Source organism: Mesorhizobium sp. WSM4850, assembly GCF_055811735.1.
In genome coordinates, this window is record NZ_JBVVPV010000045.1 from 1 (window position 1) to 49,968 (window position 49,968).

The window sequence follows — 49,968 nt, forward strand, 5'->3', positions numbered from 1 at the left end:
CAACCGGACCGTTGTCGTTGACCCAGGCACACGCAAGATCATCAAGATCATCGAATGACGTAAGCGACTGGGAGGACCGCCCGCCGTGCCGAAAGGGTGCGGCGGGCTTTTCTCTTTCTGGAGGAACGCGATCTGGGGACAATGGTTCGGGTTGCCAACAAGGCGCCGTATCGCCGGATGAGGACAAGCCCGTGCCTTCGTTGTTGGTCCGATTGCCCCAGCGCTACGACACAGAGAAGACACCTTTAGATAAGACTAAGCCAGCAGGCCATTATTGAGGATGCTCTTATGAACCCGACCGAATTGCAGGCGATTAGCGATACGCTGATGCGGGTAGTGACGCCAGAGATGACACCAAAACAGCTCCTAAAGGCTGCAAAAAAGGAGCATCCGGACGCGTCAAAAAAGGACATCGCTCGCGCTGCGTTCTTCTCGATCATTGCGAACGCTGACCAAGCCATTGGCAAATCGAGGAACTTGCAGGCTTTTGCGTTGGCAGAGCGGACACAACAATCTGATTAAGATTGATGGTCGACATGCGTGGCCCTGTTGGTCAAAATTTAACGCTTGGTACCCGGAGTTCCGAAAGCGACCAGAAGCCGACATTTACTGTTCTGCCTCCTATAACCCTGCGAGGGCATGGGCAGAAGCCGAGACGGCGAAGACTGTCGAGATCAGCTTGGATTGCCAATGCCGCATATCGAAGAGCGCGAACTGTGCAGCCAGGCGAATGGCCCAGAAAGCGGCTCCGAAAAACAGAAGTGGCGGCCAAATTAGCCCCCGGTACCAAAGCCAAAGCAATGTTGCGCCGTAAGACACAAAGGTGAACGTCAGCATGACATTCAGAGTTTGAGTGATTGCTGCGTTTAGGTTGCCCGAACCCTTCAGCCGGGCCGGCCATCCGAAAAGCCGCCAAAATCCTAGATGGAAGGCGGCGAAGGCAAGATCGAGCACAGCAGCGAGCATCAGCATGCGGAAACAATACCGCTAGAAACGTCCGCTCTCCACCCCGACACAGGGACACTCTGGCAATCGCCGGTATGGGTACCAAGCGTTGGATTTTGACCACTAGGTCCCAAACATTCCTGACCCTTGACGGAACCATTCCGTGACCTGCGAGTTGCGGCTCGGGCGGGGTTGGGACATGCAGACATGGCAAAGCGTGACGCAGCGGGCCATAAGACCCTTGCCGATGCCGTTCGCGAATTGATCGGCACCGAAGACAATCGTCGTAACGTACATAAGCTGCTTGGGCTGGAGGTCGAACCAGAACTGCCGCCAACTCTAGCTTCATTGCTTGAGGCGATTGGTAAGGCTGGTCGGGACGAAACCCCCTAGCTGCATGGGTCATCTGGCCGACCTTTAAATTGCCGTGCTGGGAACCAACGGGGCCACAATTCCGCGCCGAACCAAGGCGTGAACGTCATGCCGTCCACCTCGATAAGCAAAACGGAATACGATCCGGATCGTAGGACCCTCTCGGTGTGGTTCGTGGCCAGCGGCAAATGCTACCAGTTTGAGGATGTGCCGCCGGAGACCTTCGCCGAGTTCCGAGCCGCATTCGCCAAGGGCCGCTTCTTCAACGAGCGCATCCGCAATCGATTCCGGTACCGCCTGGTCGGGACCGCCAACAATTCTGGATGACCCCAGCCGTATGCGAAAGCCAACTCACCTATCCATCGAGCTTCAACGGCTCATGGTCGGGGAGATAATGATGCAGCACCTCGCCAAGGTTTCGCTTGTCGAACGTTTGGCCACACACGGGGCAGAACTCGAAATGCTCTGCTTCGTCCTTCGCAGGCGGCCCGTGGCGCTTGCCCTTGATCCGGTTGCGGGGTTGTTGGTTCTATCTCGGCCCACGTTGATCGTCCCGAACTGTGATAGGGACGGCCCGACAGCCGCTGCGGGGTAGGCAACCGACCGTCGGGCCTAACCGGCGGGGGTATGGGCCGTGTCCGCCGGCTGGGACGAATAATATGCCGTTTCATGCATCATTACTAATTTAGTAAAATGGTCACGTTCCGTTCCCCTAGCCGCCAGATCGGACGGACCTAAACTCGAATTCGTGCGTAAACCAGTGAGTGCCGGGCCCGGCCGGCTTGAGTTCATTCCTCCGATGATGCCTACCTTGGTCGCCAAGCCGCCCCAAGGCGACGACTGGATGCATGAAGCCAAATTCGATGGCTACCGCTCCCAAATCATCATCGACGCCGGCGGCGCTCGGATCTTCACCCGCCGCGGCCTAGACTGGACATCGAAGTACCGCGACCTGGTCGAGGCAGCCAAAGGTCTCAACGTACAGAACGCCATCATCGACGGCGAAGTCGTCGTCTTGAATGACGCTGGCCTTTCGGATTTTGCCGCTGCGCAAGGCAATCACGAGGCGCCAGCACGACCTCTATTTCGTCGCGTTCGATCTGCTGCATCTTAACGGCCACGACTTGCGCGACATGGCACTTGAGGATCGGCGGGAAATCCTGGCCGGGCTTATAGGGTCTGACAGCCGCATCCAGTTCAGCGAGACGATGCCAGGCGAAGTCAACGCGATCTATCATCTGATCGACGCGGCCGGCCTGGAGGGGATGGTATCGAAGCGCCGAGACAGCAAATATCGCAGCGGCCCGACCACCAATTGGCTGAAGACAAAATCCTTCACCGAAAGCGAGTTTGAACTTCTCGGCGTCGAACGCGAGAGGGGCAAGCCGGCGTTTGCTCTGATGGCTGAGCCAGGCACCCGGAAATATGTCGGCAGTGCGTTCGTGAGCGTCAACCGCGAGATGCGGGAGCGGTTGTGGAAGCGCGTGCAGGAACATGCCGGGCCACCGCCCAAGGATATGCCAAAGCGGCCGGCAACGCACTGGGTCAAGCCGGGGCATCAAGGCCCGCGTGAAGCATCTAAGGTGCGAGGAGGATCTTCGGCACGCATCGCTGCAGGATTTCCGGGAAGAGGATTGAAGGCCGCGCCAGATTGAGCGAGGCCGGACTCGCGAAATTCGCAATAAAGCGTACAATCCCAACGTCGTCCGTACCGAATAGAGGCATTGCGGACGCTTGGGAGATGGCAGTGCTTCCGCCCAAGAGGCAGGAGGGCTGAGATGGCGAAACCCCAGGCAGGCGCCCAGGTATCGGTTTTTGACTGCGATATCCTGCGCAGCGCCTTCATAAAAACCGTGATCGAAGAGAAGATCCCTGAAGACAAATGGCGGTCGGTTGCCGCGCTTTTGATCAGCGACTTTACCGGGAGCGATGACGTCGATCCTGACTTGCTGGAATGGATCGTGCGCAAGTAGCCAGAGCTACCCAGCCGTTAGTCTTTTGTCGCCTGCCACGCTCGTTGCTATGCCTTTTTGGGTACTAGAAAGCCAAAGGCAAAGTGAGACGCCTCTACCTGGATTTTCGCGAGGTCGCTAGCAGCCACCCGGATTTCATCGGCAGTCACCTCAAAGAATTGGTGTGTTGCATTTTGCCGGTTGACTGAGAGTTTCTGCCAAGCCTTCTTTTCTCCGAGGTATACGCTCCACGGACCATGAACGACACGATTGCGAAACGTGTTGAGTTCGCGCATCTGCTGGACGAGGCGATCGCGCTCGGCAAGGTCATTCGGTTCGGTGGTGTGTTGGTCGATGATCTGACCATACAGAGTGATTTTGTTATTCAAGTTGTTCGCTTTCCGCAGCTTCGGTTGGTCGGCGCCAAGCGCGGACAGCCAACGATCGATATGGAATTCCAGAAATCCAAACTGCATTATCAAGCGCCCTATCGGCTCGTAAAAATCGCTGTCGTAGCGCTCGATCATCTCCGATACGGATTTTGGACGTTCCATTATCGTGCTCACACTGACGAAAAACGCAACGAGCCGATGAAGCGGATACTTCAAGACGCCGCGCCGTTGCCGCACACGATAGCGAGAAGGTCGCAAAGAGTCCGGCCGAAAGAAATGAGGCCCCTGAGCTAATATCAACCCAATGTCAAAGAGTGGGCGTCCCCTATTGCCGACGCCCTCGTTTTCAGGATTATATTCCTCCCCGTTGCGGCGAGCCCTTCAACGGAGATCGCCATGCCCAAAAAGACCCTCGCCGACACCCTGGCCGCCCGCGAAACCATCTATGTCAATTGCGGACACCCGATGTGCTGCAAATCGATGAAGCTGGATATCCAGGCGCTGATTGACAGGCTCGGCCGTGACCACGGCTCGATGCATGACGACCTGGTCGGGCTCTTTATCTGCTCAAATTGCAAGGCTGCCGGTGGTGATCGACGGCAGGTGTTCTTCTACGAAGGCCAGCAGCGGGCGCGCAATCGCGACTGGAAGCCAACTTTCGAACGAGGGGGCTGAAAGTGGCCGGCGCCACTTGGGGGGGCGTTGGGGTAGATTGCCTTGTCGGGCGCCGGCCTAGCGGATTGGCGTCCGCCGCCTTGATACTACCGAGCTTGGGGAGATCCGAGTAATCCCGTGATCGCGGAAGTCATTGTGGAGGAACTCAGTCCAAATGGTCGCGTTATGCTACCTAAGGATTTTTTCCGATGGCTGACGATAGGGACAGAACACCCAGCGGGGCCCCTGACGACTCTGTCGTTCAGCGCTTGGTTAAAGAGGCGAATATAACCGAAGAGCAGGCTCGCGAGCTTATCGCTCTTCTGGGGTCCGACTGGCCGTCACTTATGCGGGAAGCCCGATTTCTAACTCGAAAACGCTAGTCGCCTCGAAAACGCTAGTCGCAGTGAGTTACGGCAATGGACCCGTGGCAAATCGATAACGTGGACGTAGAGAGGTCGCGGTTGCAGGTTGATGCCACGCGGGCCACGATTGCGGAGATGCGATCCGTCATGGAGGAGAGCCGGCGCATTCTCGCTCGATCCCAAAATCTTTTGCGCCGCCTGGTCTTCATTTCCGCAACCTCACACCGGCGCCGCCGCCGTTCTCGGGGATGAACTCGACGCCGGCCCATTCGAGCGCTGCCTGAAGGTCAAGCAGAGTGCGGTCATACGGCGCCCGCTTCCCAGCTTCAAAATTGTCAAGATCGCCGCCCGCCATTCTTCGCGGATGCAATGCGCGGTCAATGCCGATCGACAAGGTGGTTGAGAACTTCATGGAGTTTCTCGAAGCACCGGCAGAGCGTCACTGACGGGCGGCAAACTCTGCCGCTGCTAGCCCGCTGCCTTCAAGGTGGCGGGCTTTTTGTCGCTGAGGAACCATACGCGGCGGCGGCCGTTGAGCCCCCACCCAAAAGGGAGATCATCACAATGGCCGACGACCCAAACGAAGACGCAAAGCCGACGGAGACGCAGCGCGAAGCGCAGGAGGCCTTGGAGAAGCAAGTTGCGCAACTGAAACGCGAGATCAACAAGATCAATCGGACGCTCGCGGAGCACGCTGAAGAGGTGGTCGAGGAAGCTACTGGTTGGTATGAGGGCGCGGCCGATAGCGTGTCTCGGACAACGCAAGCACTTCGCAAAAGGGCGTCTACTGCTTCCGGTGTCGTTCAAGAAAATCCTGGCACGCTATCGTCCGCCTTCATGCTGGGCGCGGCTGTAGGCTTGCTGTTGGGCCTTGTTCTTGTGGCCGGCGACCAGCGCCGGGAGCGCTGGTTCTAACACGCCCAAATGAGCCCAGAGACTCCGCTGCCCTCACGGTGGCGGTATATGGGCGGGATCAAATTCCGAATATTGCAGCTAGATGTCCCCATGCAGGATCAAAGCCGCGCCCGCCGCAATGGATAGGGCAGAAAGCAAACCGCAAGCGATGCTGCCCCAGTTCGTGATGTCCAACGCCCTTTGGAAGGGTGGAGGATCGATCCACTTCTCAGCGTCCATAGCATATCGTATCGTGCCGAGGACGCGTAATTGAACGAGTGCATCGACCAGTTGATCCAAGCGAAGAAACCCTATGCCAGCGCCAGCAGAAGGCCAGCCACGAAGCACCAGACCGGGGCTTTGAGTGCTTCCAGCGTCGCAGGTTGGCTGGCTGGATTGTTCAGCAACGAAAACATGCCGAACAGCGCACCAGAATGGACTAGCACCAGCGACGCGGTCAACCAACGACCTCACTCGGCGGCAACCTGGAAAGTCGCGCGCTGAGACGTTTTGAGATCGTGGTAAACTAATGCAGCCGCGCTATCGCTGTCCATCATCGGCGTTTTAGAGTGCTCAGTTTCGTCATGTAAGAAATCCCGCGTTGATTCCCCGGCGGGATTGTCGCACGGACCTGCCGACAGTCGCAGGAAAAAAATGGGCACCGCAATTGGCACCGGCGAAGGCGCGCTCTCTAGGAACATGGCGGGAACAAATTGGCTGATCCGTGTTGCAATCGTGTTGCATGGACAGAAAGGGACGGGGCGGGACATGCCCGGAATGCAAGGGTTTGCGCGCTACAGGGCAGGAAAACCCATGCAACACGTTTCGGTCGCGATTGTTCTGCATAAGGGGCTGATTTAATTGCGGAAACTGTTGGCTGGGGAACCTGGATTCGAACCAGGACTAACGGAGTCAGAGTCCGTGGGTCTACCGTTAACCTATTCCCCAGCAGGCGCGGCTGTTGAAAACCACGCGGCAGGGCGACGATGGCGCCGCGCGTGCCTTGTAGCCGCCGTCGGAAAATAGTCAAGCCTGCCGAAGGCATTTCAATCGGCACGTTTCATAAGGGCGTGGTTCAAAGCCGCCCCTCAATTCTCCCTTCGCCCGAGCTGCGAGTGCTCGAAATACAGCACGACGCCGAGCGCCATCACCAGCGGGATGATCAGGTAGAACAGCCGGAACACCAGCAGTGCTGCCAGCACGCCGACCGGGTCCATATGCGACAGGCCGGTCAGGAAGACGACCTCGAACACGCCGAGCCCGCCCGGCGCATGCGAGATCTGGGCGACCGAGAACGACATCAGGAAGACGCCGAGCACGACGAGGTATCCGGGATTGCCAGCTTCGGGCAGGGCGAAGAAGATGATCGCCGCCGCCGCCAGCAGCTCGATCGGGCCGATCAGCAATTGCCGCGCGACGATCGGCAGAGCCGGATAATGGACCTGGAACCTTCCGATCTTCAGCGGCCTGAGATGCAGCCAGCTGCCGAAGACATAGGCCGCCACCACGAGCAGCATCGCGAGCCCCGCCGCCTGCGAAAGCCGATGATGCGGCGTGCCGGAAAAACGGTCGACGATCTCCGGTGCGAGCACTAGCACGATGCCTGAAACCAACACCGTCGACAGCACGAAGGTGATCCAGCAGATCGCCACCAGAATGCCGACGTCCTGTCCGGTCAGCCCCCTGGTTCCGTAAGCGCGGTAGCGGATCACCGCGCCTGAAAAAACCGAGCCGCCGATATTGTGCGACAGCGCGTAGGTGGTGAAGGAGCACAGGGTGACGAACAGCCACGACACTTTCTTGCCGATATGCAGGAGCGCGATATGATCGTAGCCGGCCAGCGACGCATAGGCGATGACTGAGCTCAAAGCGGCGAGCACCCAGCCGCGGGCAGGGATGGCGACGATGCCGTCCCAGACGTCGTCGAGCGAGATGCCACGCAGTTCGTGCAGCAGCAGCCATAGCGAGAAGACGACCGCCGCAACGCCGACGACCGGCCAGAAATAACGCCTCCAGTTCATGGCGTGACGATCATGCGTTGCAGCCCCGTTGCCCGTTCGGTTCGCGTCAGGAACTCTGCCCGCGATTTCGAATGTTTCATCCCCGCCATTTCAGAAATGCCTTATCGAAGCCGGCTATTCAACTGCGAAGGCGCGTTGCTGCGGGAGAAGGAAAGGCTGGCGATCCTTCGCGCCCCCCTCTGTCCTGCCGGACATCTCCCCCACAAGGAGGGAGATTGGCAGTTTTGGCGCTCCGCCCGTTTCTGCGACGGTAGGGATTGGCGAAAGCGGCGGTGACGGCCGATCTCCCCCAAGTGGGGGGAGAGGCCAAGTTTTGGCAAAGAGGGCAGGACAGAGGGGGGCGCTGTCCCGCCATCATCGGGACGAGCGGAGCGGCGAGACAATGCCAGCGACAAATTCGACCCCTGCGCTCTTGGTGATCCGGCCCGGCGCTGCTAGTCTGGCGGCAACTTAGAACACGTGAAAGCGCCTGCTGCGTCCGGTCTCCGGTTCGCGCGGCGCGGAAGGAACTGAAGTGGAAGACCACGACACCGGCGCCGGCGCGCCGGAAGTGGGCGTGTCCAGGGCTTCGCCGCCGCCTTCGGGTCAGGCAAGCCCACCCGCCGGCCGGCACAATGGCCGCCCGGTGCAGCCTTGGTCCGGTCACGGACAGGCAGGCGACGCGTCCCAGCATCAGAATGGCCAGAAGGCCAAGACCAGGAAGCGGCGCAAACGCCGGCGCGGCCGCAAGGTTTTTGCGCGCGACGACGCTCGCCTCGCTGCGGCCGGAGTGGCGTCTGCTGCTGTCAGCGCTCCGGCCAGCCGCCCGCCCGCGGCGATCGTCGCGGCCTTGCCGTCGGTTGCGCCAGGCCGGCCGGAGCCGGCTGCTCGCCGCCCGCCGCTGCAGGAACTGCCGGTGTTTGCGGCACTCGATCTCGGCACCAACAATTGCCGGCTGCTGGTGGCGGTGCCGACGCGCCACGGCCAGTTCCGCGTCATCGACGCTTTCTCGCGCATCGTCAGGCTGGGCGAGGGCCTCACCGCCAATGGCCGGCTCGGGCAGCCGGCGATGGACCGTGCGGTCGAGGCGCTGAAGATCTGCGGTGACAAATTGCGCAACCGCAAGATCAGGAAGGCCCGGCTGATCGCCACCGAAGCCTGCCGCACGGCCGCCAACGGCGCCGAGTTCCTCGACCGCGTCGAGCGCGAGGCGGGGTTGAAACTCGAGATCATCGACCGCCAGACCGAGGCGCGGCTGGCGGTGTCGGGCTGCGGCTCGCTGGTCGACCGCGACACGCAAGGCGTCGTCCTGTTCGATATCGGCGGCGGCTCCTCGGAAATCGCGCTGATCGATCTCACCGGCCACCGCTCGCCGAGGCTCGCCAACCACATCGTCTCCTGGACGTCGCTGCCGGTCGGCGTCGTCTCGCTGGCCGAGCGCTTCGGCGGCCGCGCCGTCACCCGTGAGATCTTTGCCGCCATGGTCGAGGATGTGGCTGTGCGCCTGCACGCCTTCGACGGGCGCGACCGGCTGAGCCATGTGCTCGCCAGCCCGAAATTCCACTTGCTCGGCACCTCGGGCACGGTGACGACGCTGGCCGGCGTCCACCTCGACCTGGACCGGTACGACCGCCGCCGCGTCGACGGGCTGTGGATGGATCGCGACAGCGTCGACCGCATGGTCGAAAAACTGGTCGGCTGGGATTTTCAGCAGCGCGTCGCCAATCCTTGCATCGGCGCCGATCGCGCCGATCTGGTGCTGGCCGGCTGCGCCATCCTGGAAGCGATCCGCGCGGTGTGGCCGTCGGAGCGGCTGCGCGTCGCCGACCGCGGCCTGCGCGAGGGCATATTGAGCGAATTGATGGCCGACGACGGTGTCTGGCGCAACAATGGGCGGGGCAGAGCATGATCCCGAAAAGTGGCAGCCGGTTTTCGGAAAAGATCATGCTCAGACCAGAATGCATGATCCCGAACCGCAGAACCGCGTCAGCGAAAAGTGGCAACCGGTTTTCGGAAAATATCATGCTCAAACAAGAAGTCAGGCAATGACCAGGAAACCGGAAAAACCAGGCTCTGCCGGCATTCGCGTGCTGAAGACGCGGATCAAGAAAAAAAGCGGCCTGAAGGAATCGTCGCGCCGCTGGCTGCAGCGCCACATCAACGACCCCTATGTCCAGCGTTCCAAGGCCGACGGCTACCGCTCGCGCGCGGCCTACAAGCTGATCGAGATCGACGACAAGCACCATCTGCTCAAGCCCGGCATGAAAGTCATCGACCTTGGCGCGGCACCCGGCGGCTGGTGCCAGGTCGCCGCCGCGCGCACGAAATCGACGGCCGAACACCCGCATGTCGTCGGCATCGACTATCTGGAAATGGACGCGGTGCCCGGCGCGCCGGTGCTGTTGATGGATTTTCTCGACCCGCAGGCGCCGCAAAAGCTCGCCGAAACGCTCGGCGGCCAACCGGACATCGTTTTGTCCGACATGGCCGCACCCACCACCGGCCATCGCCGGACCGATCACATCCGCACCATGTATCTGTGCGAGGTGGCCGCCGATTTCGCCCTCTCGGTGCTGAAGCCGGGCGGCCATTTCCTCGCCAAGACTTTCCAGGGCGGCGCCGAGAACGAATTGCTCGCCAGGCTCAAGCAGAATTTCCGCTCGGTCCACCACGTCAAACCGCCGGCCTCGCGCGACGAGTCGGTGGAGCTTTATCTGCTGGCGAAGGATTTTAAGGGTTAGCGTCCTTTCCTTCTCCCCTTGTGGGAGAAGGTGGCCGAGCGAAGCTCGGTGGGATGAGGGGTGCTCCAGCTTGACGCAAACTCTCGTATACATCGGCAAAATCACAACGGCGTCAGCCCGAAGCCGATCTGGAACATCAGCGGCAAAAGGAAGGGTACGGCGCCGATGCCGATGCGGAACAGCCCGCCGCCGAGGACCGAGGCGCGGAACACCTGGTTGCGGAACAGTTCGAGCGCCAGCAGCGGATTTTTGGCGCGGCGCGCATGCAGGAGGTAAAGCACGGCAGAAACCAGCCCGACAGCCACGGTGAGGAAGCCGGCAATCGGCGGCAAGGCCGGCAGGCTGACCACCGACAGGCCGAAAACGATGCCCGATGCCGCCAGGCCGCTCAGCACGAAGCCGATGAAATCGAGCGGCGGCGTTGGCGCCGCTTCGGTCTCCGGCAGGAAGCGCGTGGCCAGCCAGATGCCGATCAGCCCGATCGGCACATTGATCAGGAAGATCCAGTGCCAGCTGAAATAGGTGGTGATGAAACCGCCGACCGGCGGCCCGACGAGCGGCCCGACCAATGCCGGAACGGTCAGCCACGACATCGCGGCGACGAGCTCGCTCTTCGGCGTGGCGCGCACCAGCACCAGCCGTCCCACCGGCGTCATCATGGCGCCGCCAATGCCTTGCAGGAAGCGTGAGACGACGAAGGCCGGCAGCGAATTCGACACCGCGCAAGCGACCGATCCGACGATGAACACGGCAATCGCGGCGCGAAACACGGTCTTGGCGCCAAAATGATCGGCCATCCAGCCGCTGATCGGAATGAACACCGCCAGCGACACCAGATAGGCGGTCAGCGCCAGCTTGAGCGCCACCGGGCTGGTCTGGAGGTCGACGGCGATCGCCGGCAGCGACGTTGCGATAACGGTCGAATCCATGTTTTCCATGAAAAGGGCGACCGCCAGGATAAGCGGAATGGTGCGGTTCATGGAGCGCGTCCGGATTCGATTGTTGCCGACCGGGCAAGCCGACAGGCAGGGCGGTTACCACGGGTTGCGTTGGATGTCGCCTTAACTTGCTGTCACATTTGAGCGACCTGGCAGCGGGCATGCCCAGCAAAACTCCGGAGCAGCGCCGTCGGCGAGGCGGCCGCTTCGGCTTTCGCCAATCACCAGCAGTGAATGCCGGTCGCCATCCGTCACCGCGAAAGGCATTAAGCTGAGTTCGCGGCCCTGTCGTGCACAAGCAATCGGCTTTTCAACGGCGACGGGACGTGTTACGAGCCAGCGCCAATCCTGAAAGGGAAGAAGACGAGTCGGCGCTGTCCATCCGGTCCAGCGCTTTTCATGCATTCCGAGGGCTGGCCATGGCAAAGATTATCGAAACGTCCACGGGCGCATTGGCGCTGACCTTTGACGATGTGTTGCTGCAGCCGGGTCATTCCGAGGTCATGCCCGGCGAAACCGATATCGGCACCCGCATTGCCGGCGACATCGACCTCAACGTGCCGATCCTGTCCGCCGCCATGGATACCGTCACCGAGGCGCGTCTTGCCATCGCCATGGCCCAGGCCGGCGGCATCGGCGTCATCCACCGCAATTTCTCGCCTGCCGAACAGGCCGAGCAGGTGCGGCAAGTCAAAAAATTCGAATCCGGCATGGTGGTGAACCCCGTCACCATCGGCCCCGATGCGACGCTCGCCGACGCCCTGGGGCTGATGCGCAACTACAGCATCTCGGGCATTCCGGTGGTCGAGAATGGCGGCGCTGGCGGGCACACGGTCGGACGGCTGGTCGGCATACTGACCAACCGCGACGTGCGCTTCGCTTCCGACCCGGGCCAGAAAGTCTACGAGTTGATGACCCGTGAGAACCTGATCACGGTCAAGGAAAATGTCGATCAGGACGAGGCCAAGCGGCTCCTGCACCAGCACCGCATCGAAAAGCTGGTCGTGGTCGATAGCGGCGGCAATTGCGTCGGATTGATCACCGTCAAGGACATCGAGAAGTCGCAGCTCAACCCGCACGCCACCAAGGACGTGCAGGGGCGCTTGCGCGCGGCGGCCGCCACCAGCGTCGGCGATGACGGTTTTGAGCGCGCCGAGCGGCTCATCGATGCCGGCGTCGACCTTTTGGTGATCGACACCGCGCATGGTCACTCGCAACGCGTGCTCGATGCGGTGACGCGGGCCAAGAAACTGTCCAATTCGGTCCGCATCCTGGCCGGCAACGTCGCCACTTCAGAAGGCACGCTGGCGCTGATCGATGCCGGCGCCGATGCCGTCAAGGTCGGCATCGGGCCGGGTTCCATCTGCACCACCCGCATCGTTGCCGGCGTCGGCATGCCGCAGCTTTCCGCGATCATGTCGGCGGTCGAGACGGCGCAGAAATCGGGCGTCTCGGTCATCGCCGATGGCGGCATCAAATATTCCGGCGATCTCGCCAAGGCGCTCGCCGCCGGCGCCAGTGCCGCCATGATCGGGTCGCTGCTGGCCGGCACCGACGAGAGCCCGGGCGAAGTCTATCTGCATCAGGGCCGCTCGTTCAAAGCCTATCGCGGCATGGGCTCGGTCGGCGCCATGGCGCGTGGCTCCGCCGACCGCTATTTCCAGGCCGAGGTTCGCGACACGCTGAAACTGGTGCCGGAAGGCATCGAAGGCCAGGTGCCTTACAAAGGACCTGTGTCCGGCGTGCTGCACCAGCTTGCCGGCGGCCTGAAAGCCGCTATGGGTTATGTCGGCGGGCGCGACCTTGCCGATTTCCGCGACCGCGCCACGTTTGTACGCATATCCAACGCCGGACTTCGTGAAAGCCACGCCCATGACGTCACGATCACCCGCGAAAGCCCGAATTACCCCGGCGGAGCCTAACCAGTTCGCACGAAGCCTGACGGCAATGATGCTGCGGCTGTCGCGCCACGCTGCCGCGCTCTGTTTTGTCTGCGCGGGGGTTTTCGTCGCCATGACGGCGATGGAGTTCCTCTATTTCCGCCAGCTGAGCGGCGGCCTGCCGTCGCTCGATTTGCGCTTTGCCGGGTTCACCCCGGACGAGGGCATGGCCTGGCTGACGGCACTCGGGCGTCGCGGCAGCGAGATCATCCTGGTCTGGCATTACCTGACCTTCGACCTGCTATTTCCGGCGCTGCTGTCGCTGACATTGGTCAGCCTGATCCTTGCCGCCGGGCGGCGGCTGAAGAACTTCCGGGCTCTGTCGGCCCAGCTTCAGTCGCTGTTCGCGCTTGTCCTGGTGCTGCCCTACACGCTTGCCGATTATGCGCAGAACATCGCGGTGGCCCGCATGCTCTCCGATTTCCTGTCGGCCAATCCGGACTCGCTGTCCTTCGCCTCGGCGCTGATCGTCATCAAATTCGCGCTTCTGGCGATACCCGTGATCGTCATCGCGGTATTTCACCTGGCCGCTCAGAAACAGCGCTGACTGCCCTTCTCCCCTTTGTGGGAGAAGGTGGCCGAGCCCACGGGTCATGCCTTTGGCAAGCCCGAGGACAGGCTCAACTCGGTCGGATGAGACACATCGCCCGGCGCCGGGCGCCATCGTAGATGAAAGGTACGCGGGCGCTTTCTCTGATATATCGGCTTTGAAATCGAGCCCCTGGCCCAAGCCGCTATCCGATTGAAATGAAACAGAGTTTGAAGTTACTTTCATGGCAGGGGTGTTGGAAGGATCGCGGCCATTAAATCTTTAAAATCATTCAATATTTTAACGCGGCGTCTCTTCCAGAACCCCTCATCCGTCTCGGCGCTAACGCGCCGATCCACCTTCTCCGCAAGGGGAGAAGGACGTCGCAGACGCTACAAATCGAACAGCGCGATCTTGCGCTTGTCGAACTTGATGGCGAGCTCGCCGCGCACCAGTTTGAGCGCCGCCTCGCCGAACACGGCGCGTCGCCAGCCTTGCAAGGCCGGCACGTCGGCGTCCTCGCCCTCGGCGGCGATGCGGTCGATGTCGTCGCTCGAGGCCAGCACCTTCGAAGCGACGCCCTCCTTTTCGGCGACGATCCGCAACAGCACTTTCAGCAGTTCCGCGGCGGCATTGGAGCCTTCGGGCGGCTGAAAACTCTTCGGCAGCTTCGGCATCTCTTCCCTGGGCAAGGCAAGCGCGCTGTTGACCGCGCCAAGCAGCGCCGTTGCCGTCGCCGAGCGTTCCCAGCCTTTCGGCGTGGTGCGCAGCTTGCCGAGTGCTGCCGCATCGCGCGGCGCCTGCTGCGCCACCTCATAGATGGCGTCGTCCTTGAGCACCCGGCCGCGCGGCACGTCGCGTTCGCGCGCCTCACGCTCGCGCCATGCCGCCACCGCTTGCACGATCGCCAGTTCCTGCGGCTTGCGCAGCCGCATCTTCAGCCGCTTCCAGGCGTCCTCCGGATGCGGATCGTAGGTTTCGCGGGCGGTCAGCACGTCCATCTCCTCGTTCAGCCAGTGGGCGCGGTTTTCCCGCACCAGCTCGGCGCTGAGGTGCTGGTAGACCTCGATCAGATGGGTGACGTCGGCAAGCGCGTAGTCGAGCTGTTTTTCGGAAAGCGGCCGGTGGCGCCAGTCGGTGAAACGTGAGGACTTGTCGAGCCGGGCGCCGGTGACCTTCTGGACGAGTTGGTCATAGGAGACGCTGTCGCCGAAGCCGCAAACCATCGCCGCCACCTGGGTGTCGAACACAGGATGCGGCACCAGATCGCCGAGATGAACGATGATTTCGATGTCCTGGCGCGCCGCATGGAAGACTTTGACGACCGCCTCGTTGGCCATCAGCCTGAAGAACGGCTTCAGGTCGATATCGGATGACAGCGGGTCGATCAGCGCCGTCACCCCGGGTGCTGCCATCTGGATCAGGCAGAGAATCGGCCAAAAGGTCGTCTCCCGAATGAATTCGGTGTCGACGGTGACGAAATCCGACTTTTCGAACGCGGCGAGAGCGGTCTCGAGTTCTTTTTGGGTGGTGATGACGTGCATCAAATCGCTTTTGGCAAAGTGTAAGGTCTCCTTCAATTTCAGCCGCGCGGGCTTTCGTCAAGCCGCTGTCCGGGTTTCAAGACCTGGCGGGCCGTCATCATTGCCTGGCAGGCCCGTCGGAATCATCGTTGCGCTTGGCCAGCCGGGCGAACACCGTCGATGTGCGCAAAAGTCCGATGAAACGGCTGCGATGGCCGGCCGGCACGCCCGATCGCACCTGCATCCGGTACAGGATGACCACGACGAAGATGGCGTAGACGGTGGCGGTGAACACGAACAGCGCGCTTGGCCCGAAATACTGCATCGCCGTTGAGGCGGCGAACGGCCCGCCAATGGCGCCGAAGGAATAGAACAGCATCAGCGCCGCGTTGATCAGCACGAACTCGCCCTTGTCGGCGCGGTCGTTGGAGTGCGCCGCCGACAGCGAATAGAGCGGCATGGCGAAGCAGCCGAAGATGAAGACGATCACGAAGTTGAGGGACGGATCGCTGCGCGCCCAGAACACCAGCGCCAGCGACGCCAGCAGCGCGCAGCACGTCGTTATCAGCAGCACCGAACGCCGGTCCCAGCGGTCGGACAGATAGCCGAGCGGATACTGGATGATGGCGCCGCCGAATATTCCGACGCTGACGAAGGTGACGACGTCGGTGACCGACATGCCGATCTGTTCGGCATAGACCGGCGACAATGTGCGAAAAGCGCTGTTGGTGACGCCGACGGCAATGCAGCCGAAGCAGCCGAGCGGCGAGATCCGCCAGACGCGGGCGAGATCGAGCTTGACGTCTTCGGGCGGGGTCGGGTTGGAGCGATCGCCAAGCGACACCGGTACCAGCGAGAGCGTGATCATGATCGACATGACGGCGAAGATGGCGAAACCGCTGGCGCCGACGATCGGGATCAGGAACTGTGCGCCGGTGACCGAACCGATGTCGACCATCCGGTAGATGGCCAGCACCCGCGCGCGGTCCTTGTTGGCGGCTCCGGAATTGAGCCAGGCTTCCATGATGGTGAACAGGCCGGCGAAGCAGAAGCCGCCGGCGAGACGCAACGCGCACCACATGACCGGGTCGACGACCAGCACCAAAAGCAATGTCCCGGCCGAAGCGATCGCCGCCAGCGCGGAAAACGCGCGGACATGGCCGACGGCCTTCATGATGTGGGTGACGGCGAGGCAGCCGAGCAGGAACCCGGCGAAATAGAACGTCCCCATCAGGCCGATGGTCGAGGCCGAAAACCCCTCCTGCGCCCCGCGCAATGCGATCAAGGTGCTCTGCAGGCCGTTGCCGCCGAGCAGGATGCCGGCGGCAATAAGGAGCGGGATCAGCGGGCGCATGGAGGACATGAAGGAGGGCCTGTCGTTGGTCCTTCTTGAACCATCGCCCACGCCAATGCCAGCGGCAATTGCCGGCGGTTAGCAGGCCAGCGCCGGCTATCAACGTATCAGTTTGATTTTAGCTGGGAATCTTTCGCGCTGCCGATGGCGCACTCGGGTGGCTTGCCACCCTACCGAAGAATTCTGTTTTTCATCAGCCATTTGACGGAGCGGGGCCACGCGTAATTCGCACCCATGCGCAGGTCGGTAAACCCCTGCGAAACAGGTTGCCCGGTATCAGCGTCGAGGATGCGAATGAACATCGTATGCTCTGTTCGGCTGACGCGCGTTACGACGCCCAGCAAGGCAAGAGACGCGCCGTGCTCTTTGGCGATCTTGCTTTCACAGCCGCCGCAATTGCGCAATCCGTGCGGCGCCACCGCCTGCTCATCCCCGGCTGGCACATCAAGCACTGTAAAGCGCCCTGACTGGGAGAGCATGTCCTTCGCCATTTGTGCCGACTCGGACAGATAGCGCCTATCATGTTCATCCGGCGGAATTATGCCTGCGCCAGCGCTCTTGTCTTCCAATTCGAAAGGAAACACCTCGATGGACATCGGCTTTGTCTGTGCGTGTGCAAATGCGCAGGTGCCGACAAGCAGCATCACCAGGACAGTCAATGTGCGAATGCGCATGGTAGTCCTCCCGCCAATGTGACGGCCATTGTACACGGCTCGGCCACGCTGATCACGATCAGGCGGAGGAAATTCTACACTTTGACTGTGGTGCGGAGTTTTCACACAGCCACGGACGAATGCCGAAGTTCGAATCAAGATGCTGCCCGGGCGACGCCTGCCTTGACAAAGGCGGCCTCTCATGTGCTTTTCGCGCAAATTTTCGGGCCGGGCCATCATGCCTTGGCCGCAATCAGACATCCGGACTTATCCATGACAATGCATCGTTACCGCAGCCATACCTGTGCCCAGTTGAGGAAAAGCGACGTCGGCTCTTCCGTTCGCCTTTCGGGCTGGGTGCATCGCGTACGCGATCATGGCGGCCTGCTGTTCATTGATTTGCGCGACCACTATGGCCTGACGCAGATCGTCGCCGACCCGGATTCGCCGGCTTTCAAGATTGCCGAGACCGTGCGCGGCGAATGGGTCGTCCGCGTCGACGGCGAGGTCAAGGCTCGTCTGGCCGAGACCGCGAACGCCAATTTGCCGACCGGCGAAATCGAGGTTTTCGCGCGCGAGATCGAAGTGCTGTCGGCGGCCAAGGAACTGCCGCTGCCGGTGTTCGGCGAGCCGGACTATCCCGAGGACATCCGTCTCAAATACCGCTTCCTCGATTTGCGCCGCGACACGCTGCACAAGAACATCGTGGCGCGCACGAAGATCATTGCCGAGATGCGCAAGCGCATGGGCGAGGTCGGCTTCACCGAATTCTCGACGCCGATCCTGACCGCTTCGTCGCCCGAAGGCGCGCGTGATTTCCTGGTGCCGTCACGTATCCATCCCGGCACCTTTTACGCGCTGCCGCAGGCGCCGCAGATATACAAGCAATTGATCATGGTGTCGGGCTTCGACCGTTACTTCCAGATAGCGCCTTGCTTCCGCGACGAGGACCCGCGCGCCGACCGGCTGCCGGGCGAATTCTACCAACTCGACCTGGAAATGAGCTTCGTCGAGCAGGACGACATTCTGGCGACCATGGAGCCGGTGATGCGGGGCGTGTTCGAGTCCTTTGCCGCCGGCAAGCCGGTGACGCAGGAGTTTCCGCGCATCGCCTATGACGTCGCCATGCGCAAATACGGCACCGACAAGCCGGACCTGCGCAACCCGATCGAGATGCAGGCGGTCTCCGAACATTTCCGCGAGTCCGGCTTCAAGGTGTTCGCCAACATCCTTGCCAACGACCCGAAGGCCGAGGTCTGGGCCATTCCGGCCAGGACCGGCGGTTCACGCGCTTTCTGCGACCGGATGAATTCCTGGGCGCAAGGCGAAGGCCAGCCGGGCCTCGGCTACATCTTCTGGCGCAAGGAGGGCGAGAAGCTCGAAGGCGCCGGTCCGCTCGCCAAGAACATCGGCGAGGAGCGCACCGAGTCAATCCGCCTCCAACTCGGGCTTGCCGATGGTGACGCCGCCTTCTTCGTCGCCGGCGACCCGAAAAAGTTCGTCTCGTTCGCGGGCGCGGCACGCACCCGCGCCGGCGAGGAGCTGAACCTGGTCGATCGCGACCGTTTCGAACTATGCTGGATCGTCGACTTTCCCTTCTTCGAATGGAACGAAGACGAGAAAAAAATCGATTTCGCCCACAACCCGTTCTCGATGCCGCAGGGCGGCATCGATGCGCTCAACGGTGAGGATCTGCTCGGCATCAAAGCGTTCCAGTATGACATGGTCTGCAATGGTTTCGAGATCGCTAGCGGAGGCATCCGCAACCATCTGCCGGAAACCATGGTCAAGGCATTCGAGACTGTCGGGCTCAATCGCGAGACGGTCGAGGAGCGCTTCGGCGGCCTCTACCGCGCCTTCCAGTACGGCGCACCGCCGCATGGCGGCATGGCGGCCGGCATCGACCGCGTCGTCATGCTGCTGGTCGGTGCCAGGAACCTTCGTGAAGTGACGATGTTCCCGATGAACCAGCAGGCCTATGATCTGTTGATGAGCGCGCCGTCGGAAGCCAGCCCGCAACAGCTTCGCGAATTGTCGCTGCGCGTCGCAGTGACCAAGAAAGAGGGTTAAAAACCTCCCGCAACCGACTCTAAACGCTGTCGTTTTGCGCTGCCCTCATCCGCCTGACGGCACCTTCTCCCCGTATAGTGACGGGGAGAAGGACAGATGGCCGCGACGTTGGCACCCGTCTTGCAACGCTGCCAGTTGGCGAAATCATTTGTGACGGTGTCTTTTTCCCCGTCACTATCCGGGGAGAAATGCCCGGCAGGGCAGTGAGGGGCGGCGCTGACGCTCCGAGGCCCCCGCCCCAATCAGTCTTCGTTCGCCTTGACCGTCACGCCAAGCGTCTTCGTCAGGTCCGCCGGGTTGGACATGGCGCCTGCCATGATCAGCGCGAACGGCACCGCTGCCGGCGGCTCGGCCAGGATCTCAATGCTCTGCGGATCGTCGAGATATTTGCCGACCGCAGCCGACACCTGCGCCGTCAATTCCGGATTGTTGAGCTGCGCCATGCCGAAAGGCACGACCGCCTTGGCCTGGTTGGCGACGTCCTTGCCGGACATGCCTTGCTGCTTGCCGACATAGTCCAGCACCTTGTTGGTCAGAGAATCGTCGTCAAAGCGGATCGAAGCGCTGTTGAACGAAAGCTGCTGCAAAACGCCAAGCATGGCCATGCCTTGCGCCGAATTGTCGGCGCCTTCGGGCTGCGCCGCCATCTTCTTCTGCATCTCCTGTAACGACTTGATGACGTCGAGCGTGTAGCCGCCGAAACCGAAGGTCATGCCGAGCGTTCCGGCATTGTCGACGGAGATGTCGTATTTCGACAGCTCCATCTTGCCGTCCGCAGGCTGCCAGGTGCCCTCCATGGCAAGGTTTCCGGTGATGTTCTGGTAGCCGAGCGCGTTGATCACGTCCTTGGACTTCGGGTCCTCGACCAGCGTCAGGTCGGCATTGAACTTTTCCGTGGTGCCGGAAAACACCATCGCCTTGCCGTCGGCTGGCGGGGTGATTTCGATGGCGAGCCCGTCCATCGAGAAGGCGGTCTTGTCGGCGACCTTGACCGTCATGTTGTCGAGCTCGGCCGATTCATACATCATCATTGAACCGAGCGGGCCTGTGGCGCCGTCGGCCGGAACCGTCATGTCGTGGATGATGAAGGGGCTGAGGTCGAGCGTGACGCCGTTTTCGCTGTGCTGGAATGCCGAAGTCGAGACGGTTTCGATTTCATAACCGCCATTGGCTTCGGTCACGCCTTCGAGCTTGATGTCGCCGATCTTGAGCGCTTCCTTTTCGGCCGCCGGTTTGAGGGCCACGCCCTGCAGCACCATGCTGGAGGCATCGCCCGTCACCCCGGTCCAGGAGATGTCGACGCCCTGCGCGGCGAGAGCCGCCTTCAGCCGTTCGGCGACCGCCGCATCTTGCGCGAGGGCCGCATTCAGCGGCAGCGTCAGCAGCAAGGTCGAAAAAGCGAGTTTGTTGAGTGTCGAGCGTCTGATCGTCATCGCGGTTCCCTGAGAGTGTGCTGAAGATTTTTCAATTTGTTGCGCCGTCACCCTTCCGTGACGAACTGGACGGGAAAAAGGCGTTCCGCCGCACAATGGTGGAAAACCACGGCGAAAGGCAAATCCGATCCATTGTCATAGAAGCGGGATGTAACCGAGTGATGTTGCTGGCATCCGGTTCGTATTGCGCAAGAGGCTGCCCCATTCAGGCGCCTCTTGCCGCGAATCACCCGCTCGGCTAGTCCCAACCTATGGGAAAAAGGCTTTTGCCGCCTGGCGATGGCGGTGGCGACAACATCGAGCCGGTCGATCTGAAGAAAGCGCTGGAAGAGCGCTATCTCGCCTATGCGCTGTCGACCATCATGCACCGGGCGCTGCCGGATGTGCGCGACGGGCTGAAGCCGGTCCATCGCCGCATCATGCATGCCATGCGGTTGCTCAGGCTCAACCCCGACCAGGGCTTCGCCAAATGCGCCCGCATCGTCGGCGAGGTGATGGGCAAGTTCCATCCGCATGGCGACCAGTCGATCTACGACGCGCTGGTGCGGCTGGCGCAGGATTTTTCGATGCGCTATCCCCTGGTCGACGGCCAGGGCAATTTCGGCAATATCGATGGCGATAACGCTGCCGCCATGCGCTACACCGAAGCGCGCATGACCGACGTGGCGACCGAGCTGCTGTCCGGCATCACCGAGAATGCGGTCGACTACCGGCCGACCTACAATGAGGAGGACGAGGAGCCGGTCGTGCTGCCCGGCGCCTTCCCCAACCTGCTCGCCAACGGCTCGTCCGGCATTGCCGTCGGCATGGCGACCTCGATCCCGCCGCACAATGCCGCCGAGCTTTGCGACGCCGCCCTGCATCTGATCGAGCAACCCGATGCGCCGGTGACGACGTTGATGGATTTCGTCCAAGGCCCGGATTTCCCGACCGGCGGCATCATCATCGACAGCCGCGCCTCGATCCTCGAAGCCTACGAGACCGGTCGCGGTGGTTTCCGCGTCAGGGCGAAATGGAGCCAGGAGGACCAGGGCAGGGGCACCTGGAGCATCGTCGTCACCGAAATCCCCTATGGAGTCCAGAAGGCGCGGCTGATCGAAAAGATCGCCGAGCTGCTGATGGCGCGCAAATTGCCGCTGCTCGAGGACATCCGCGACGAGAGCGCCGAAGACGTCCGCGTAGTGCTGGTGCCGAAGAGCCGTTCGGTCGATCCCGGCATCCTGATGGAATCGCTGTTCAAGCTGACCGAGCTCGAAAGCCGCTTTCCGCTCAACATGAACGTCCTGTCGCGCGGCAAGATACCCAACGTGCTGTCGCTGAAAGGCGTGCTCAAGGAATGGCTGGAGCACCGCCGCGAGGTGCTGATCCGCCGCTCCAGGCATCGCCTCGGCGAGATCGAAAGGCGGCTGGAGATCCTCGCCGGCTATCTGATCGCCTATCTCAACATCGACGAGGTGATCAGGATCATCCGCGAGGAGGACGAGCCCAAGCAAGTGATGATGGCGCGCTGGTCGCTCACCGACAATCAGGCCGAAGCCATCCTCAACATGCGGCTGCGTGCCCTGCGCAAGCTCGAGGAATTCGAGATCCGCAAGGAATTCGACGGTCTCACCACCGAGAAGAAGCAGATCGAGGCGCTGCTCGCGTCCGACGCCCGGCAGTGGTCGATGATCAAGTGGGAGGTCTCCAGCATCCGCGAGAAATTCGGACCGGAAACCGCGCTCGGCAAGCGCCGCACCCAGTTCGCCGACGCCCCCGAACATGACCTGACCGACATTGCCCATGCCATGATCGAGCGCGAGCCGGTCACCGTGGTCGTTTCGGAAAAGGGCTGGCTCAGGGCGATGAAAGGTCATCTGACCGACCATTCGTTGCTGACCTTCAAGGAGGGCGACAGCCTCAAGCTCGCCTTCCACGCCCAGACCACCGACAAAGTGCTGGTCTTCACCACCGGCGGCAAGTTCTACACGATCGGCGCCGACCGGCTGCCGGGCGGGCGCGGCCATGGCGAACCGATCCGCATCATCGTCGACATGGACAACGACCAGGACATCGTCACCGCCTTTGTCCATGATCCCAAGCGCAAGCTGCTGTTGGTGTCGCACGACGGTAACGGCTTCATCGTGCCGGAAGAGGAAGTCGTCGCCAACACCCGCAAGGGCAAGCAGGTGATGAATGTCAAGGCGCCCGACGAGGCCCAACGCTGTATGCCGGTCGCCGGTGACCATCTCGCCATCGTCGGCGAGAACCGCAAGATGCTGATCTTCCCGCTCGCCGAAATCCCCGAGATGGGGCGCGGCAAGGGCGTTCGCCTGCAGAAATACAAGGATGGCGGCGTCCTCGACCTCAAGACCTTCACGCTCGCAAGCGGTCTCTCCTGGCAGGATTCTGCCGACCGCACCTTCACCAAATCACGTGAAGAGCTGGTCGAATGGATCGGCGCCCGAGCCTCGGCTGGACGCATGGTGCCGAAGGGATTCCCGAGGACGGGGAAATTCGGGTAGTTGCTAATCTCCCCCCTAGAGGGGGAGATGTCGCCGAAGGCGACAGAGTGGGTCGTCGCGCGTGAAGCTCCAGCCTCCTCTATTAGGGTCGCGTCTGAACGTTCCGACCCCCTCTGGCCTGCCGGCCATCTCCCCCTCAAGGGAGGAGATTAGCAGCTCCATCCAAACATTTGGAATGTCGTCACGATTGCTGCACTATGTCGGTGCATAAGCATCGCTACATTAGGCGCGGACACACGCGTTTGGGAGAAATGGGCATTTGAAAGAAGCCAGGGTTCGGAAACCGGAAGGGCAGCAACGCCTGTTCGGCCTGTCGACGCCGGTCAGATCCGCAGTCATTCCGCCGCTGTCCGCGGCGCGGTGGCTGCTGGTGCTGATCGTTGCCGCCGGGGTCTATTTCTTTCATGGTTTCCTGGTCCCGGTGCTGGCTGCTCTGGTCATCGCCTTTGCCAGCTGGCCGCTCTATCGGCGGTTGCTTGCTGCCGTCGGCGGCAACCGCACGGTCGCCGCGACATTGGCGATCCTGTTCATCCTCGCCTTCCTGGTGGTGCCGATCGCGCTCGCCGGCGCCTACGCCAGCAACGAAGTCCGCGAATGGGTTGGCTGGGCGATCGAGACCAACCGCCATGGTGCGGTGACGCCGCACTGGATCGCCACGCTGCCGGTGGTCGGCGACTGGCTGAACGAGCAGTGGACGCGCAATCTCGGCCATCCCGGCGGCATCGGCGAGCTGATCCAGCTGATCAGCGGCGCCAACATCGGCAGCATCTACCGCGGCGTGCTGGCCGCCGGCGGCAGCGCCTTCGGCCTTCTGCTGGCGCTGCTGTTCATGATGATCGCGCTGTTCTTTGCCTATCGCGACGGCGAGCATTTCGCCGGGCAGGTCGACCGTCTCGGCGAACGCATCCTGCCGACCAGGTGGGAGCGGATTTCACGCGTCGTGCCGGCGACGATTTCCTCGACGGTGACCGGCATGACCATTATCGCCATCGGCGAGGGGGTGGTGCTGGGCGTGGCCTACTGGCTGGCCGGCGTGCCGTCGCCGGTGACGCTCGGCGCCCTGACCGGCATCATGGCGCTGATCCCCGGCGGCGCACCGCTGTCCTTCACGCTTGTTTCGATCTATCTCGCCGCCAGCGGCTCGCCGATGGCCGGTTTGGCGCTGTTCATCTGGGGAAGCGTCGAACTGTTCATCGTCGACAAGACATTGCGGCCGAAGCTGGTCGGCGGCCCGATAAAGCTGCCGTTCCTGCCGACCTTTTTCGGCCTGGTCGGCGGCGTCAAGACGATGGGCTTTCTTGGCCTGTTCATCGGTCCGGTGCTGATGGCGTTGCTGGTCGCGATCTGGCGCGAATGGCTGCGCGAGGTGGAATTGGCCGACGAGCTTGCCCCCGCAGCGCCGGCGGAACTCGAAGGGGCGCCGCCGCAAATCGAAATCGTTGCCGAGAAGAAGTCTCAGGCCGGGTGACGGACTGCAAGGCTGGCGCGGCGTTTTCGCCCCTCACGCAGCTGCCATAGCGAATGGGCGACCAGCGTGACGATCAGGATCGCACCGCCGATCAGGCTGTTGCGCGACGGCATCTCGGCAAAGATCATCCACATCCAGACCGGCGCCAGCACGGTTTCGAGCAGATAGAACATCGCCACTTCCGGTCCCGAAATATATTTCGGTCCGTTGGCGAGGCAGAAGAACGAGATCGGCATGATGACGGCGCCGTTGAAGATGATCCACCACGGCGCGTTCACCTGGAACCCTTCGCCCGAAACCATGAACACCGCGACGGCCAGGGGCAGGATCACGCCGATCAGCGAAGTGAACCCCATGTCCTTGCCGCTGGCGCGCGAGATGGTGATGGCCAGCGCAATGAAGAAAGCCGAGCACAACGCCATGAGATCACCGAACAGGTGGCCGGTGCCGATCGAATCGCCGACGATGATCGCGACGCCGACGATCATGACCAGCATCGCCATCACGGTGACCAGTCGCGGCTGCTCCTTCAGGAACAGCCAGGACAGCAGCGCCGCGAACACGGCGTTGAAGGCCAGGATGAAGACCAGATTGGCGGTCGTGGTGTGATAGATACTGATGACGAAGGTAACCGAGGTCAGGCCGTAGCACAGGGCGACGACGAGCCCTGACCAGCCGGGGATGAGCTGCGGCGCGTTACGGCTCAGCGAGCGCCACACGGCCCAGATGATCAGCGCCGCGACCAGGGTGGTGCCGGTGCGCAGCAGGAGGATCGTCCATGCGCCGCCGTCGGCGAGCCGGATCAATGGAATGTCGATGGTCAGCGTCAGCCCGCCGATGGCGGTGATGAGAAGGCCTTTTTGATGATCGTTGTGGGACGACATGGCAGTTCCCGCAATGAATTTGGAGGCAGGCGCAAAATTGGCCCAGCGTCTGGCGTTTCAGCCACGCAGCCGAAAACCAGAAGCATCCTCCCTTGAAGCAGTTTAAGGATGGTTGGCGAAAGAGCGGATCAGCGCGAAACCGCTTCGTGGTCGTAGCGTTCCCAGCCTTTCGGGCCGAGATGCTCCTGCGGCATGAAGCGCATCTTATAGTTCATCTTGCGCGAGCCGTTGACCCAGTAGCCAAGATAGACATGGGGCAAGCCCATCGCCCTGGCGCGAGCGATGTGGTCGAGGATCATGAAGGTGCCGAGCGAGCGGTCCTCGAAGTCCGGGTTGAAGTAGGAATAGACCATCGACAGGCCATCGGCCATCTTGTCGGTGAGGGCGACTGCGATCAGCTCGCCCTGGCCCTTGCCGGTAATAAAGCTGTCGGGGCCGCGGCGCCGGTATTCGATGACCTTGGTGTCGACATGCGTGTCCTCGACCATCATGGCGTAGTCGAGCACCGTCATGTCGGACATGCCGCCGCGGCGATGGCGGGCATCGAGATAGCTGCGGAAAAGCGAATACTGCTCGGTCGACGGTTGCGCGTCGTGCATCGCGCCGATGAGGTCTGAATTGTGCTGTATCACCCGCTTCATATTGCGGCTGGCAGTGAATTCCTGCGCCAGGATGCGCACCGAAACGCAGGCGCGGCAGGTCTCGCAGGCCGGCCGGTAAGCGATGTTCTGCGATCGCCGGAAGCCGCCTTGCGTCAACAGGTCGTTCATCTCCGATGCCTTGTCGCCGACCAGATGCGTGAACACCTTGCGCTCGAACTGGCCCTCAAGATACGGGCATGGCGACGGCGCGGTCAGGAAGAACTGCGGCGACTGGGTTGGATGCTGCGTCATCGACCCTTGGAAACACTCCTGCGAATCATCATACCTTTGGCGCGCACGGCGAAAAATTCAACAGGATTGTGAAAGCGTGGCTACCGGACGCCTTCACTTTGCACATAAATGCTCGCTGGGGCTGGTGAAAAGCTGTTTCAGCGGTCACTGCGGCTGACCACCGTGCCGAGCAGCAGGTCGTGCAGCGTGCGCTTGCGGTCGGCAAACAGCGACACCAGAAGGACCAGCGGCGTCAGGATGACGTTGCCGGCCCAGAACAGAACCGAATGCACCACCGCCGTCAGCCCGTCGATGCGGGTGCCGTCCAGACGGTCGAGCCGGATCCCCATCATCTTCATGCCCGTCGTGGCCTGGTCGGCGCTGCCGAGCGTGTTCCAGATGTAAAGGATGGCGACGGCCGGCACGAGGATGGAAAACAGCATCCAGCCAAGGCCAAGCGTCAAAATCCCGAGGAAGAACACCAGGATCGCGAACGGAATGGTGAGCAGCGCGACGATGCAATAATCGATGATGAAGGCGAGGACACGCCGCGTGCGCACGCCATCATAGGCCCTGACATCATCGAGCCTGCTGATTTCGCCGTCGAGAACGCGCGCGTTCATGTCATTTCCTCGCAATCAGGCCCGGCATAGGGTGCGGGCCGCCTGGTGTTGAAATGGTGAAGTCCTGCGGCGGAATCAAGATCGAGCCTTTTTTCGGCCCTGCTACCGGAGGCAACGCCGAATGTAGACTGGATCGGTTGAATTTGCAGCACGGATGACGTTAGTTTGCTGCAGCGCAACAAATACGGCAAATGCGCCCAAGGGGCGAGGGACAGGGCCAATATGGACTACGACATGCTGGTCATCGGCAGCGGGCCCTCAGGGCGCCGCGCCGCGGTGCAGTCGGCCAAGCTCGGCAAATCCGTGCTGGTGGCCGACAGGGGCCGGCGCCTTGGCGGCGTGTCCGTGCATACCGGCACCATTCCGTCGAAGACCTTGCGGGAAACCGTGCTCAACCTCTCGGGCTGGCGCGAGCGCGGCTTCTACGGGCGCGGCTACCGGGTCAAGCAGGATATATCGGTCGGTGATCTGATCGAACGCCTGCACAAAACGCTCGATCACGAGGTCGAGGTGCTGCAGCACCAGTTCATGCGCAACACGGTCAAGAGCGCGCGCGCCACAGTCAAGTTTCTCGGTCCCAACAGAGCCAGCCTGACGACGGATACCGGCGACTACAGCGAGGTCGGTTTTGCGCATGCGCTGATCGCGGTCGGCACCCGCCCGCACCGGCCGCGCGACGTGCCCTTCGACAAGATCCGTGTCTTCGACAGCGACGAAATGCTGGAACTCGAGCGCCTGCCGCGGACGCTGACGGTGATCGGCGCCGGCGTCATCGGCGTCGAATACGCGACGATCTTTTCGGCGCTCGACGTGCCGGTGACGCTGGTCGAGCCGCGCGACAGCATCCTCGATTTCGTCGACCGTGAGATCGTCGACGATTTCATCCATCAGATGCGCGACCGCGGCATGACGATCCGGCTCGGCAGTGCGATCAAGGAGATCGCCTCGAAACCAGACTATGCCGAGGTGACGCTTGCCGACGGCCGCAGCATACGCTCGGAGATGGTGCTTTATGCGGCGGGGCGCACCGGCAATGTCGGCGCGCTCGGCCTCGATGTGGTCGGCATCGAGGCCGACTCCCGGGGCCGCATCAAGGTCGACCCGCAGAGCTTCCGGACCAGTGCGCCGAACATCTATGCCGCCGGTGACGTCATCGGCTTTCCGAGCCTCGCCTCGACCTCGATGGAGCAGGGCAGGGTGGCCGCCTGCCATGCCTTCGGCGTGCCGTTGCCACCGCCGCCGGAAACCTTTCCCTACGGCATCTACGCCGTGCCGGAAATCTCGACCGTCGGCCAGTCCGAGGAGCAGGTGCGCGAGGGCGGCGGCGCCTATGAGGTCGGCGTGGCGCGCTTCCGCGAAACGTCGCGCGGCCATATTATGGGCGTCAACACCGGCTTCCTGAAGCTTCTGTTCTCGATCGAAACGCGCCGGCTGCTCGGCGCGCATATCGTCGGCGAGGGCGCAACCGAACTGATCCACATCGGCCAGGCGGTGATCAATCTCGGTGGCACCGTCGATTTTTTCGTAAACAACACCTTCAACTATCCGACGCTGGCCGAAGCCTACAAGATCGCCGGGCTGGATGCCTGGAACCGGATGGGGCGGGGATAGGGCGACGGGCTCATCAATTCGCCAGCGCGATGGCGGCTGCCGGGCCCGCCAGCCACTGCCTGACGATTTCAGCATCCCGGTCGCCGATTTCATGGCCGGAGGCGATGGTGTGGGCCTCGACCGCGGCGCCATGCGATTCGAGCAATGCGACCAACGCCGGGGCGAAGGGCGCGTAGGTCAGGTCATCTGCGCCGGCGATGATCAGCACGCGCGCTTTGGACAGATCGGCCGGGGGCACGTCGTCGAGCACCGGCATCGGGCGCAGCAACGCTGCCCGTTCGATGCGGCCGGAATGCAGCAGCATCACGCTCGAAACCAGATTGGCGCCGTTTGAATAGCCGAGGAAACTCGTCCGGGCGAGATCGAGACCGTGGCGCTTCGCGGCCGTGGTGATGAAGCCGGCGAAAGCGTCCGCCTCGGTGCGGATGCTCTCCTGTTCGAAGCGCGTCGGCGTGATCCGCGCGAACCAGCGGAAACCGTCCTCCTGGGCGATACGGCCGCGCACGGCCACCAGCACGGCGCGCGGTGCGATTTGCCGCGCCAGCGCCACCAGCGTCGTCTCGTCGACGCCGGACCCGTGCAGCAGGAAAAGGCATTCGCCGCTCGCATCCACGGGCCGGTAAAGGCGGTAGAAAAACGGCAGGTCGCGCCGCAAAAAGCCGTCTTCTGGAGGTTTTTCGGCCATATTGCATCCTTTTGATTTCGTGTGGTTTTCATTCATTTGCCGGCTTCAAAACGGAATATTTTCGGGCTCCTTCAAAGTTGATTGAACCGGGCGCATTTCAGTCCGTTTGTTTGCCGATATGCTCCTGCGGGAGGAATCGAAGCGGTGCGTCCGGCGGTCGCATCGATCGCGGCATGAACAACCAGCTTTGAGGCCTTTTATCAATGACCATGCCAATTTCACCGGATCGCGGCACGCGTATCCCGGAGCACGGCAAGCGTGCCGCGGAACGCGATACGCGCATTGATGTGTTCCGCGCTCTCGCTCTGCTGATCATATTCGTCGACCATGTCCCGGGCACGGTTTTCGAAACCCTGACCTACAAGAATTTCGGCTTTTCGGATGCCGCCGAGGCCTTCGTGCTGATCTCCGGCATGTCCGTCGCGCTCGCCTACGGCGCAAAAATCCAGTCCGGAGACCGGCTCCTGGCGACACTGAAATTGTGGCGCCGCGCCGGAGTGCTCTATGTTGCCCACATCGTCACGACGATGGCGGTGCTGGCCATCTTCTGCGCGGCGGCGATGTTCGCGAAGCGGCCGGACATGCTGACGCTGATCAACATCGAACCATTGATCAGGGACCCGCAACATGTGCTGATCGGCATCGTCACGCTTGGCCATCAGCTTGGCTACAACAATATCCTGCCGGTCTATGCGGTGCTGCTGCTGATGGCGCCAACCTTGCTGCTGTTCATCAGCTACCGGCCTTTCACGGCGCTCACCCTGTCCGGAACTCTGTGGCTGGTTGCCGGGATCTACCAGATCGCCCCGCCGAATTACCCTGAGCCCGGCTTCTGGTTCCTCAATCCGCTGTCGTGGCAGTTCCTCTTCAACATCGGCTTGGCGAGCATGCTGCACATCAGGCGCGGCGGCGTCATTCCGGTCAATCGCTGGCTGGTCGGCGCGTCGGCGGCCTATGTCGCGACGGCGTTGGTCTGGGTATACAGCCCGCTATGGGGGCACGTGTCGTGGCTGAACCTGCCGGTGGTGCTGGCCGGCTTCGACAAGACCTTCCTGTCGCTGCCGAGGCTGCTGCACATCCTGGCGGTGAGCTATCTGATCGTGGCGTTTCCTTCTGTCTCCAACCTGTTCCGCACCAGCCGCGACCATCCGATCGCCATATTGGGCAAGCGATCGCTGCCGGTTTTCATCACCGGCACGGTGATTGCCATGGCGGCGCAGGTGATGAAACTGATCAACCCGGGCGGATTTGCCTATGACAGTCTGCTGATCGCCGCCGGCATCGCCATGCAGTTCGCGCTCGCCTATTATCTCGAATGGCTGTCTTCTATTGGCGGCAACAGCAAGCCGGTCGCCAGCCAGGCGCCGCCGATCCATGCGTCCTTCGGCGTGGGCGGCATGGCGGCAGGCGTTAATAGGTAGACGCCAGGCTCAGGCTGCCTTGGGCGGCGGTCCCGAAGATGCCCTGACGACAAGCTCGACGCCAAGCGTCTCGCGCCGCACCGTGCCGTCGAAATCGAGGATCGTTCGCGCCGCCCGGCGGCCGATCTCGGCGATTGGCTGCGCGACCGTGGTCAGCGGAGGATCGCAAAGTGCGGCGTCAGGCACGCCGTCGAAGCCGACGACGGAGACGTCGCCGGGAACCGCAATGCCACGCGCGGCCAACCATTCGATCGCGACCATGGCGATCCGGTCCGACATCGCCAGGATGGCGGTCGGCTGCGCTGCCGAGGCGAAGATCGTTTCGAGGCCGGCCCTTGTGCTGGCTTCGTCGTTTTCGGTCTCGTATACCGGTATCCCGGCGGTATCGACGCCATACCGGGAAAACGCCTCGAAATAGCCGACGAGGCGATCGCGCGTGCCGGTGTAAAGGGCCGTCCGGACCTTCTCCGGCGAGACAAGGCCGGTGCTGCCGTCGGCGAAGGGCAGCGCCAGCACGGCAAAGCGCCGATGGCCAAGCTCGGCGAGATGCTGCGCCGCCAGGCGGGCGCCGGCGACATTGTCGACGCCGATTGCCGAAACGGTGTCGTCGTCGAAGCCGAGCTCAAGCGCGACAAAGGGGAGTTTGCGTTCGCGCGTCAGTTCGACAAGCCGTGAACCGCCCTCGATGCAGAACAGGATGAAGCCGTCGACGAGCGCGCTCTGGATGTTCCAGGCAAGTTTTTCCTGGTTGCCGGCCGATACCAGCGCTATTCCCGCGCCGGTGGCGTCACAGGCCTCGGAAATGCCGGCCATCATCGCGCGGGCAAAGGGATCGTCGAAGAAATAGGACAGCGGCTCGGTCGTGGCAACGCCGATCGCGTTGACCTTGCCGGCGCGCAGCAGCCGACCCTTCGGGTCGGGACCGGCATAGCCCATCGCCTCGGCCGCCGCCTTGACCCGTTCGCGGACTTCCTCGCGCACGATCTCGGGACGGCTGAACACGTTGGAGGCGGTGCCGTGCGAAACCCCGGCGGCCTTGGCGATGTCGGCCAGCCGGATGGGTCTAGTATTGCTTTCGCTGGATGATGCCATTTTTCTGCTCCAGCCTGCTATCTAGCACCTTTGTTGGATCGATTCAAATTTTGCTTGACATCATCGCGGTTCAAGCCCACTTTTGAATCGATCCAATTAAGTATCGTCATTGGATCGATTCAGCAAGGAGCGAGCCATGCACCCCGTCAATTATCTGTTCGAAGACATCTATCGCAACGACTGGAGCATAATTTCGAAGCCGGAGACCCGGACGCGTCGAGGCAGCGCCGGCTGGATCCGCGATCTGCAATTTCTCGTGGAGCGCAAGCGGAGCTGATCGGCAGCGCTTTTTTCATGCCTGTCGATTGGATCGATTCAAACCTCAAGTCGAAGAGGAAACCAAGCCATGCACCCGATCAACCATCTGTTCGAAGAGATCTATCGCAACTATTGGGGCATCTCGCCGGCCATCGACAGGCCGGGAGCGGCGGCGCCTGGCCAAGCCGGCGGCACGCAATCGCGACCTGCCGGTCCGGCCCGAGCGCCGGCAAGAGTGGCCATCGTCTGACTGACCGTCGTTTGGCGGAAGCCGAATCCGGCCGCCTCAGGAGCGCGGGCGCCTCAGCGCCGAGGCCGCAACGGCCAGCCAGCCGGCGATGAGCAAGGTGCCGCCGATCGGCGCCGACATCGAAAAAAGCCGCGAGCCGAGGAAGTCGCGGGCAAGGAGATCGCCGCAGAACAAGACAAGCCCGACGAGAAGAATAAGGCTTGCGGTTCGCATGATCCGGTTTGCGCCAACGAGGCCGACGGCAAGGAAGACCGGTGCATGCATGAGCAGGAAGGTCGCGACCGTGCCGACGAAAGCGCCGCCCAGATGTGCCGCCGCGGCAGAAAGCGCCACACCGGCCGCGCCGCACAGGCCGCCGGCGAAAACAAGGATGCGGCCGATGCCGCTTGCTGGGTGGTCGGCTGTGCTCATGGCTTGGACTCCGTGAAGTGGCCCGCAAACGGTGTCAGGATTTGCCCGCCTGCACCAGCATGTCGCGTGCGCGGCGCGACTGGACCAGCCAGTTATACGCCGCTCCGCCCGCCATCAGCACGGATGTGCCGAGAAACACCGTGCGCATGCCGAAATGACCGCCGACGAAGCCGCCGAGCAGCGGGCCGGCGACCTGTCCGACATATTGGGCCGAGATCGACAGACCGAGCACATTGCCGCCGACGCCGTCCGGAACATTGTGGCGGATGACACTGGTGATGCATGGCAAGAGGCCGCCAAGCGCCAGTCCCATCAGGAAACGCAGGCCGACGAGCTGCCAGCCCTGGGTGACGAAAGCCTGCGGGATCAGCAGCAGCCCCGAGACGGCAAGCGCCGCAATGATGACGTTCCAGTGGCCAACGCGGTCGGCGAGCTTGCCGAGACGCGAGGCCGACAGGATGGCGCCAAGTGCCGCCGCCGACATGACCACGCCGGACATCAGCGTGACGCGGCTTTGGTCCTCGATGATCTGTTGCACATAGACCGCGATGATCGGCTCGATCGACATGGTGGCGAAACTCAGCAGCGTGCCGGTCACCAGCATGGCGACGACGGGGCGCTTGTCCGGGATTTGCGACCAGCCGCCTTTTGGCTTGTCAGTCGATGCCGATTTGTCGGTTTCCGGGCGAGGGTTCTCCTTGATGAGAAAAGTCGTTGCCAGGAACGCCAGGAAAATGACGCCGCCGGCGAGCAGGAAGGTGGCGCGGATGCCGATCAAGGGCGGCAGCGCGCCGCCGAGCAAGGGACCGACGAGAGCGCCGCCGGTGATGCCGGCCGACAGCACGCCGAGCGCCCAGCCCGACCGCTCCTTCGGCGTCTGCATGGCGACGAGAATGGTCGAGCCCGAGGAATAGCCACCGGCGAAACCGATCAGCAGGCGTAGCAGCACCAATTGCCAGACGGTCTCGACCATGCCGGTCAGGGACATGCAGACGGCCATGCCGAAACTGGCGCGCACCAGCATCAGCTTGCGGCCGTAGCGGTCGCCAAGCCGTCCCCACAGCGGCGCGACCAGCGCGGCGGCGAAGAAGGTCGCGCCATAGGCGATGCCGGACCACTGCACAACAGCCGCGTGGCCCTCGGCGCCCAGCTGCTCTACGTAAAGCGGCAGGAAGGGCAACAGCAAGGTCATGGCGACAAGCGTGCTGAACGAGCCGGCAAAGCACACGGCGAGATTGCGGCGCCAATGGATATTGTGGGCGCCTTGGGTGGCAGGGGTGGAGTCTTGCGGCATGTCTGTCCTGTCCGGCAGCCTCTCGACGGCATCATTGCACAAGAACTGGCGCGGCCTGCCTGCCAGGGGATTAGCCAGCGTCGCGGCGTGATTGCGGTGGCAACCACTTTCGCGCTCGCTTCGCGAGCGGCGATGGCGTAAGAGCGGCGATGGAAAACAACCGATTTGAAACACCCGTGACCGTCAAGGGCGCGGCGGGAACCACTCAGCTCTTGCGCACGGCCCGCGAGGCTTCCGACTACCTCCTCAACAACTGGCCCCGCAAGCGCAGTCCAAAGCACCGCGAAGCGCTGCAGGCCTGCCATGATGCGCTGGCCGGCGACAAACCGGCAATGATCGCAAGGCGTGCCTTCATCGCCGCCGCCCGCGAAGTGAACGTTTTCGTCAGCGACAAGGCGCCGGTCTGAAGACGCAGCGAAATCTGATCAGCCTCGCGGGCCGGGTGCGCTTTTACTAAGGGGCAATCGCTTCAGGTTTGCAGTGCCCCTCATTGCCCTGCCCGTCCTCCGCAGCAGCTGCGGAGGATGGGCCGGGCATTTCTCACCGGACGGGAGAAAGCGGCCTGCATCAATGATTTCGCCAATCTCCAGCGTTGCGGAAAGCGCGCCAAGGTTGCGGCCAGGTCCCTTCTCGCCGTCACTATGAAGCGATTGCCCTGCAGTTTACTCTGCGGTTTCCGTTTCGGTCTCGGACGTGGTCTCGTCTTCCGGCTTCGAACGTTCCTTGGCTGCAACCTTGGCCGCTTGCTTTTCCGCCTTCTTGGCAGCCTTCTGCCGGTCGCGTTCCTTGCGTTCCTGGCCGTAATTCGGTGCTCGCGCCATATCTCTTCCTTTCGCAATCCAAAGGGTTATTAGCCCTGCCTAGGAGCATTGGGCTCCAAACACAACACCACAAAGAGCGATCGGCTCCATAGACAGCCGGCAGGCCGGCTGAACACGGTTCCGTGGCTTGCAAGCCGGCACAATGGTGTAGGAGGCACCGGGGGGCAAATCACAAGCCGACTTTTCACCAAGTGACCGATGGCCACCCTTCAAAGAAACGCACAGAAGCTATTCTACTATGCGCGCAATGCCGTGCGCGATATCGCACCGCAGGCGCTGTTCCGCCGCAGGCTCGCCGGGCTGCTCGATCAGGCCAGGCTTTCGGACGGATCGGTCCGCGCGCGTCTCAACTACTAATTGCAGGACGCTTTCGCGCCGAGCGGCGGGGCCGTGCCGCTCAGCCGGCTACCGAGAGGCCGGAGCATGTATTACTACGATCTGAAGGAATTTACCCGCTACTTCGATCCCGATTTGCGGATCGACCTCGAATTCGGCGACGTCGCCGACGTGCCTGCGATGCCGTCGATCGTCAAGGATCGGCCGATCGCCGGCGACAACAGCAACGGGGTCCTGTTCAAGCTCAACAAGTTCCGCCACTTCCACATGCCCGCCGATGATGTAGCCTTCGCGGACAAGCTTCCGGTTGCAGTGTGGCGCGGCGAGCTCAACAACCCGATAAGGACCTTGCTTCTGGAGGTTGCGCGCGATCTGCCCTTTTGCGATGTCGGAACGCCCAAACCGACGGCAGCGCCGGAATATCGCAAGCCTTATCTGAGCATCGACCAGCAGCGGCGCTGTCGCTACATCATTTCGCTCGAAGGCAACGATGTGGCGACCAACTTGAAATGGGTCATGAGTTCGAATTCGCTTTGCCTGATGCCACCGCCGACATATGAGACATGGTTCGCCGAAAGCGAACTCGTGGCTGGTGTTCACTATGTGCCGCTCGAACCCGATTTCACGGATCTTGCCGAGCGGGTGCAATATCTCGAACGGCATCCGACTGAGGCCGAACGCATCGTTGCCGCCGCCAACGCCTATTGCCGCAAGTTCGCCGACGAGCGGGCCGAGCAGGCGATCTGCTTGCTCGTGCTCTACAAATATTTCGTGCTCAGCGGCCAGATCGAGCCTGATCCCGAGGTCTGGCGTTTTATTTCAGGCTAAGCCCGCGGCGACTTCGACCTGATCCGGATCGTTGTCAGATGTCCTCCCGGTCAAGAACCAGATCGGCCGGACCAAACCGGTCTCTTGCCGTGAATTGCTGGTGCCAATAGGGGTAGAGAACGGGCGGGCGGCTCACAGCGTCGAGGCGTGCGCGCTCATCGCTGGTCAGCACCAGGCTGGCTGCGGCGATATTGTCCTTGAACTGCGCTTCGGTCCGTCCGCCGATCACCAGCGAACTGACCGCGGGCCGGCCGAGCAGCCAGGCAAGCGCCACCTGCGCCGCCGAAACGCCATGGTTCTCGCCGATATGGACAAGCACGTCGACGATCCGCCACAGCCGGTCCTCGTCGCGGATCGGCGGTTCGGTCCAGCCGCTGATCTGGCGGGCGGTGGCCTGGTCGCGGTGGTATTTGCCGGACAGCAGTCCACCGGCGAGCGGGCTCCATACCAGCACGCCAAGCCCCTGGTCGACCGAGATCGGCAGCAGTTCATATTCGGCTTCGCGCGCTTCCAGCGTGTAGTGGATCTGCTGGGTGACGAAGCGCGGCTGGTGCTGGCGGTCGCTGATCCCCAGCGCCTTCATCACTTGCCAGCCGGAATAGTTGGAGCAGCCGACATAGCGGATCTTGCCCTGGCTGACGAGCGTGTCGAGCGCGGCGATGGTCTCTTCGAGCGGCGTCGTGCCGTCCCATTCGTGCAGGAAATAGATGTCGATGACGTCGGTCCTGAGGCGCTTCAGGCTCTTCTCGCACTCGCGGATCAGATGATAGCGCGACAGGCCCTCATCGTTGGGACCGCCGCCGATCCGCATGCGCGCCTTGGAGGCGATCAGCACATCGCCCTTGCGTTTGCCGCCGAGCGCTTCGCCGATGATCTCTTCCGAAAGCCCGTTCGAATAAACATTGGCGGTGTCGATGAGATTGATGCCGGCATCGATGCAGAGGTCGATCATCCGGCGTGCCTCGTCGAGATCGGTCTTGCCGACCGCCGAAAATGCGCCAGCGCCGCCAAAAGTCATGGTGCCCATGGTCAGCGTCGAAACCTTCAGCCCGGAACGGCCGAGTGTGCGGTATTCCATGTCAGATCCTCGCGATTGCGTTGAAAAGGGTGCTTTGAAGGTTGCTCGGGGAAACCTGGCATTTGTAGGACAATTCGAGCCGCTTGTCGTGCGTGCCAGGCAGGCTGATCGATCACATCTCGCGGAGTTGGGGACCGGCGTGCGGGCCGGCTGCAATAAAACCGTCATTGCCGGCCTATATGGAAGTCGGCTCAAGGTGTCCGATCTCGGCCCGCAGGCCGAGGCCGACGCGGGCGTGCACGCGGAGCAGCATAAATGACCGAAGCAAAACAGGATTCTCCCGCCAGGGACTGGCTGGAAGCGGAACTCGCCGACACGCTCGACGAGGACTACGAACTGGAGATGTCGGAACCGGCGCTGTCGCTGGAAATCGCCAAGATCTACAAGAACGCGCATCCGCCCTCGATGGATCGCCTGCAATATTTTCGCGACCTGATCACGCTGCAATCCGAATTGATCAAGCTGCAGTCCTGGGTGGCTTACACCAGGAAGAAGCTGGTGGTGGTTTTCGAGGGCCGCGATTCGGCCGGCAAGGGGGGCGTCATCAAGCGCATCACCCAGCGGCTCAATCCGCGCATCTGCCGCGTCGTCGCACTTCCGGCGCCGACCGAGCGCGAGAAATCGCAATGGTATTTTCAGCGCTACGTGCCGCATCTGCCGGCAGGCGGCGAGATCGTGCTGTTCGACCGCTCCTGGTATAACCGCTCCGGCGTCGAACGTGTGATGGGCTTCGCCGAGCCGGACCAGGTCGAGGAGTTTTTTCGCGACGTGCCGGAGTTCGAGCGCATGCTGGTCCGCTCCGGCATCACCCTGGTCAAATACTGGTTCTCCATCACCGACGAGGAGCAGCAGATGCGTTTCCAGATGCGCATCCATGATCCGATGAAGCAGTGGAAGCTGTCGCCGATGGACCTGCAGTCGCGCGTGCGCTGGGAACAGTATACCAAGGCCAAGGAAGAGACCTTCGCCCGCACCAACATTCCCGAAGCCCCCTGGTTCATCGTCGAGGGCAACGACAAGAAGCGGGCGCGGCTGAACTGCATCGATCATCTCCTCAAGCAGATGCCTTATGAGGAAGTGCCGCACGAAGAGATCACGCTGCCCGATCGCGTCTTCAATCCAGAATACGAGCGCCAGGTGCTGCCGCGCGAGCTGTATGTTCCGGAGAAGTATTGATTCATGGCACCCTTCTCCCCGTCACTATACGGGGAGAAGGTGCCGGCAGGCGGATGAGGGGCTGCGCCAACCTCGACAATTTACCCCCCAATGTCACTGCATGGGGACAAAAATTATTCTGATGCATATTGCGAGAGGGCGTATTGTCCAGCAGCTTAACCTTTCATCGATTGCGCCGCCGCTCATTGCCCTGCCGGGCATTTCTCCCCGTATGGTGACGGGGAGAAAGGGGCCTGCACCGAGGCTTTCGCCAACAGAGCAGACGAAACGTCCTAATCGCGCTCGATGGTGACATGCATGGCATTCGGCGTGCCCACCTGCTCGCTGCAGCGGTAGCCGAGTTTGACCATATCGATGCCGGCAAAAAGGTTTTCGCCTGAGCCGAGCAGCATCGGCGATATCGCCAGATGCATGTCGTCGATGAGCTTTTCCCTCAGATATTGCCGGATCGTGGCGACGCCGCCGCCGAGCCGGACATCCTTGCCGTCAGCCGCGGCTTTTGCCTTTTCCAGCGCCGAGTGAATGCCGTCGGTCACGAAATGGAAAGTCGTGCCGCCCTCCATGACGATAGGATCCCGCGGATGGTGGGTGAGCACGAAGACCGGCACATGGTAGGGCGGATTGTCTCCCCACCAGCCCTTCCAGGTATCATCGGGCCAAGCGCCGCGGATCGGTCCGAACATGTTGCGGCCCATGATCCACCCGCCGATGTTTTCGAAGCTGCGCGTTACGAACGCGCCGTCGGTATCCGTGGTCCCGTCATCTTCGCCGGACATGTTGCGGAAGGTTCTGGTCCCGAACATCCATGTGTGCAGGGCTTCCCCGCCGACGCCCAGCGGTTCTTTCAGGTCCTGGTCGAGACCGGCGCCGAAGCCGTCGATAGATACGGTGAAAGCGTTGACGCGAAGCTTTGACATGAGGACCTCCCTCTAATCCAGTTGTGAAATGCAAGCAGTTGTTTTTAGCCAGACTGATTGCATTTTACAAGCGGTATTTCGCCGCGGAGCATAAGCGGCTCGTTTGGCTCGCATCAGGGTCACCGCAAAGAGGGGTGGTTGCAACAGCAGCTACATGCGCCGCGACGCCTCGAGTATGCGCTCGACAGCTAGGCGGAGCGGAGCGCCGCTATGATCATCTCGGCTAGGATAGGCTCGATCCGGCGGACTGCCATCAGAATACGCGCACGGCCGATTGTTCGATCTCGGCCTTCAACATAGGATGAAGGCTGTCACGCGTGGTGATGTCGATTTCCGTTGACATCTTCTCTTCCAGAAATTGCTTGATCCCGACCATGTCGATCAGAGAAAAGCGCCGCGCCGGATCATAGTCGATGAACAGATCAAGATCGCTGTCCCGCTGCGCATCGTCCCGCGCTGCCGACCCGAACAGATACAGCGAAGTCGCGCCCATGCCTTTGATGGCATCTGCGTTTCTCTGCAACCGTTCGAGGACCTCGTTCCTGCTCATGAGCCGATTCTATCGGATTGCAGCAAAATTCCAAAACGATGCGAGTGCCTACCCCTTAAGCATCGCCGCCACTTCAGGCGCGAAATAGGTGAGAATGCCGTCGCAGCCGGCGCGCTTGAAGGCGAGCAGCGATTCCAGCATTGCCTTGTCGCCGTCGATCCAGCCATTGGCGGCGGCCGCCTTGATCATCGAATACTCGCCCGACACCTGATAGGCGAAGGTCGGCATGCGGAATTCGTCCTTCAGCCTGCGGATGATGTCGAGATAGGGCAGGCCGGGCTTGACCATCAGCATGTCGGCGCCCTCGGCGAGGTCCTGCTCGGCCTCGCGCACGGCCTCGTCGGAATTGGCGTGGTCGAGATAGTAGGTCTTCTTGTCGCCCTTGAGCAGGCCGGCAGTGCCGACCGCCTCGCGATAGGGCCCGTAGAAGGCGGAGGCGAATTTCGTCGCGTAGGACATGATCGCCACATCCTGAAAACCATTGGCGTCGAGCCCATCGCGGATGGCGCCGATACGGCCATCCATCATGTCGGAAGGGGCAATGATGTCGGCGCCGGCCGAAGCCTGGATGACGGCAGCCGCCGTGACCTGCTCCACGGTCTGGTCGTTGACGATGATGCCGTCGCGCAGGATGCCGTCATGGCCGTGCGAGGTGAAGGGATCGAGCGCCGCATCGGTGATGATGCCGATCTCGGGCACTGCGCGCTTGATGGCGCGCGTGGCGCGGTTGATGACGTTTTCCGGATCGAGGATGTGCGAGCCGGTCTGGTCGCGCAGGCCGAGCTCGACATTGGGGAAGGTGGCGATCGCCGGAATGCCGAGCTTTGCCGCGCGCTCGGCCTCCTTGACGGCAAGGTCGAGCGACAGGCGGAAGACACCAGGCATGGCGGCGATCGGTTCGCGGATATTGTTCCCATCGACGACGAAGATCGGCCAGATCAGATCGTCGACGCAGAGCCGGTTCTCCTGCACGAGGCGGCGCGACCAGTCGGCCTTGCGCATGCGGCGCAAACGGCGACTGCCGGTGATCTCGTCGACGCTGCGCGCGCCGGCAGGCTTTGCTGGGGTGAATCTGTTCATCGCCAAACTCCGGATTGGCGGCTTTTAACACGAGCCTCCGCCGCTGACCAATGCGGCACGATAGTGCCAGGCACAAGCTGGATACCGGTATACGAGTTCCTGACCGTTGTTGCCGGACAGGATTGCGGCTTGGCATTGACGCAGCCATGCGCCACGCTTTAGCACATCAGTCCCGGCGGCATTGGGCGAGGGATTCTTTAGGCGATGGATTTTGGCGGCGGCAACGAGATCCGCTTCGAACGACTGGGCAGCGTCGGCGTCGTCACGCTGACGCGGCCGCAGGCGCTCAATGCCGTCACCCATCGCATGGTCAAGGCGCTCGACAAGGCGCTGCGCGCCTGGGAGCGCGACGACGGCGTCGATGTTGTCGTCGTCAAGGCCGAGGGCAGGGCGTTTTCGGCCGGCGGCGACATCCTCCACATCTACGAGGCCGGCCGGGTGGGAAAGCCGCCGGTCGATTACTTCGCCGACGAATACCGGCTGAACGCCCGCATCGCGCGGTTCGAAAAACCCTATGTCGCGCTGATCGACGGCATCGTCATGGGCGGCGGCGTCGGCACCTCGTTCCACGGCTCGCATCGGCTGCTGACCGAGAACGCCCAGTTCGCCATGCCGGAAGTCGGCATCGGCTTTTTCCCGGATGTCGGCGCCAGTCATCTGTTGCCGAGCCTCGGTGGCAGCTTCGGCATGTATCTGGCCCTGACCGGAATCCGCATCCGCTATGGCGACGCTTTGTGGTCGGGCCTGGCGACGAACACGATCAAGGCGCAGGACCAGGCCGGCTTTCTCGACCGGCTGGTTGCGACAGGCGACCCTGAAGCGGCGCTGCGCGGCTTTTCCGTCCCGGCCCGGCGCGAAACGGACAGGCCGACACTGGAAGCCATCGCCCGCCATTTCGCGCAGCCGTCGCTGAGCGACATCATCGGCAGCCTGGAGCGCGCCGCACCCGCAGACGCGTTCGCGGCAAAGACGCTGGCGACGATCCGCACCCGCTCGCCGACCAGCCTGCATGTTGCCTGGCGCGAGATCAGCGCCGGGCTGACGCTGTCGATGGACGAGTGCATGCGGATGGAGTTCCGCATCCTCAACCGCATGCTTGCCGGCCACGATTTCTACGAAGGCATCCGCGCCGCCATCATCGACAAGGGCTCGTCGCCGCAATGGCGGCCGCCAGGCATCGACGACGTCAGTGCTGCCGACGTCGATGCCTATTTCGCTCCGCTCGGCGAACGGGAACTCAAGCTGTGAGCGAGGTCACGTCGAGACGCGTCGTGCTCCAGCCCTCGACGGTCGAGGTCATCTTCGCCTGGTTTCAGCGCGTCATCTCAGCCTACTGTCTGTTGTTCGGGATTTTGTACTGGATCCGGCTGATCGGCTTCTATCCCGGCTCGTTGTGGCGCTTCGACCTGATGCCGGTGCATTGGCAGGTGGCGGCGGTGACGCTCGCCGTCTTCTTTCCCTTCGCCGCCGCCGGTCTGTGGATGCTGGCCTCCTGGGGGCCGGTGATCTGGTTCATCTGCGCGGCGACCGAGACCGTCATGCATGCCGGCTTTCCCGAACTCTTCGGTCACCGGCCGCTGATCCTCGCCTCGCATGCGGCGGTGGCGCTGCTCTACATCGTCTTTCGCGTGGTGATCTGGATGCAGAAGCGCCGGAGCCGGCAATAGAGCATCGGACCGATGCTCTACAAGAATAGCCCACGCCTGCGGTTGGACGGGGCAAATTACCGTCCGCAATCATTGGCTAAATCTTTAGGTTAATCATCCTTGTTGGGGTGACCCTTCGTTAAGCCTCTTTCGAAACCTATTACCGGTAAGCTCTTGTTAGCCCTAGCGTTTAAGTCGAATTTTATGAGTATTCGATAGTGTCGCGATCAAGGTGAAAAACAAAAAATCACCAGGCGACAAACGAGAGGCAAAGACAATGATCAATTCCCGTCCGGCGGCGAAGACCGCCAACGTATCCGATGACCGCCGCGAGGCGATCCGTTCGCTGTACATGGAATCGCTGCAGCTGGTGGAACGGCTGCACCGCCGCCTGCTTGACGTCATCAAGGACGAGTTCGACCGCAACGGCCGTTCCGATATCAACGCCATCCAGGCGCTGCTGCTCTTCAACATCGGCAATTCGGAGCTGACCGCCGGCGAGCTGCGCTCGCGCGGCTATTATCTCGGCTCGAACGTCTCCTACAATCTGAAGAAGCTGGTCGATCTCGGCTTCATCAACCACCAGCGCTCGCGCATCGACCGCCGTTCGGTGCGGGTCTCGCTGACGCCGAAGGGCAGTGAGGTGGCGGAAGTCGTCGCCGGCCTCTACGAGCGCCATGTCGGCTCGATCGAGCAGGTCGGCGGCATCAACACGGAAGAATTCAAGCAGATGAACCGCGCCTTGCAGCGCCTCGACCGCTTCTGGAACGACACCATCGCCTATCGCATGTAAAGCATGTCCATCGCATGCAACCGCGCCACGGGGGCGGTCGGGGGAGTGATCCAAAAGACCGGTGCCGAAAAGCATCGGTCTTTGCGTTTCGTGAGGCCAGCCGATCCAAATCGCGGTCAGGGTCACGTTGCCGCCATATTCCCGGTGGAAGCGAGAACGCGGGTGATGTTGCGGCGCGAGCCAATCCGTCTCCCCGCCAACCGCCTCAGTGAAGGCGCATCGCGCCCGGCGCGTTCTCGCACAGAAGCGATTGGGGCATGGTTGGCTAATTGTTAAGGGCGCCAACCTTAGAGTGGGCCGGGCCTAGCATGCGGGCGGATCGCCCGGTGAAAAAACTGTTACAGGACTATCTGGAGCGTACATGAGAACCAGTCGCCGTTTCTTCCTTTCCGGAGCCTCCGCGTTGGCCGCGACGATGGTTGCCGGTGGCGCCAGCGCGCAGGACGTGATCGCGGACATCCTGAAATCCTCGGGCCGCGGCAACTGGAACGACCAGTTCGACGCCCGCGCCAGCGAGGGCGGCAAGGTGGCCTCGACGCTGCCGATCGTCAGCCTGCAGACCGTTGCGTACACCGAGCAGGCGATCGCGCAGTATCAGAACATCGTCGCGCAGGGCGGCTGGGAGCGGGTCCCGGACACCAAGAAGTTGCAACTCGGCGTCATCGATCCCGACGTGGTGCCATTGCGCAGGCGCTTGATGATTTCGGGCGACCTGGCGCAGAGCGCCGGCCTTTCAGAGGCCTTCGATTCCTATGTCGATGCGGCGGTCAAGCGCTTCCAGGCGCGTCATGGCCTGCCTTCCGACGGGACCCTGGGCCAATATAGCTATGCGGCGATGAATGTCTCGGCGCAGGTCCGGCTTGGCCAGCTGCAGACCAATCTGCAGCGGCTGAACGAACGCGCCGGTACGCTGGGCAACCGCTATGTATTGGTCGATATCCCTGGCGCCCAGATCGAAGCGGTCGAGAACGACCGCGTCGTGCTGCGCCACACCGCCGTTGTCGGCAAGATCGATCGCCAGACGCCGATCGTCGATTCCAAGATCAACGAGATCATCGTCAATCCTTACTGGAACGCGCCGGTCTCGATCGTGCGCAAGGACATCATTCCGCTGATGCGGAAGGACCCTAACTATCTTAAGGACAGCAAGATCCGGCTGTTCGCACCGGATGGCAGCGAGGTCGATCCACTGACCGTCGACTGGTCGACCGACGACGCGGAGAAATACCGCTTTCGCCAGGATCCGGGCGCCGGCAATGCGATGGCCTCGGTCAAGATCAATTTCCCGAGTCCGGACGGCGTCTACATGCACGACACGCCGCAGCAGAGCCTGTTCGGCAAAATGATGCGCTTCGATTCCTCGGGCTGCGTGCGCGTCCAGAACGTGCGCGACCTCGTCACCTGGATCCTGCGCGACACGCCGGGCTGGAGCCGCCAGCATTTCGAGGCGTCGATCAAGAGCGGCGAGAACATCCCGGTGCAGGTCACCAATCCGGTGCCGGTCTTTTTCCTCTACATCTCGGCCTGGTCGACGGGGCCTGGCGTCGTGCAGTTCCGCGACGACATCTACGGGCTCGACGGAGCCAACGAGCTGCAGATCACCTCTGCACTCTAAGCCCCTGATGTTCTTGAGTTGATGAAAGGCCGCCATCGAGGCGGCCTTTTTGACGTGCGCCAGGCATGGCGCGTGGTGCGCGAGCACCGTTTGGCCGGGATGATAGCCGATCAATGACTTGGAGGTGAAAGTCCTCTGCTGGCCCTGGTGGCGTCGCGAAGCATTGCTGAACGGCCGGCAGGCGAGGAAATAGGTGGCTCTTCGCCTCGCTGCCGCAATCCGACCAGCAAATTTCGCGCCGCAAACGTGGCGGGGCGAAAGCAACTGTGTTAATGGCGCGGCAGACCCCCGGACGACAAGGATCTCAAGCATGGCAACAGCAGCGGCAGTGTCGAACAAATTCGAACCCTTCTTCGAAACCACGCTTGCCGATGCCGATCCGGAGATTTTCGGCGCGATCCGCAACGAACTCGGCCGCCAGCGCCACGAGATCGAGCTGATCGCTTCGGAAAACATTGTCTCCCGCGCCGTGCTGGAAGCGCAGGGGTCGGTCATGACCAACAAATACGCCGAGGGCTATCCCGGCAAGCGCTACTATGGCGGCTGCCAGTTCGTCGACGTGGCCGAGGAACTGGCCATCGAGCGCGCCAAAAAGCTGTTCGGCTGCAACTTCGCCAATGTCCAGCCGAATTCCGGCAGCCAGATGAACCAGGCGGTCTTTTTGGCGCTGCTGCAGCCCGGCGACACCTTCATGGGGCTCGACCTGAATTCCGGTGGCCACCTGACGCACGGTTCGCCGGTCAACATGAGCGGCAAATGGTTCAAGGTCGTTTCCTACGGCGTCCGCAGGGACGATCACCTGCTCGACATGGACGCGATCCAGAAGACCGCCCACGAGACCAGGCCGAAGCTGATCCTGGCCGGCGGCACCGCCTATTCGCGCGTCTGGGACTGGAAGCGTTTTCGCGAGATCGCCGACTCGATCGGCGCCTATCTGATGGTCGACATGGCCCACATCGCCGGCCTGGTCGCCGGCGGCGTGCATCCGTCGCCGCTGCCATACGCCCATGTGGTCACCACCACCACGCACAAGTCGCTGCGTGGCCCGCGCGGCGGCATGATCCTGTGCAATGACGAGGACATCGCCAAGAAGATGAACTCGGCGGTGTTTCCAGGCCTGCAGGGTGGTCCATTGATGCACGTCATCGCCGCCAAAGCGGTGGCCTTCGGCGAAGCGCTGAAGCCAAGCTTCAAGATCTATGCCGAGAGCGTTGCCGCCAACGCCAAGGCGCTGGCCTCCAGCTTGCAGGAGACCGGTCTCGACATCGTCTCCGGTGGCACCGACAACCATCTTATGCTGGTTGACCTCAGGCCGAAGAACGCCACCGGCAAGCGTGCCGAGGCAGCGCTTGGCCGCGCCAACATCACCTGCAACAAGAACGGCATCCCTTTCGATCCCGAAAAGCCGTTCGTCACCTCGGGCGTGCGCCTAGGCACGCCGGCCGGCACCACGCGCGGTTTCGGCCAGGCCGAGTTCCGCGAGATCGGCAAGCTGTTCGCCGAGGTGCTGGACGGGCTCAAGGCCGCGAATTCCGATGAGGGCAATGCAGCCGTCGAAGCAGCGGTGAAGGCGAAGGTGGCCGCGTTGACGGATCGTTTTCCGCTCTATCCCTATCTCGGTTGAGCTCACGCAAGCTGTCGTCCTCGGTTGAGCTCACGCAAGCTGTCGTCCCTTATCGCCGGACGAGAAGCACTTTTTCAGCGGGGACGGAGTCCGGACAGGAGCCTTGACGATGATGCAGATTTTCCGTGTCGCTGGCTTTGGCGCGCTTGGCGTGTTGTTGGTCACATTGACCACCTTGCCGTCCGCCGCCCAGGCACAGTCTGCGCCCACCCCAGCCGCACCGAAGACCGAAACCTTCGGCAACTGGTCCACCACGGTGGACGAGATCGATACCGGTGGGAATCTGCGCAAGACCTGCGTCGCCTCGACCGCCTTCCTCGACGCGAGCGGTACCAGCGGCACGCTCACGCTTGCCATCTCGAACGGTGATGCACTGCCGCCCAATGGCTATCCGACCCTCGTCATCGCCATGAAGAACAAGGACTTGCCGACTGGCGAGAACATTCCGGCGGTGTTCGGCGATGGCGACGGCAAGGTCAAGGCGACCGTCGATGCCATGGCCGGTGGCGGCGGAAAATGGATGTTGAACAACAAGCCCGAGATCAGCCTGGCACTGCTGCGTGCCATGCGCCGCGCCAGCGCGCTCGACGTCATATTCGCCGACACGCCGGTCGCGACCGTATCGATGGACGGCTTCACCAAGGCCTATCGCAGCCTCGGCGTGTCATGTGGGTTCCCGACTGCTGACGTCGCGCCGTAATCGGCCGGTATTGCCGTTGATGCTGGCAATTTTCCCCGCGCCTCGCTATCTCTGAGGCGCGATCCGATACTTTGCCATCGCGGCAAAAACCTCTAAGCCTTCGCTCCACGAGAATCGCGAACACAAGGCTGCCCATGCGCTGTCCCTACTGCCAGTCCGAAGATACGCAGGTGAAGGATTCGCGCCCCGCCGAAGACGGCGCGGCGATCCGCAGGCGGCGCGTCTGCCCCGATTGCGGCGGCCGCTTCACCACCTTCGAACGTGTGCAGTTGCGCGACCTCGTGGTGGTGAAGAAATCCGGACGCAAGGTGCCGTTCGACCGCGACAAGCTGCTGCGCTCGGTCGAGATCGCCGTGCGCAAGCGCAATGTCGATCCCGAGCGCATCGACCGCGCGGTGACCGGCATCGTGCGCCAGCTCGAAAGCTCCGGCGAGACCGAGGTCGCCTCGGGCGAGGTCGGCCGCCTGGTGATGGAGGCACTGAAGTCGCTCGACGACGTCGCCTATGTCCGCTTCGCCTCGGTCTATCGCAATTTCCGCGAGGCCAAGGATTTTCACGACGTGCTGGGTGAACTGAAAGGTGACGAGCTCAAGGAAGAGGACGCCGGCTGAGCATGGCAAGGCGCAGCCAAGCCGAGCAAGAGGTTCTTGATCGCCGCTTCATGGCGGCGGCACTGAGGCTGTCGCGGAAAAACGCCGGACGGACCTCGACCAACCCTTCCGTCGGCACGCTGATCGTGCGCGACGACGGCACCGGGCCGATGATCGTGGGCACCGGCGTCACCGCTGTCGGCGGCCGGCCACATGCCGAGACCGAGGCGCTGGCGGAGGCCGGCGAGCTCGCACGCGGCGCCACCGCCTATGTCACATTGGAGCCCTGCGCCCACCATGGCCGCACCCCGCCTTGCGCCAGTGCACTGGTCAATGCCGGCGTCGCGCGGGTGGTTGGGGCTGCGAGCGACCCCGATCCACGCGTGTCCGGCAACGGCTATGCGATCCTGCGTGCCGCCGGTGTCGAAGTGGTCGAAAAGGTGCTGGTGGCAGAAGCCGCCGAGCAGATGGCCGGCTATCTCATTCGATCCCTAAAAAAACGTCCGGAAGTAATCCTGAAACTTGCGCTTTCCAGCGACGGCAAGATCGGCATGGGAGGCGCGGGGCAGGTCTCGATCACCGGCGACATCGCCCGGCGCGAAGTCTATCTGATGCGCGCCGAAGCCGACGGCGTACTGATCGGCATCGGCACGGCGCTGGAGGACGATCCGGCGCTGACGGTGCGGTTGCCGGGGCTGGAGAACCGCTCGCCGGCGCGCATCGTACTCGACCGCCAGATCAGGCTGCCGGAAACGTCGAAACTGGTCGCCGGCGTCGACCGGGTTCCGCTCTATGTCGCCGCCTGTGCCGAAGCCGATCCGCATCGGCGCGCCGCGCTCGAACGCGCCGGCGTGCGCTTCATCGGCACCGAGACGTATGAAGGCGATATTGCGCTGCCGGAGTTGCTCGAGGATCTGGCCGCACTCGGCATGGCGAGCGTGCTGGTCGAGGGCGGCGCCAAGGTGGCCAAGGCCTTCCTCGCCGAAGGGCTGGTCGACCGCATCGTGCTGTTCCAGGGGCAGGAGCCGATCGGCAGGAGCGGCATTGCATCGCCCATCGACGCCGACCATATCCCGGCAGGATTTCGCAAATTGCGCGACATGCGTTTCGGCGAAGACAGCTACGCCGAGTGGATAAGACCATGATCCCGAAAAGTGGAGCCGGTTTTTGGACAAGAACATGGTCAAACTGAAAGACATGATCCCGAAAAGTGGGAACCGGTTTTCGGAAAAGATCATGGCCAACCAAGAAGCCAGAGTCTGATGTTTACCGGGATTGTCACTGATGTCGGCACCGTCGCTGCCGTCAAGCCGCTGAAAGAGGGCGTCGGTTTGCGCATCGACACCACCTATGACCCGCAGACGATCGCCATTGGGGCTTCGATTTCCTGCGGCGGCGTCTGCCTGACGGTGACGGCGCTGCCGCAAAGCGGCGCCAACGCGCGCTGGTTCGAGGTCGAGGCCTGGGAAGAGGCACTCAGGCTGACGACGGCCATGGGCTGGAAATCCGGCACCAGGATCAATCTGGAGCGGCCGCTGAAGATCGGCGACGAACTCGGTGGCCACATCGTTTCAGGCCATGTCGACGGCATGGCCGAGATCGTTGCGCGCAAGGAGGAGGGCGATGCCGTGCGCTTTACGCTGGAAGCGCCGCGCCGCCTGGCCAAATTCATCGCACCCAAGGGCTCGGTCGCGCTCGACGGCACCTCGCTTACCGTCAACAAGGTCGACGGCACACGCTTCGACGTGCTCTTGATCCATCACTCGCTGACCGTGACCACCTGGGGCGAACGTCAGGTCGGCGACCGCGTCAATCTGGAGATCGACACCATGGCCCGCTACGCGGCCCGCCTGGCGGAGGCCGCGAAAGAGGGGCTTTGATGGTCCTGCCGGAGAGCGGCGTGGATTCATACGGTTGTCCGAACAGGACGAGCACCTCGGATCTGATTGGCGCCTTGTTCCGTTTGGCGTTGCCCCTCACCCGCCTGCCGGCGACCTCTCCCCGTAAACGGCATATGCGCTAAGATAGTTTTGGCATGGACTGAAATTTGCGCTTTCGTGGTGGCTCACGCCATCGATGTCGCAAG

51 protein-coding genes, 1 tRNA gene and 3 pseudogenes are annotated in these 49,968 nt (G+C 62.3%); 32 read left to right on the forward strand and 23 right to left on the reverse strand.

The annotated features are described in order from the left end of the window. Window positions 1-288: 288 nt before the first annotated feature. Complete coding sequence (locus tag AC0L2Z_RS28990) at window positions 289-522, forward strand: hypothetical protein (RefSeq protein WP_023803160.1); 234 nt, start codon at window positions 289-291, stop codon at window positions 520-522. A gap of 99 nt (window positions 523-621) precedes the next feature. On the opposite strand, the gene AC0L2Z_RS28995 is transcribed toward AC0L2Z_RS28990, so the two are convergent. Beyond that, window positions 622-972 carry a hypothetical protein gene (locus tag AC0L2Z_RS28995; protein ID WP_023803159.1) on the reverse strand — a complete coding sequence of 117 codons (351 nt, stop codon included), beginning with the start codon at window positions 970-972 and terminating at the stop codon, window positions 622-624. 180 nt (window positions 973-1,152) lie between these two features. Here AC0L2Z_RS28995 and AC0L2Z_RS29000 point away from each other — a divergent pair, with 180 nt between their 5' ends. The 4 genes and pseudogenes from AC0L2Z_RS29000 (at window position 1,153) to AC0L2Z_RS29015 (ending at window position 3,290) form a co-directional block, all read left to right on the forward strand. After that, window positions 1,153-1,338 (forward strand): hypothetical protein, encoded by a 186-nt coding sequence (locus tag AC0L2Z_RS29000; protein WP_128170739.1) that lies wholly within the window; start codon window positions 1,153-1,155, stop codon window positions 1,336-1,338. An 87-nt stretch (window positions 1,339-1,425) separates the two neighbouring features. Next, window positions 1,426-1,644: a KTSC domain-containing protein gene (locus AC0L2Z_RS29005; RefSeq protein ID WP_023803157.1), complete on the forward strand. Its 219-nt coding sequence runs from the start codon at window positions 1,426-1,428 to the stop codon at window positions 1,642-1,644. A gap of 472 nt (window positions 1,645-2,116) precedes the next feature. Continuing rightward, window positions 2,117-2,955 (forward strand): annotated as a pseudogene (locus AC0L2Z_RS29010) (ATP-dependent DNA ligase). Window positions 2,956-3,095: 140 nt separating this feature from the next. Continuing rightward, window positions 3,096-3,290 carry a hypothetical protein gene (locus AC0L2Z_RS29015; RefSeq protein ID WP_128170737.1) on the forward strand — a complete coding sequence of 65 codons (195 nt, stop codon included), beginning with the start codon at window positions 3,096-3,098 and terminating at the stop codon, window positions 3,288-3,290. 47 nt (window positions 3,291-3,337) lie between these two features. Here AC0L2Z_RS29015 and AC0L2Z_RS29020 read toward each other — a convergent pair whose 3' ends face one another. After that, window positions 3,338-3,823, reverse strand: coding sequence for a hypothetical protein (locus tag AC0L2Z_RS29020; protein ID WP_128170736.1), 486 nt, complete (start codon window positions 3,821-3,823; stop codon window positions 3,338-3,340). A gap of 234 nt (window positions 3,824-4,057) precedes the next feature. Here AC0L2Z_RS29020 and AC0L2Z_RS29025 point away from each other — a divergent pair, with 234 nt between their 5' ends. After that, on the forward strand, window positions 4,058-4,336 hold the full coding sequence (locus AC0L2Z_RS29025) for a hypothetical protein (protein ID WP_128170735.1): 279 nt from the start codon (window positions 4,058-4,060) through the stop codon (window positions 4,334-4,336). Between the two features lie 549 nt (window positions 4,337-4,885). Here the strand turns inward: AC0L2Z_RS29025 and AC0L2Z_RS29030 are convergent. Next, window positions 4,886-5,017 (reverse strand): annotated as a pseudogene (locus AC0L2Z_RS29030) (XRE family transcriptional regulator); the annotation flags it as partial. Window positions 5,018-5,244: 227 nt separating this feature from the next. Here AC0L2Z_RS29030 and AC0L2Z_RS29035 point away from each other — a divergent pair. Next, entirely contained in the window at window positions 5,245-5,595 is a 351-nt protein-coding gene (locus tag AC0L2Z_RS29035) for a hypothetical protein (RefSeq protein ID WP_023803151.1), read from the forward strand. Window positions 5,596-5,885: 290 nt separating this feature from the next. On the opposite strand, the gene AC0L2Z_RS29040 is transcribed toward AC0L2Z_RS29035, so the two are convergent. The 3 genes from AC0L2Z_RS29040 to AC0L2Z_RS29050 form a co-directional block, all read right to left on the reverse strand. After that, a complete protein-coding gene (locus AC0L2Z_RS29040) occupies window positions 5,886-6,035 on the reverse strand; it encodes a hypothetical protein (RefSeq protein WP_023803149.1) in 150 nt (49 codons plus the stop codon). Between the two features lie 413 nt (window positions 6,036-6,448). After that, window positions 6,449-6,522 (reverse strand) — tRNA-Gln (locus AC0L2Z_RS29045). Window positions 6,523-6,662: 140 nt separating this feature from the next. Beyond that, window positions 6,663-7,595 (reverse strand): lysylphosphatidylglycerol synthase domain-containing protein, encoded by a 933-nt coding sequence (locus tag AC0L2Z_RS29050; RefSeq protein WP_128170733.1) that lies wholly within the window; start codon window positions 7,593-7,595, stop codon window positions 6,663-6,665. Between the two features lie 514 nt (window positions 7,596-8,109). Here AC0L2Z_RS29050 and AC0L2Z_RS29055 point away from each other — a divergent pair. Both AC0L2Z_RS29055 and AC0L2Z_RS29060 read left to right on the forward strand, forming a co-directional pair. Continuing rightward, a complete protein-coding gene (locus AC0L2Z_RS29055; RefSeq protein ID WP_128170732.1) occupies window positions 8,110-9,483 on the forward strand; it encodes a Ppx/GppA phosphatase family protein in 1,374 nt (457 codons plus the stop codon). A 136-nt stretch (window positions 9,484-9,619) separates the two neighbouring features. Then, complete coding sequence (locus tag AC0L2Z_RS29060) at window positions 9,620-10,315, forward strand: RlmE family RNA methyltransferase (RefSeq protein WP_027154665.1); 696 nt, start codon at window positions 9,620-9,622, stop codon at window positions 10,313-10,315. A gap of 107 nt (window positions 10,316-10,422) precedes the next feature. On the opposite strand, the pseudogene AC0L2Z_RS29065 reads toward AC0L2Z_RS29060, so the two are convergent. Continuing rightward, window positions 10,423-11,295, reverse strand: a pseudogene (locus AC0L2Z_RS29065) (MFS transporter); the annotation flags it as partial. Between the two features lie 377 nt (window positions 11,296-11,672). Here AC0L2Z_RS29065 and guaB point away from each other — a divergent pair. Together guaB and AC0L2Z_RS29075 are read left to right on the forward strand one after the other, a co-directional pair. Further along, entirely contained in the window at window positions 11,673-13,175 is a 1,503-nt protein-coding gene (guaB, locus tag AC0L2Z_RS29070) for an IMP dehydrogenase (RefSeq protein WP_023798441.1), read from the forward strand. A gap of 25 nt (window positions 13,176-13,200) precedes the next feature. After that, on the forward strand, window positions 13,201-13,740 hold the full coding sequence (locus tag AC0L2Z_RS29075; RefSeq protein ID WP_031254642.1) for a hypothetical protein: 540 nt from the start codon (window positions 13,201-13,203) through the stop codon (window positions 13,738-13,740). 374 nt (window positions 13,741-14,114) lie between these two features. Here AC0L2Z_RS29075 and rnd read toward each other — a convergent pair whose 3' ends face one another. From rnd to AC0L2Z_RS29090, 3 genes are all read right to left on the reverse strand, one after another. Next, complete coding sequence (gene rnd / locus AC0L2Z_RS29080) at window positions 14,115-15,266, reverse strand: ribonuclease D (protein ID WP_473534649.1); 1,152 nt, start codon at window positions 15,264-15,266, stop codon at window positions 14,115-14,117. A gap of 97 nt (window positions 15,267-15,363) precedes the next feature. After that, window positions 15,364-16,608, reverse strand: coding sequence for an MFS transporter (locus AC0L2Z_RS29085; protein ID WP_027154660.1), 1,245 nt, complete (start codon window positions 16,606-16,608; stop codon window positions 15,364-15,366). A gap of 161 nt (window positions 16,609-16,769) precedes the next feature. Then, window positions 16,770-17,273: a DUF3280 domain-containing protein gene (locus tag AC0L2Z_RS29090; protein ID WP_023798437.1), complete on the reverse strand. Its 504-nt coding sequence runs from the start codon at window positions 17,271-17,273 to the stop codon at window positions 16,770-16,772. A gap of 258 nt (window positions 17,274-17,531) precedes the next feature. Between AC0L2Z_RS29090 and aspS the strand changes: the two genes are divergently transcribed. Next, a complete protein-coding gene (gene aspS, locus AC0L2Z_RS29095) occupies window positions 17,532-19,322 on the forward strand; it encodes an aspartate--tRNA ligase (RefSeq protein WP_287176264.1) in 1,791 nt (596 codons plus the stop codon). 242 nt (window positions 19,323-19,564) lie between these two features. Here the strand turns inward: aspS and AC0L2Z_RS29100 are convergent, their stop codons facing one another. Further along, window positions 19,565-20,755, reverse strand: a complete 1,191-nt coding sequence (locus AC0L2Z_RS29100; RefSeq protein ID WP_473629967.1) for a hypothetical protein — start codon at window positions 20,753-20,755, stop codon at window positions 19,565-19,567. A gap of 251 nt (window positions 20,756-21,006) precedes the next feature. Here AC0L2Z_RS29100 and parC point away from each other — a divergent pair, with 251 nt between their 5' ends. Together parC and AC0L2Z_RS29110 are read left to right on the forward strand one after the other, a co-directional pair. Continuing rightward, window positions 21,007-23,259, forward strand: coding sequence for a DNA topoisomerase IV subunit A (parC, locus tag AC0L2Z_RS29105; protein WP_287229646.1), 2,253 nt, complete (start codon window positions 21,007-21,009; stop codon window positions 23,257-23,259). A gap of 259 nt (window positions 23,260-23,518) precedes the next feature. After that, window positions 23,519-24,727, forward strand: coding sequence for an AI-2E family transporter (locus tag AC0L2Z_RS29110; RefSeq protein ID WP_023798433.1), 1,209 nt, complete (start codon window positions 23,519-23,521; stop codon window positions 24,725-24,727). Here AC0L2Z_RS29110 and AC0L2Z_RS29115 read toward each other — a convergent pair. The 3 genes from AC0L2Z_RS29115 to AC0L2Z_RS29125 form a co-directional block, all read right to left on the reverse strand. Beyond that, entirely contained in the window at window positions 24,715-25,611 is an 897-nt protein-coding gene (locus tag AC0L2Z_RS29115; RefSeq protein ID WP_128170674.1) for a DMT family transporter, read from the reverse strand. The genes AC0L2Z_RS29110 and AC0L2Z_RS29115 overlap by 13 nt on opposite strands. A 128-nt stretch (window positions 25,612-25,739) precedes the next feature. Continuing rightward, window positions 25,740-26,504 carry an arginyltransferase gene (locus AC0L2Z_RS29120; RefSeq protein WP_027154654.1) on the reverse strand — a complete coding sequence of 255 codons (765 nt, stop codon included), beginning with the start codon at window positions 26,502-26,504 and terminating at the stop codon, window positions 25,740-25,742. A 137-nt stretch (window positions 26,505-26,641) separates the two neighbouring features. Then, window positions 26,642-27,106 (reverse strand): RDD family protein, encoded by a 465-nt coding sequence (locus AC0L2Z_RS29125; RefSeq protein WP_023798430.1) that lies wholly within the window; start codon window positions 27,104-27,106, stop codon window positions 26,642-26,644. 222 nt (window positions 27,107-27,328) lie between these two features. Between AC0L2Z_RS29125 and sthA the strand changes: the two genes are divergently transcribed. Continuing rightward, entirely contained in the window at window positions 27,329-28,717 is a 1,389-nt protein-coding gene (gene sthA, locus AC0L2Z_RS29130) for a Si-specific NAD(P)(+) transhydrogenase (protein WP_287175670.1), read from the forward strand. Window positions 28,718-28,730: 13 nt separating this feature from the next. Here sthA and AC0L2Z_RS29135 read toward each other — a convergent pair whose 3' ends face one another. After that, on the reverse strand, window positions 28,731-29,402 hold the full coding sequence (locus AC0L2Z_RS29135) for an alpha/beta hydrolase (protein ID WP_473629968.1): 672 nt from the start codon (window positions 29,400-29,402) through the stop codon (window positions 28,731-28,733). Between the two features lie 203 nt (window positions 29,403-29,605). On the opposite strand from AC0L2Z_RS29135, the gene AC0L2Z_RS29140 reads away from it, so the two are divergent. Then, window positions 29,606-30,823: an OpgC family protein gene (locus AC0L2Z_RS29140; RefSeq protein ID WP_473629969.1), complete on the forward strand. Its 1,218-nt coding sequence runs from the start codon at window positions 29,606-29,608 to the stop codon at window positions 30,821-30,823. Window positions 30,824-30,832: 9 nt separating this feature from the next. On the opposite strand, the gene AC0L2Z_RS29145 is transcribed toward AC0L2Z_RS29140, so the two are convergent. Beyond that, a complete protein-coding gene (locus tag AC0L2Z_RS29145) occupies window positions 30,833-31,915 on the reverse strand; it encodes a LacI family DNA-binding transcriptional regulator (RefSeq protein ID WP_023798425.1) in 1,083 nt (360 codons plus the stop codon). 136 nt (window positions 31,916-32,051) lie between these two features. On the opposite strand from AC0L2Z_RS29145, the gene AC0L2Z_RS29150 reads away from it, so the two are divergent. Together AC0L2Z_RS29150 and AC0L2Z_RS29155 are read left to right on the forward strand one after the other, a co-directional pair. Next, window positions 32,052-32,192, forward strand: coding sequence for a hypothetical protein (locus AC0L2Z_RS29150; protein WP_023798424.1), 141 nt, complete (start codon window positions 32,052-32,054; stop codon window positions 32,190-32,192). A gap of 69 nt (window positions 32,193-32,261) precedes the next feature. Continuing rightward, a complete protein-coding gene (locus tag AC0L2Z_RS29155; protein WP_473629970.1) occupies window positions 32,262-32,423 on the forward strand; it encodes a hypothetical protein in 162 nt (53 codons plus the stop codon). Between the two features lie 36 nt (window positions 32,424-32,459). Here the strand turns inward: AC0L2Z_RS29155 and AC0L2Z_RS29160 are convergent, their stop codons facing one another. Together AC0L2Z_RS29160 and AC0L2Z_RS29165 are read right to left on the reverse strand one after the other, a co-directional pair. Further along, window positions 32,460-32,834 (reverse strand): DUF423 domain-containing protein, encoded by a 375-nt coding sequence (locus tag AC0L2Z_RS29160; RefSeq protein ID WP_023798422.1) that lies wholly within the window; start codon window positions 32,832-32,834, stop codon window positions 32,460-32,462. Window positions 32,835-32,868: 34 nt separating this feature from the next. After that, complete coding sequence (locus AC0L2Z_RS29165; protein ID WP_473629971.1) at window positions 32,869-34,128, reverse strand: multidrug efflux MFS transporter; 1,260 nt, start codon at window positions 34,126-34,128, stop codon at window positions 32,869-32,871. 176 nt (window positions 34,129-34,304) lie between these two features. Between AC0L2Z_RS29165 and AC0L2Z_RS29170 the strand changes: the two genes are divergently transcribed. After that, complete coding sequence (locus AC0L2Z_RS29170; protein WP_473629972.1) at window positions 34,305-34,535, forward strand: DUF982 domain-containing protein; 231 nt, start codon at window positions 34,305-34,307, stop codon at window positions 34,533-34,535. A 255-nt stretch (window positions 34,536-34,790) separates the two neighbouring features. Here the strand turns inward: AC0L2Z_RS29170 and AC0L2Z_RS29175 are convergent, their stop codons facing one another. After that, entirely contained in the window at window positions 34,791-34,949 is a 159-nt protein-coding gene (locus AC0L2Z_RS29175; protein ID WP_023798419.1) for a hypothetical protein, read from the reverse strand. Between the two features lie 198 nt (window positions 34,950-35,147). Between AC0L2Z_RS29175 and AC0L2Z_RS29180 the strand changes: the two genes are divergently transcribed. Together AC0L2Z_RS29180 and AC0L2Z_RS29185 are read left to right on the forward strand one after the other, a co-directional pair. Further along, complete coding sequence (locus AC0L2Z_RS29180) at window positions 35,148-35,306, forward strand: hypothetical protein (RefSeq protein WP_473629973.1); 159 nt, start codon at window positions 35,148-35,150, stop codon at window positions 35,304-35,306. Between the two features lie 66 nt (window positions 35,307-35,372). Next, the gene (locus tag AC0L2Z_RS29185) at window positions 35,373-36,113 is read left to right on the forward strand and encodes a glycosyl transferase family 90 (protein WP_473629974.1); all 741 of its coding nucleotides are present in this window, start codon (window positions 35,373-35,375) and stop codon (window positions 36,111-36,113) included. 34 nt (window positions 36,114-36,147) lie between these two features. Here AC0L2Z_RS29185 and AC0L2Z_RS29190 read toward each other — a convergent pair whose 3' ends face one another. Further along, entirely contained in the window at window positions 36,148-37,191 is a 1,044-nt protein-coding gene (locus tag AC0L2Z_RS29190) for an aldo/keto reductase (protein WP_473629975.1), read from the reverse strand. Here AC0L2Z_RS29190 and AC0L2Z_RS29195 point away from each other — a divergent pair. Beyond that, a complete protein-coding gene (locus AC0L2Z_RS29195) occupies window positions 37,190-37,450 on the forward strand; it encodes a hypothetical protein (protein ID WP_473629976.1) in 261 nt (86 codons plus the stop codon). The genes AC0L2Z_RS29190 and AC0L2Z_RS29195 overlap by 2 nt on opposite strands. Next, window positions 37,447-38,367, forward strand: a complete 921-nt coding sequence (gene ppk2 / locus AC0L2Z_RS29200; RefSeq protein WP_473629977.1) for a polyphosphate kinase 2 — start codon at window positions 37,447-37,449, stop codon at window positions 38,365-38,367. Before AC0L2Z_RS29195 ends, ppk2 begins: the two co-directional genes overlap by 4 nt. Before the next feature lie 272 nt (window positions 38,368-38,639). Here ppk2 and AC0L2Z_RS29205 read toward each other — a convergent pair whose 3' ends face one another. The 3 genes from AC0L2Z_RS29205 to hemB form a co-directional block, all read right to left on the reverse strand. Beyond that, the gene (locus AC0L2Z_RS29205; protein WP_473629978.1) at window positions 38,640-39,284 is read right to left on the reverse strand and encodes a dihydrofolate reductase family protein; all 645 of its coding nucleotides are present in this window, start codon (window positions 39,282-39,284) and stop codon (window positions 38,640-38,642) included. Window positions 39,285-39,537: 253 nt separating this feature from the next. After that, complete coding sequence (locus AC0L2Z_RS29210; RefSeq protein WP_473629979.1) at window positions 39,538-39,834, reverse strand: nucleotidyltransferase family protein; 297 nt, start codon at window positions 39,832-39,834, stop codon at window positions 39,538-39,540. 48 nt (window positions 39,835-39,882) lie between these two features. Next, window positions 39,883-40,914, reverse strand: a complete 1,032-nt coding sequence (hemB, locus tag AC0L2Z_RS29215) for a porphobilinogen synthase (RefSeq protein ID WP_473481833.1) — start codon at window positions 40,912-40,914, stop codon at window positions 39,883-39,885. Between the two features lie 204 nt (window positions 40,915-41,118). Here hemB and AC0L2Z_RS29220 point away from each other — a divergent pair, with 204 nt between their 5' ends. The 9 genes from AC0L2Z_RS29220 to AC0L2Z_RS29260 all read left to right on the forward strand — a co-directional run bounded on the left by AC0L2Z_RS29220 (window position 41,119) and on the right by AC0L2Z_RS29260 (window position 49,762). After that, on the forward strand, window positions 41,119-42,162 hold the full coding sequence (locus AC0L2Z_RS29220) for an enoyl-CoA hydratase/isomerase family protein (protein ID WP_473629980.1): 1,044 nt from the start codon (window positions 41,119-41,121) through the stop codon (window positions 42,160-42,162). Further along, a complete protein-coding gene (locus tag AC0L2Z_RS29225; protein ID WP_128175993.1) occupies window positions 42,159-42,581 on the forward strand; it encodes a DUF6163 family protein in 423 nt (140 codons plus the stop codon). Before AC0L2Z_RS29220 ends, AC0L2Z_RS29225 begins: the two co-directional genes overlap by 4 nt. Window positions 42,582-42,837: 256 nt before the next feature. Continuing rightward, window positions 42,838-43,353: a transcriptional regulator LdtR gene (gene ldtR, locus AC0L2Z_RS29230; protein ID WP_027154640.1), complete on the forward strand. Its 516-nt coding sequence runs from the start codon at window positions 42,838-42,840 to the stop codon at window positions 43,351-43,353. 361 nt (window positions 43,354-43,714) lie between these two features. After that, window positions 43,715-44,968, forward strand: coding sequence for a L,D-transpeptidase family protein (locus tag AC0L2Z_RS29235; RefSeq protein WP_091591574.1), 1,254 nt, complete (start codon window positions 43,715-43,717; stop codon window positions 44,966-44,968). 310 nt (window positions 44,969-45,278) lie between these two features. Next, the gene (gene glyA, locus AC0L2Z_RS29240) at window positions 45,279-46,592 is read left to right on the forward strand and encodes a serine hydroxymethyltransferase (RefSeq protein WP_473629981.1); all 1,314 of its coding nucleotides are present in this window, start codon (window positions 45,279-45,281) and stop codon (window positions 46,590-46,592) included. A gap of 109 nt (window positions 46,593-46,701) precedes the next feature. After that, window positions 46,702-47,292 carry an invasion associated locus B family protein gene (locus tag AC0L2Z_RS29245; RefSeq protein WP_473629982.1) on the forward strand — a complete coding sequence of 197 codons (591 nt, stop codon included), beginning with the start codon at window positions 46,702-46,704 and terminating at the stop codon, window positions 47,290-47,292. A 134-nt stretch (window positions 47,293-47,426) separates the two neighbouring features. Beyond that, entirely contained in the window at window positions 47,427-47,903 is a 477-nt protein-coding gene (nrdR, locus tag AC0L2Z_RS29250; RefSeq protein WP_023798407.1) for a transcriptional regulator NrdR, read from the forward strand. Window positions 47,904-47,905: 2 nt separating this feature from the next. Beyond that, entirely contained in the window at window positions 47,906-49,027 is a 1,122-nt protein-coding gene (gene ribD, locus AC0L2Z_RS29255; protein WP_473629983.1) for a bifunctional diaminohydroxyphosphoribosylaminopyrimidine deaminase/5-amino-6-(5-phosphoribosylamino)uracil reductase RibD, read from the forward strand. A gap of 117 nt (window positions 49,028-49,144) precedes the next feature. After that, window positions 49,145-49,762, forward strand: coding sequence for a riboflavin synthase (locus AC0L2Z_RS29260; RefSeq protein WP_473629984.1), 618 nt, complete (start codon window positions 49,145-49,147; stop codon window positions 49,760-49,762). The last annotated feature ends 206 nt before the right edge of the window (window positions 49,763-49,968 follow it).

Coding starts and splice junctions, on each gene's coding strand:
- AC0L2Z_RS28990 (WP_023803160.1), top strand. CDS start 289: ATGAACCCGACCGAATTGCAGGCGATTAGCGATACGCTGATGCGGGTA.
- AC0L2Z_RS28995 (WP_023803159.1), bottom strand. CDS start 972: ATGCTGATGCTCGCTGCTGTGCTCGATCTTGCCTTCGCCGCCTTCCAT.
- AC0L2Z_RS29000 (WP_128170739.1), top strand. CDS start 1,153: ATGGCAAAGCGTGACGCAGCGGGCCATAAGACCCTTGCCGATGCCGTT.
- AC0L2Z_RS29005 (WP_023803157.1), top strand. CDS start 1,426: ATGCCGTCCACCTCGATAAGCAAAACGGAATACGATCCGGATCGTAGG.
- AC0L2Z_RS29015 (WP_128170737.1), top strand. CDS start 3,096: ATGGCGAAACCCCAGGCAGGCGCCCAGGTATCGGTTTTTGACTGCGAT.
- AC0L2Z_RS29020 (WP_128170736.1), bottom strand. CDS start 3,823: ATGGAACGTCCAAAATCCGTATCGGAGATGATCGAGCGCTACGACAGC.
- AC0L2Z_RS29025 (WP_128170735.1), top strand. CDS start 4,058: ATGCCCAAAAAGACCCTCGCCGACACCCTGGCCGCCCGCGAAACCATC.
- AC0L2Z_RS29035 (WP_023803151.1), top strand. CDS start 5,245: ATGGCCGACGACCCAAACGAAGACGCAAAGCCGACGGAGACGCAGCGC.
- AC0L2Z_RS29050 (WP_128170733.1), bottom strand. CDS start 7,595: ATGAACTGGAGGCGTTATTTCTGGCCGGTCGTCGGCGTTGCGGCGGTC.
- AC0L2Z_RS29060 (WP_027154665.1), top strand. CDS start 9,620: ATGACCAGGAAACCGGAAAAACCAGGCTCTGCCGGCATTCGCGTGCTG.
- guaB (WP_023798441.1), top strand. CDS start 11,673: ATGGCAAAGATTATCGAAACGTCCACGGGCGCATTGGCGCTGACCTTT.
- AC0L2Z_RS29075 (WP_031254642.1), top strand. CDS start 13,201: ATGATGCTGCGGCTGTCGCGCCACGCTGCCGCGCTCTGTTTTGTCTGC.
- rnd (WP_473534649.1), bottom strand. CDS start 15,266: ATGCACGTCATCACCACCCAAAAAGAACTCGAGACCGCTCTCGCCGCG.
- AC0L2Z_RS29085 (WP_027154660.1), bottom strand. CDS start 16,608: ATGTCCTCCATGCGCCCGCTGATCCCGCTCCTTATTGCCGCCGGCATC.
- AC0L2Z_RS29090 (WP_023798437.1), bottom strand. CDS start 17,273: ATGCGCATTCGCACATTGACTGTCCTGGTGATGCTGCTTGTCGGCACC.
- aspS (WP_287176264.1), top strand. CDS start 17,532: ATGCATCGTTACCGCAGCCATACCTGTGCCCAGTTGAGGAAAAGCGAC.
- AC0L2Z_RS29100 (WP_473629967.1), bottom strand. CDS start 20,755: ATGACGATCAGACGCTCGACACTCAACAAACTCGCTTTTTCGACCTTG.
- parC (WP_287229646.1), top strand. CDS start 21,007: ATGGGAAAAAGGCTTTTGCCGCCTGGCGATGGCGGTGGCGACAACATC.
- AC0L2Z_RS29115 (WP_128170674.1), bottom strand. CDS start 25,611: ATGTCGTCCCACAACGATCATCAAAAAGGCCTTCTCATCACCGCCATC.
- AC0L2Z_RS29120 (WP_027154654.1), bottom strand. CDS start 26,504: ATGACGCAGCATCCAACCCAGTCGCCGCAGTTCTTCCTGACCGCGCCG.
- AC0L2Z_RS29125 (WP_023798430.1), bottom strand. CDS start 27,106: ATGAACGCGCGCGTTCTCGACGGCGAAATCAGCAGGCTCGATGATGTC.
- sthA (WP_287175670.1), top strand. CDS start 27,329: ATGGACTACGACATGCTGGTCATCGGCAGCGGGCCCTCAGGGCGCCGC.
- AC0L2Z_RS29135 (WP_473629968.1), bottom strand. CDS start 29,402: ATGGCCGAAAAACCTCCAGAAGACGGCTTTTTGCGGCGCGACCTGCCG.
- AC0L2Z_RS29140 (WP_473629969.1), top strand. CDS start 29,606: ATGACCATGCCAATTTCACCGGATCGCGGCACGCGTATCCCGGAGCAC.
- AC0L2Z_RS29145 (WP_023798425.1), bottom strand. CDS start 31,915: ATGGCATCATCCAGCGAAAGCAATACTAGACCCATCCGGCTGGCCGAC.
- AC0L2Z_RS29150 (WP_023798424.1), top strand. CDS start 32,052: ATGCACCCCGTCAATTATCTGTTCGAAGACATCTATCGCAACGACTGG.
- AC0L2Z_RS29155 (WP_473629970.1), top strand. CDS start 32,262: ATGCACCCGATCAACCATCTGTTCGAAGAGATCTATCGCAACTATTGG.
- AC0L2Z_RS29160 (WP_023798422.1), bottom strand. CDS start 32,834: ATGAGCACAGCCGACCACCCAGCAAGCGGCATCGGCCGCATCCTTGTT.
- AC0L2Z_RS29165 (WP_473629971.1), bottom strand. CDS start 34,128: ATGCCGCAAGACTCCACCCCTGCCACCCAAGGCGCCCACAATATCCAT.
- AC0L2Z_RS29175 (WP_023798419.1), bottom strand. CDS start 34,949: ATGGCGCGAGCACCGAATTACGGCCAGGAACGCAAGGAACGCGACCGG.
- AC0L2Z_RS29180 (WP_473629973.1), top strand. CDS start 35,148: ATGGCCACCCTTCAAAGAAACGCACAGAAGCTATTCTACTATGCGCGC.
- AC0L2Z_RS29185 (WP_473629974.1), top strand. CDS start 35,373: ATGTATTACTACGATCTGAAGGAATTTACCCGCTACTTCGATCCCGAT.
- AC0L2Z_RS29195 (WP_473629976.1), top strand. CDS start 37,190: ATGTCAGATCCTCGCGATTGCGTTGAAAAGGGTGCTTTGAAGGTTGCT.
- AC0L2Z_RS29190 (WP_473629975.1), bottom strand. CDS start 37,191: ATGGAATACCGCACACTCGGCCGTTCCGGGCTGAAGGTTTCGACGCTG.
- ppk2 (WP_473629977.1), top strand. CDS start 37,447: ATGACCGAAGCAAAACAGGATTCTCCCGCCAGGGACTGGCTGGAAGCG.
- AC0L2Z_RS29205 (WP_473629978.1), bottom strand. CDS start 39,284: ATGTCAAAGCTTCGCGTCAACGCTTTCACCGTATCTATCGACGGCTTC.
- AC0L2Z_RS29210 (WP_473629979.1), bottom strand. CDS start 39,834: ATGAGCAGGAACGAGGTCCTCGAACGGTTGCAGAGAAACGCAGATGCC.
- hemB (WP_473481833.1), bottom strand. CDS start 40,914: ATGAACAGATTCACCCCAGCAAAGCCTGCCGGCGCGCGCAGCGTCGAC.
- AC0L2Z_RS29220 (WP_473629980.1), top strand. CDS start 41,119: ATGGATTTTGGCGGCGGCAACGAGATCCGCTTCGAACGACTGGGCAGC.
- ldtR (WP_027154640.1), top strand. CDS start 42,838: ATGATCAATTCCCGTCCGGCGGCGAAGACCGCCAACGTATCCGATGAC.
- AC0L2Z_RS29235 (WP_091591574.1), top strand. CDS start 43,715: ATGAGAACCAGTCGCCGTTTCTTCCTTTCCGGAGCCTCCGCGTTGGCC.
- glyA (WP_473629981.1), top strand. CDS start 45,279: ATGGCAACAGCAGCGGCAGTGTCGAACAAATTCGAACCCTTCTTCGAA.
- AC0L2Z_RS29245 (WP_473629982.1), top strand. CDS start 46,702: ATGATGCAGATTTTCCGTGTCGCTGGCTTTGGCGCGCTTGGCGTGTTG.
- nrdR (WP_023798407.1), top strand. CDS start 47,427: ATGCGCTGTCCCTACTGCCAGTCCGAAGATACGCAGGTGAAGGATTCG.
- ribD (WP_473629983.1), top strand. CDS start 47,906: ATGGCAAGGCGCAGCCAAGCCGAGCAAGAGGTTCTTGATCGCCGCTTC.
- AC0L2Z_RS29260 (WP_473629984.1), top strand. CDS start 49,145: ATGTTTACCGGGATTGTCACTGATGTCGGCACCGTCGCTGCCGTCAAG.